This window comes from Streptomyces sp. NPDC053048, from assembly GCF_044547045.1.
Lineage (GTDB): Bacteria > Actinomycetota > Actinomycetes > Streptomycetales > Streptomycetaceae > Streptomyces.
The window spans coordinates 1-55946 of record NZ_JBITZS010000009.1; the positions used below are offsets into that span (position 1 = coordinate 1).

Annotated in this window: 53 protein-coding genes and 3 pseudogenes; 27 read left to right on the forward strand and 29 right to left on the reverse strand. The window is 71.2% G+C overall.

Annotated elements, in window-relative coordinates:
• Both ACIG36_RS23760 and ACIG36_RS23765 read left to right on the forward strand, forming a co-directional pair.
• Positions 1-1272: biotin/lipoyl-containing protein (locus ACIG36_RS23760; RefSeq protein WP_399931255.1), on the forward strand; the 1272-nt coding region annotated here is incomplete at its 5' end.
• Positions 1273-1470: 198 nt separating this feature from the next.
• Positions 1471-2022, forward strand: coding sequence for a TetR/AcrR family transcriptional regulator (locus ACIG36_RS23765; RefSeq protein WP_399932270.1), 552 nt, complete (start codon positions 1471-1473; stop codon positions 2020-2022).
• Between the two features lie 28 nt (positions 2023-2050).
• On the opposite strand, the gene ACIG36_RS23770 is transcribed toward ACIG36_RS23765, so the two are convergent.
• Positions 2051-3088, reverse strand: a complete 1038-nt coding sequence (locus tag ACIG36_RS23770; RefSeq protein ID WP_399931257.1) for a DeoR/GlpR family DNA-binding transcription regulator — start codon at positions 3086-3088, stop codon at positions 2051-2053.
• 106 nt (positions 3089-3194) lie between these two features.
• Positions 3195-4643: an NAD(P)H-quinone dehydrogenase gene (locus ACIG36_RS23775; RefSeq protein ID WP_399931260.1), complete on the reverse strand. Its 1449-nt coding sequence runs from the start codon at positions 4641-4643 to the stop codon at positions 3195-3197.
• A gap of 164 nt (positions 4644-4807) precedes the next feature.
• On the opposite strand from ACIG36_RS23775, the gene ACIG36_RS23780 reads away from it, so the two are divergent.
• The 3 genes from ACIG36_RS23780 (at position 4808) to ACIG36_RS23790 (ending at position 8215) form a co-directional block, all read left to right on the forward strand.
• Entirely contained in the window at positions 4808-5245 is a 438-nt protein-coding gene (locus ACIG36_RS23780; RefSeq protein ID WP_071965776.1) for a gamma-glutamylcyclotransferase, read from the forward strand.
• Between the two features lie 101 nt (positions 5246-5346).
• Positions 5347-6168: a purine-nucleoside phosphorylase gene (locus ACIG36_RS23785; protein WP_399931262.1), complete on the forward strand. Its 822-nt coding sequence runs from the start codon at positions 5347-5349 to the stop codon at positions 6166-6168.
• Between the two features lie 367 nt (positions 6169-6535).
• Positions 6536-8215 carry a phospho-sugar mutase gene (locus ACIG36_RS23790; protein WP_399931265.1) on the forward strand — a complete coding sequence of 560 codons (1680 nt, stop codon included), beginning with the start codon at positions 6536-6538 and terminating at the stop codon, positions 8213-8215.
• Between the two features lie 749 nt (positions 8216-8964).
• Here ACIG36_RS23790 and ACIG36_RS23795 read toward each other — a convergent pair.
• Positions 8965-9591 carry a PH domain-containing protein gene (locus ACIG36_RS23795; RefSeq protein WP_399931268.1) on the reverse strand — a complete coding sequence of 209 codons (627 nt, stop codon included), beginning with the start codon at positions 9589-9591 and terminating at the stop codon, positions 8965-8967.
• Between the two features lie 124 nt (positions 9592-9715).
• Between ACIG36_RS23795 and deoC the strand changes: the two genes are divergently transcribed.
• From deoC to ACIG36_RS23810, 3 genes are read left to right on the forward strand one after another with little or no spacing between them, the layout of a single operon-like run.
• Entirely contained in the window at positions 9716-10717 is a 1002-nt protein-coding gene (deoC, locus tag ACIG36_RS23800) for a deoxyribose-phosphate aldolase (RefSeq protein ID WP_399932273.1), read from the forward strand.
• Entirely contained in the window at positions 10714-12150 is a 1437-nt protein-coding gene (locus ACIG36_RS23805) for an aldehyde dehydrogenase family protein (protein WP_399932275.1), read from the forward strand. The genes deoC and ACIG36_RS23805 overlap by 4 nt, the downstream gene beginning before the upstream one ends.
• Entirely contained in the window at positions 12143-13027 is an 885-nt protein-coding gene (locus ACIG36_RS23810; protein WP_399931270.1) for an aldehyde dehydrogenase family protein, read from the forward strand. The genes ACIG36_RS23805 and ACIG36_RS23810 overlap by 8 nt, the downstream gene beginning before the upstream one ends.
• Before the next feature lie 75 nt (positions 13028-13102).
• On the opposite strand, the gene ACIG36_RS23815 is transcribed toward ACIG36_RS23810, so the two are convergent.
• Positions 13103-13525, reverse strand: coding sequence for a hypothetical protein (locus ACIG36_RS23815; RefSeq protein WP_399931273.1), 423 nt, complete (start codon positions 13523-13525; stop codon positions 13103-13105).
• Positions 13526-13639: 114 nt separating this feature from the next.
• Between ACIG36_RS23815 and ACIG36_RS23820 the strand changes: the two genes are divergently transcribed.
• Entirely contained in the window at positions 13640-14296 is a 657-nt protein-coding gene (locus ACIG36_RS23820) for a uridine kinase (protein ID WP_399931275.1), read from the forward strand.
• A gap of 114 nt (positions 14297-14410) precedes the next feature.
• Here ACIG36_RS23820 and ACIG36_RS23825 read toward each other — a convergent pair whose 3' ends face one another.
• Positions 14411-15166, reverse strand: a complete 756-nt coding sequence (locus tag ACIG36_RS23825; protein WP_399931278.1) for a SigE family RNA polymerase sigma factor — start codon at positions 15164-15166, stop codon at positions 14411-14413.
• Positions 15167-15382: 216 nt separating this feature from the next.
• On the opposite strand from ACIG36_RS23825, the gene afsQ1 reads away from it, so the two are divergent.
• From afsQ1 to ACIG36_RS23850, 5 genes are all read left to right on the forward strand, one after another.
• A complete protein-coding gene (gene afsQ1 / locus ACIG36_RS23830) occupies positions 15383-16060 on the forward strand; it encodes a two-component system response regulator AfsQ1 (protein ID WP_177338123.1) in 678 nt (225 codons plus the stop codon).
• 75 nt (positions 16061-16135) lie between these two features.
• The gene (locus ACIG36_RS23835) at positions 16136-17644 is read left to right on the forward strand and encodes an ATP-binding protein (protein ID WP_399931280.1); all 1509 of its coding nucleotides are present in this window, start codon (positions 16136-16138) and stop codon (positions 17642-17644) included.
• Complete coding sequence (locus ACIG36_RS23840; protein ID WP_399931283.1) at positions 17641-18234, forward strand: hypothetical protein; 594 nt, start codon at positions 17641-17643, stop codon at positions 18232-18234. The genes ACIG36_RS23835 and ACIG36_RS23840 overlap by 4 nt, the downstream gene beginning before the upstream one ends.
• A 100-nt stretch (positions 18235-18334) precedes the next feature.
• Positions 18335-18889: a VanZ family protein gene (locus tag ACIG36_RS23845; RefSeq protein WP_399931286.1), complete on the forward strand. Its 555-nt coding sequence runs from the start codon at positions 18335-18337 to the stop codon at positions 18887-18889.
• Between the two features lie 159 nt (positions 18890-19048).
• The gene (locus ACIG36_RS23850) at positions 19049-19267 is read left to right on the forward strand and encodes a PspC domain-containing protein (protein WP_399931289.1); all 219 of its coding nucleotides are present in this window, start codon (positions 19049-19051) and stop codon (positions 19265-19267) included.
• A gap of 116 nt (positions 19268-19383) precedes the next feature.
• Here ACIG36_RS23850 and ACIG36_RS23855 read toward each other — a convergent pair whose 3' ends face one another.
• Positions 19384-19851: a hypothetical protein gene (locus ACIG36_RS23855; protein WP_399931292.1), complete on the reverse strand. Its 468-nt coding sequence runs from the start codon at positions 19849-19851 to the stop codon at positions 19384-19386.
• Positions 19852-20049: 198 nt separating this feature from the next.
• Entirely contained in the window at positions 20050-21210 is a 1161-nt protein-coding gene (locus tag ACIG36_RS23860) for an adenosine deaminase (protein ID WP_399931294.1), read from the reverse strand.
• 104 nt (positions 21211-21314) lie between these two features.
• On the opposite strand from ACIG36_RS23860, the gene ACIG36_RS23865 reads away from it, so the two are divergent.
• Positions 21315-22145, forward strand: a complete 831-nt coding sequence (locus ACIG36_RS23865; RefSeq protein ID WP_399931297.1) for an alpha/beta hydrolase — start codon at positions 21315-21317, stop codon at positions 22143-22145.
• A gap of 16 nt (positions 22146-22161) precedes the next feature.
• Here the strand turns inward: ACIG36_RS23865 and ACIG36_RS23870 are convergent, their stop codons facing one another.
• Complete coding sequence (locus tag ACIG36_RS23870) at positions 22162-23169, reverse strand: LysR substrate-binding domain-containing protein (protein ID WP_399931300.1); 1008 nt, start codon at positions 23167-23169, stop codon at positions 22162-22164.
• Positions 23170-23214: 45 nt separating this feature from the next.
• Between ACIG36_RS23870 and ACIG36_RS23875 the strand changes: the two genes are divergently transcribed.
• Positions 23215-24594, forward strand: coding sequence for an MFS transporter (locus ACIG36_RS23875; RefSeq protein WP_399931303.1), 1380 nt, complete (start codon positions 23215-23217; stop codon positions 24592-24594).
• 99 nt (positions 24595-24693) lie between these two features.
• Here the strand turns inward: ACIG36_RS23875 and ACIG36_RS23880 are convergent, their stop codons facing one another.
• The 5 genes from ACIG36_RS23880 to ACIG36_RS23900 all read right to left on the reverse strand — a co-directional run bounded on the left by ACIG36_RS23880 (position 24694) and on the right by ACIG36_RS23900 (position 27519).
• Complete coding sequence (locus tag ACIG36_RS23880; RefSeq protein WP_399931306.1) at positions 24694-25215, reverse strand: hypothetical protein; 522 nt, start codon at positions 25213-25215, stop codon at positions 24694-24696.
• Positions 25216-25217: 2 nt separating this feature from the next.
• Positions 25218-25484: a hypothetical protein gene (locus ACIG36_RS23885; RefSeq protein WP_399931307.1), complete on the reverse strand. Its 267-nt coding sequence runs from the start codon at positions 25482-25484 to the stop codon at positions 25218-25220.
• 221 nt (positions 25485-25705) lie between these two features.
• Positions 25706-26305, reverse strand: a complete 600-nt coding sequence (locus tag ACIG36_RS23890) for a Uma2 family endonuclease (RefSeq protein ID WP_399932279.1) — start codon at positions 26303-26305, stop codon at positions 25706-25708.
• Between the two features lie 126 nt (positions 26306-26431).
• Positions 26432-26632, reverse strand: coding sequence for a DUF397 domain-containing protein (locus ACIG36_RS23895; RefSeq protein WP_399931310.1), 201 nt, complete (start codon positions 26630-26632; stop codon positions 26432-26434).
• Between the two features lie 8 nt (positions 26633-26640).
• Positions 26641-27519 (reverse strand): helix-turn-helix domain-containing protein, encoded by an 879-nt coding sequence (locus ACIG36_RS23900; protein WP_399931313.1) that lies wholly within the window; start codon positions 27517-27519, stop codon positions 26641-26643.
• 253 nt (positions 27520-27772) lie between these two features.
• On the opposite strand from ACIG36_RS23900, the gene ACIG36_RS23905 reads away from it, so the two are divergent.
• Both ACIG36_RS23905 and ACIG36_RS23910 read left to right on the forward strand, forming a co-directional pair.
• Positions 27773-28342, forward strand: coding sequence for an ATP-binding protein (locus ACIG36_RS23905; protein WP_399931316.1), 570 nt, complete (start codon positions 27773-27775; stop codon positions 28340-28342).
• Positions 28339-28500: pseudogene (locus tag ACIG36_RS23910) on the forward strand (DUF6255 family natural product biosynthesis protein); the annotation flags it as partial. The gene ACIG36_RS23905 and the pseudogene ACIG36_RS23910, both read left to right, overlap by 4 nt.
• Before the next feature lie 39 nt (positions 28501-28539).
• Here ACIG36_RS23910 and ACIG36_RS23915 read toward each other — a convergent pair.
• Positions 28540-29292, reverse strand: a complete 753-nt coding sequence (locus ACIG36_RS23915; RefSeq protein WP_399931319.1) for a TetR/AcrR family transcriptional regulator — start codon at positions 29290-29292, stop codon at positions 28540-28542.
• A gap of 129 nt (positions 29293-29421) precedes the next feature.
• Here ACIG36_RS23915 and ACIG36_RS23920 point away from each other — a divergent pair, with 129 nt between their 5' ends.
• A complete protein-coding gene (locus ACIG36_RS23920) occupies positions 29422-31698 on the forward strand; it encodes a DPP IV N-terminal domain-containing protein (protein WP_399931321.1) in 2277 nt (758 codons plus the stop codon).
• Between the two features lie 101 nt (positions 31699-31799).
• Here the strand turns inward: ACIG36_RS23920 and ACIG36_RS23925 are convergent, their stop codons facing one another.
• From ACIG36_RS23925 to ACIG36_RS23975, 11 genes and pseudogenes are all read right to left on the reverse strand, one after another.
• Positions 31800-33083 carry a thymidine phosphorylase gene (locus ACIG36_RS23925; RefSeq protein WP_399931324.1) on the reverse strand — a complete coding sequence of 428 codons (1284 nt, stop codon included), beginning with the start codon at positions 33081-33083 and terminating at the stop codon, positions 31800-31802.
• Positions 33084-33179: 96 nt separating this feature from the next.
• Positions 33180-33575, reverse strand: coding sequence for a cytidine deaminase (locus ACIG36_RS23930; RefSeq protein WP_399931325.1), 396 nt, complete (start codon positions 33573-33575; stop codon positions 33180-33182).
• Entirely contained in the window at positions 33575-34867 is a 1293-nt protein-coding gene (locus tag ACIG36_RS23935; RefSeq protein WP_399931328.1) for an ABC transporter permease, read from the reverse strand. The genes ACIG36_RS23930 and ACIG36_RS23935 overlap by 1 nt, the downstream gene beginning before the upstream one ends.
• Positions 34864-35970 carry an ABC transporter permease gene (locus ACIG36_RS23940; protein ID WP_399931331.1) on the reverse strand — a complete coding sequence of 369 codons (1107 nt, stop codon included), beginning with the start codon at positions 35968-35970 and terminating at the stop codon, positions 34864-34866. The genes ACIG36_RS23935 and ACIG36_RS23940 overlap by 4 nt, the downstream gene beginning before the upstream one ends.
• A gap of 227 nt (positions 35971-36197) precedes the next feature.
• A pseudogene (locus ACIG36_RS23945) lies at positions 36198-37736 on the reverse strand (ABC transporter ATP-binding protein); the annotation flags it as partial.
• 281 nt (positions 37737-38017) lie between these two features.
• Complete coding sequence (locus ACIG36_RS23950; RefSeq protein ID WP_399931334.1) at positions 38018-39049, reverse strand: BMP family protein; 1032 nt, start codon at positions 39047-39049, stop codon at positions 38018-38020.
• Positions 39050-39179: 130 nt separating this feature from the next.
• Complete coding sequence (locus ACIG36_RS23955; protein WP_399932282.1) at positions 39180-40412, reverse strand: amidohydrolase; 1233 nt, start codon at positions 40410-40412, stop codon at positions 39180-39182.
• 113 nt (positions 40413-40525) lie between these two features.
• Positions 40526-41761: a hypothetical protein gene (locus ACIG36_RS23960; protein WP_399931337.1), complete on the reverse strand. Its 1236-nt coding sequence runs from the start codon at positions 41759-41761 to the stop codon at positions 40526-40528.
• Positions 41762-41772: 11 nt separating this feature from the next.
• On the reverse strand, positions 41773-42696 hold the full coding sequence (locus ACIG36_RS23965) for an N-acetylneuraminate synthase family protein (protein WP_399931339.1): 924 nt from the start codon (positions 42694-42696) through the stop codon (positions 41773-41775).
• Between the two features lie 38 nt (positions 42697-42734).
• The gene (locus ACIG36_RS23970) at positions 42735-44015 is read right to left on the reverse strand and encodes a cytidylyltransferase domain-containing protein (protein ID WP_399931341.1); all 1281 of its coding nucleotides are present in this window, start codon (positions 44013-44015) and stop codon (positions 42735-42737) included.
• 38 nt (positions 44016-44053) lie between these two features.
• On the reverse strand, positions 44054-45343 hold the full coding sequence (locus tag ACIG36_RS23975) for a DUF6716 putative glycosyltransferase (RefSeq protein ID WP_399932285.1): 1290 nt from the start codon (positions 45341-45343) through the stop codon (positions 44054-44056).
• Between the two features lie 223 nt (positions 45344-45566).
• Between ACIG36_RS23975 and ACIG36_RS23980 the strand changes: the two genes are divergently transcribed.
• From ACIG36_RS23980 to ACIG36_RS23990, 3 genes are read left to right on the forward strand one after another with little or no spacing between them, the layout of a single operon-like run.
• On the forward strand, positions 45567-46556 hold the full coding sequence (locus ACIG36_RS23980) for a glycosyltransferase family 2 protein (protein WP_399931344.1): 990 nt from the start codon (positions 45567-45569) through the stop codon (positions 46554-46556).
• Positions 46556-47920, forward strand: coding sequence for a polysialyltransferase family glycosyltransferase (locus ACIG36_RS23985; protein ID WP_399931347.1), 1365 nt, complete (start codon positions 46556-46558; stop codon positions 47918-47920). Before ACIG36_RS23980 ends, ACIG36_RS23985 begins: the two co-directional genes overlap by 1 nt.
• Positions 47917-49086 carry an acyltransferase family protein gene (locus tag ACIG36_RS23990; RefSeq protein WP_399931350.1) on the forward strand — a complete coding sequence of 390 codons (1170 nt, stop codon included), beginning with the start codon at positions 47917-47919 and terminating at the stop codon, positions 49084-49086. Before ACIG36_RS23985 ends, ACIG36_RS23990 begins: the two co-directional genes overlap by 4 nt.
• An 8-nt stretch (positions 49087-49094) precedes the next feature.
• Here the strand turns inward: ACIG36_RS23990 and ACIG36_RS23995 are convergent, their stop codons facing one another.
• The gene (locus ACIG36_RS23995; RefSeq protein ID WP_399931352.1) at positions 49095-49757 is read right to left on the reverse strand and encodes a TetR/AcrR family transcriptional regulator C-terminal domain-containing protein; all 663 of its coding nucleotides are present in this window, start codon (positions 49755-49757) and stop codon (positions 49095-49097) included.
• A gap of 76 nt (positions 49758-49833) precedes the next feature.
• Here ACIG36_RS23995 and ACIG36_RS24000 point away from each other — a divergent pair, with 76 nt between their 5' ends.
• Positions 49834-51336 carry an FAD-dependent monooxygenase gene (locus ACIG36_RS24000; protein WP_399931354.1) on the forward strand — a complete coding sequence of 501 codons (1503 nt, stop codon included), beginning with the start codon at positions 49834-49836 and terminating at the stop codon, positions 51334-51336.
• A 112-nt stretch (positions 51337-51448) separates the two neighbouring features.
• On the opposite strand, the gene ACIG36_RS24005 is transcribed toward ACIG36_RS24000, so the two are convergent.
• Together ACIG36_RS24005 and ACIG36_RS24010 are read right to left on the reverse strand one after the other, a co-directional pair.
• A complete protein-coding gene (locus ACIG36_RS24005; RefSeq protein WP_399931357.1) occupies positions 51449-52849 on the reverse strand; it encodes a gluconate:H+ symporter in 1401 nt (466 codons plus the stop codon).
• Between the two features lie 39 nt (positions 52850-52888).
• Positions 52889-53395 carry a gluconokinase gene (locus ACIG36_RS24010; protein WP_399931360.1) on the reverse strand — a complete coding sequence of 169 codons (507 nt, stop codon included), beginning with the start codon at positions 53393-53395 and terminating at the stop codon, positions 52889-52891.
• 128 nt (positions 53396-53523) lie between these two features.
• On the opposite strand from ACIG36_RS24010, the gene ACIG36_RS24015 reads away from it, so the two are divergent.
• The 4 genes and pseudogenes from ACIG36_RS24015 to ACIG36_RS24030 all read left to right on the forward strand — a co-directional run bounded on the left by ACIG36_RS24015 (position 53524) and on the right by ACIG36_RS24030 (position 55415).
• Positions 53524-54225 carry a FadR/GntR family transcriptional regulator gene (locus ACIG36_RS24015; RefSeq protein ID WP_399931362.1) on the forward strand — a complete coding sequence of 234 codons (702 nt, stop codon included), beginning with the start codon at positions 53524-53526 and terminating at the stop codon, positions 54223-54225.
• Positions 54226-54524: 299 nt separating this feature from the next.
• Positions 54525-54803 (forward strand): HU family DNA-binding protein, encoded by a 279-nt coding sequence (locus ACIG36_RS24020; RefSeq protein ID WP_399931365.1) that lies wholly within the window; start codon positions 54525-54527, stop codon positions 54801-54803.
• Between the two features lie 142 nt (positions 54804-54945).
• A pseudogene (locus ACIG36_RS24025) lies at positions 54946-55125 on the forward strand (IS5/IS1182 family transposase); the annotation flags it as partial.
• Positions 55126-55184: 59 nt separating this feature from the next.
• Entirely contained in the window at positions 55185-55415 is a 231-nt protein-coding gene (locus tag ACIG36_RS24030) for a hypothetical protein (protein ID WP_399932342.1), read from the forward strand.
• A 36-nt stretch (positions 55416-55451) separates the two neighbouring features.
• Here ACIG36_RS24030 and ACIG36_RS24035 read toward each other — a convergent pair whose 3' ends face one another.
• Positions 55452-55886, reverse strand: coding sequence for a phage tail protein (locus tag ACIG36_RS24035; RefSeq protein WP_399931368.1), 435 nt, complete (start codon positions 55884-55886; stop codon positions 55452-55454).
• Between the last annotated feature and the right edge of the window lie 60 nt (positions 55887-55946).

The following is a 55946-nucleotide window of genomic DNA, read 5'->3' on the forward strand; positions in this document are numbered from 1 at the left end:
GGCGGCGGCCGCGGCCTGAAGGTCGCCCGCACCCTGGAAGAGGTCCCCGAGCTCTACGACTCCGCCGTCCGCGAAGCCGTGGCCGCCTTCGGCCGGGGTGAGTGCTTCGTCGAGCGCTACCTCGACAAGCCCCGCCACGTCGAGACCCAGTGCCTGGCCGACACCCACGGCAACGTCGTGGTCGTCTCCACCCGGGACTGCTCTCTGCAGCGCCGGCACCAGAAGCTGGTGGAGGAGGCCCCGGCGCCGTTCCTGTCGGATGAGCAGAACGCGCAGCTGTATGCGGCGTCGAAGGCCATCCTGAAGGAGGCCGGCTACGTCGGCGCCGGAACGGTCGAGTTCCTGGTGGGTGCGGACGGCACGATCTCCTTCCTCGAGGTCAACACCCGCCTGCAGGTCGAGCACCCGGTCACCGAGGAAGTCACCGGCATCGACCTGGTCCGGGAGATGTTCCGCATCGCCGACGGCGAGGAACTCGGCTACGACGATCCGGCGGTGCGGGGGCACTCGTTCGAGTTCCGGATCAATGGTGAGGACCCGGGCCGGGGCTTCCTGCCCGCCCCCGGCACCGTCACCCGCTTCACACCCCCCACCGGCCCCGGCGTCCGCCTCGACGCCGGCGTGGAGTCCGGCAGCGTCATCGGCCCCGCCTGGGACTCGCTGCTGGCGAAGCTGATCGTCACGGGTGCCACCCGCGAGCAGGCACTGCAGCGCGCGGCCCGTGCGCTGGCGGAGTTCCAGATCGAGGGCATGGCCACCGCCATTCCCTTCCACCAGGCGGTCGTCACCGACCCGGCCTTCACCGCCGACCCCTTCACCGTCCACACCCGCTGGATCGAAACCGAGTTCAACAACACCATCACGCCCTTCGCGGGCGCGACGGCGGACGAGGACGAGGAGACCCCGGGCCGCGAGACGGTCGTCGTCGAGGTCGGCGGCAAGCGCCTCGAGGTGTCCCTGCCGTCCTCGCTCGGCATGACCATCGCCCGCACGGCCGCGGCCGGCGGCGCCAAGCCCAAGCGCCGTGCCGCCAAGAAGTCCGGCTCCGCGGCCTCCGGCGACGCGCTCGCCTCGCCCATGCAGGGCACGATCGTCAAGGTCGCGGTCGAGGAGGGACAGCAGGTCAACGAGGGCGACCTGATCGTCGTCCTCGAGGCCATGAAGATGGAACAGCCGCTCAACGCCCACCGCACGGGCACCGTCAAGGGCATCACCGCCGAGGTCGGCGCGTCGATCTCCTCGGGCGCCGTCATCTGCGAGATCAAGGACTGAGCCGAGGCCGTCCGACGAGCACGTCCGCCCCATGGGCCCCTGCCGCACCGGCAGGGGCCCATGGGCGTTCGTAACCCGGCGGCTCCGGCAGCCTGGCATCCTTGACTGGCGGGGACTGTGGCCCCAGAGCCACCGAAGCCACCGATCGGGAGGACGGACGCAATGGCGACCGACACGGCGCAGACGTCACCACGCCCCATGCGCGCGGACGCGCGGCGCAACTACGAGCGCCTGCTCGTGGAGGCCCGTACGGCGTTCACCGAGCACGGCACGGACGCCTCGCTGGAGGACATCGCCAAGCGGGCGGGGGTGGGCATCGGAACGCTCTACCGGCACTTCCCCAACCGCACCGCGCTGATGAGCGCGGTCTTCCAGGGCGAGGTCGACGGGCTGCTCGCCCGCTCGCGCGAGCTGCTGGCCTCCCCCGAGCCCTGCCACGCCCTGGTGGCATGGCTGCGCGCCATCGTGACCCACGCCAGCACCTATCGCGGCCTGTCGCGGGCCCTGATGGCGGCACAGAGCGACGAGGCCTCGGCGATGTCCCGGTGCAGCCTGCCGATGCGCGAGGCGGGCGACACCCTGCTCGCGCGTGCCAAGGCGGCCGGCGTCATCCGTGAGGACGTGGAGATCGCCGACCTGATGCAGCTGACCAACGCCATTTCGCTGGCGGTCGAACAGTCCCCGGACGACCCGGAGTTGGCCGACCGCCTGCTCACCCTCACCCTGACGGGCCTGAAGACGGCGCGGTAGGCGGCGCGTGGACGGTGCGTGAGCCCGCTCAGCGCCGCCGCGGGGCCAGGTCCGCCACCCGGGCCGTGGGCTGGTCCCCCAGGGACACGGCGCTGCGCAGCTGCGCCCCCGGCGGGCCGCCCTGCACCGGGCCGGGCGGCTGCCCATGCCCCAGGGGGAGATTTCTGCGCTGACCGGGCAGCGGCGGCACGTCCCGGCGGCGGGCCGGCGCGGCCGCGTCGCCGTGCACCCCTCCGGGCCCCGAGCCCGCCCCCGCGCCGTGCCCGGCGACGGAGATGTGCACGCCCTGGTCGGCCAGCGCCTGGAGCTCGGTGGCCGCCCGTTCGTCATGGGCGGGCGGCTCGTCGGTCACCAGTCTGGTGATGACGTCCGTGGGCACCGTCTGGAACATCGTGTCGGTGCCCAGCTTGGTGTGGTCGGCCAGGACCACGACCTCCGCCGCCGCCTGCACCAGCGCCCGGTCCACGCTCGCGGAGAGCATGTTGGACGTGGACAGCCCGCGCTCGGCGGTCAGCCCGCTCCCGGACAGGAACGCCCGGGAGACGCGCAACCCCTGCAGGGACTGCTCGGCACCGCTGCCGACCAGGGCGTAGTTGGAGCCTCTCAGGGTGCCCCCGGTCATGACGACCTCGACCCGGTTGGCATGGGCCAGCGCCTGGGCGACGAGCAGGGAGTTGGTGACCACCGTCAGCCCCGGCACGCGCGCGAGCCGGCGGGCCAGCTCCTGCGTGGTGGTACCGGCGCCGACGACGACGGCCTCGCCCTCTTCGACGAAGCTCGCCGCGAGATCGGCGATGGCCGTCTTCTCGGCGGTCGCTAGATGGGATTTCTGCGGGAAGCCGGACTCCCTGGTGAAACCACCCGGCAGCACCGCACCGCCGTGCCGGCGGTCGAGCAGTCCTTCGGCCTCCAGTGCCCGCACGTCACGCCGTACGGTCACTTCTGAGGTCTGGACGACGCGGGCGAGCTCGCGGAGCGAAACCGCTCCGTTGGCCCGCACCATTTCGAGGATCAATTGACGACGTTCTGCAGCGAACACGAAACCGACAGTAACGCCAACGACCATCTCTTTTCAGCAGGTTGCAGCAATTAACGTAAGTTGTCCGCTGCGCCCCTCAAGAAGTGGTATAGGGGACCCGGAACCAGGTCCCCCACATCCGCCGGGCCTCGCGCTACGCCTCGCGCTGCGTCTTCCGCGTATGCAACTGCCGCGCCACCTCGGCGATCGAGCCGGACAGCGAAGGGTAGACGGTGAACGCGTTCGCGATCTGTTCGACAGTCAGATTGTTGTCGACGGCGATCGAGATCGGATGAATGAGCTCACTGGCGCGCGGCGAGACCACCACACCACCGACCACGATGCCCGTACCCGGACGGCAGAACATCTTCACGAAACCGTCCCGGATGCCTTGCATCTTCGCCCGCGGATTCCGCAGCAGGGGAAGCTTGACGACCCGGGCGTCAATCAGACCGTTGTCGACATCGGCCTGGGTATACCCGACCGTCGCAATCTCCGGATCCGTAAAGACGTTCGCGGATACAGCCTTGAGATTGAGCGGCGCGACCGCGTCGCCCAGGAAGTGGTACATGGCGATGCGGCCCTGCATCGCGGCGACCGACGCCAGCGCGAAGACACCGGTGCAGTCGCCGGCCGCGTAGACGCCGGGAGCGCTCGTGCGCGAGACCTTGTCCGTCCAGATGTGCCCGGACTCCTTGAGCCGGACCCCGGCCTCCTCCAGCCCGATCCCCGCCGTGTTGGGGATGGAGCCCACGGCCATCAGGCAGTGCGTACCGGTGATCACCCGGCCGTCGGCCAGCGTCACCTCCACCCGGTCCCCCACCCGCTTGGCGGACTGGGCGCGCGAGCGCGCCATCACATTCATGCCGCGGCGCCGGAAGACGTCCTCGAGCACGGCGGCGGCGTCGGGGTCCTCGCCGGGCAGCACCCGGTCCCGCGAGGAGACCAGCGTCACCTTCGAGCCCAGCGCCTGGTAGGCGCCCGCGAACTCGGCACCGGTGACACCGGAGCCGACCACGATGAGCTCCTCGGGCAGCTCGTCCAGGTCGTAGACCTGCGTCCAGTTCAGGATCCGCTCGCCGTCCGGCAGCGCGTCCGGGATCTCGCGCGGGTGCGCGCCGGTGGCCACCAGGACCGCGTCGGCGACCAGGGTCTCCTCCGACCCGTCGGCCGCCCGCACCACGACCCGGCGCGAGCCGTCCGGCGCCTGCTGCGGCTCCAGCCGCCCGCAGCCCCGCATGACCCGGCCGCCCGCGCGCGTCACCGACGCGGTGATGTCGTGCGACTGCGCCAGCGCGAGCCGCTTCACACGGCGGTTGACCTTGCCCAGGTCCACGCCGACCACGCCGGCCGCCTGCTCGAGGGGCGGCGTGTCGTCGGCGACCATGATCCCCAGCTCCTCGTAGGAGGAGTCGAAGTTCGTCATCACCTCAGCCGTCGCAATGAGCGTCTTCGAGGGAACGCAGTCGGTCAGCACCGACGCCCCACCCAGACCGTCGCAGTCGACGACGGTCACCTCCGCGCCGAGCTGGGCAGCGACCAGCGCTGCCTCGTAGCCGCCGGGTCCGCCACCGATGATCACGATCCGAGTCACGTATTCCATTGTCCCGCACCCATCAAAGCGGCTCCTTCCGGGGCCTCCCTACGCGATCCTTACGCTGATCTGTACGGCCTCTGAGCGAAATCCGCCGGAAAGTTCCGAACGAACCTCCCTTCGAGATTGCCACCCCAAATGCCGTCCCGCCTCACTCCCGTACCCTCGGAACCATGTCGCTCTACGCCGCGTACGCCGGCAACCTCGACGCGCGGCTGATGACCCGCCGCGCACCGCACTCACCGCTGCGCGGCACCGGCTGGCTCAACGGCTGGCGGCTGACCTTCGGCGGGGAACAGATGGGCTGGGAGGGCGCGCTCGCCACCATCGTCGAGGCACCCCGCTCCCAGGTCTTCGTCGCCCTCTACGACATCGCTCCGATGGACGAGGACTCGATGGACCGTTGGGAGGGTGTCGGCCTCGACATCTACCGGCGCATGCGTGTCCGGGTCCACACCCTCGACGGTGAGGAGCCAGCCTGGGTCTATGTCCTCAACGGCTACGAGGGCGGACTGCCCTCCGCCCGCTACCTCGGCGAGATCGCGGACGCCGCGGAATCGGCCGGCGCGCCCCACGACTACGTCATGGAGCTGCGCAAGCGCCCGTGCTGAAAGTGACGATTCCATCTCGTCGCAAAGCACAAAGCAACAATCGGAACACCGTAACCAGCGACATCTACGCGCGTAGGCCATTAGCGGTTACCCTCGTCCGCGTGAACGCATCTGTTACCCCCGACATCCAGGCCGACCCGTACGCCGCGGCCGACGCCGCCGCCGCCCGCCTGCGCGAGCTCACGGGCGCCGAGACCCACGACGTCGCCCTGGTCATGGGCTCCGGCTGGGTTCCCGCCACCGACGCCCTCGGCACCCCCGAGGCCGAGTTCCCGGTCACCGAGCTCCCGGGCTTCTCCGCCGCCGCCGTCGCGGGCCACGCGGGCACGGTTCGCTCGTACAAGATCAACGACAAGCGCGCGCTCGTCTTCCTCGGCCGCACGCACTACTACGAGGGCCGCGGCGTCGCCGCCGTCGTCCACGGCGTGCGCACCTCCGTCGCCGCCGGCTGCAAGACGATCGTCCTCACCAACGGCTGCGGTGGCCTCCGCGACGGCATGCGCCCCGGCCAGCCGGTGCTCATCAGCGACCACATCAACATGACGGCCACCTCGCCGATCGTGGGCGCGAACTTCGTCGACCTCACCGACCTGTACTCCCCCCGCCTGCGCGCCCTGTGCAAGGAGGTGGACGCCACCCTCGAGGAGGGCGTCTACGTCCAGCTGCCCGGCCCGCACTACGAGACCCCGGCCGAGATCAAGATGGTCCGCACCCTCGGCGGCGACCTCGTCGGCATGTCCACCACCCTCGAGGCCATCGCGGCCCGCGAGGCCGGTGCCGAGGTCCTCGGCATCTCCCTGGTGACCAACCTCGCCGCCGGCATGACGGGCGAGCCCCTGAACCACGAGGAGGTCCTCGAGGCCGGCCGCGATGCCGCTTCGCGGATGGGCTCGCTCCTGGCTCAGGTTCTGCCGAAGCTCTGACCTTCCCGGTCACCCTTTCCCGTGCCGGGGGCCTTGTGCCTCCGGCACGGGTCTTTTCGACTGCGACGCCGGGTGCGCCTTCGGCGCATCGTGGGTGCGGCCCGGTGGGCCGGTTGTGCCCACCCGTTCCGCCCTGCGGAACGATTGCCCACAACCGGCGGTCGTCGTCCGGCCGAAGGGGGCGGGGCGGGACGACGGGCCCTGGCAGGGGGCGTAAGGGTTATTTGCGGCGGCGTTCCGGGCACCCTCAACGACTGGCCGTTGCCGTAAATAATCCAGCCCCCGGAAGGGCCCGTCGTCCCGCCCCGGCCCCGACCCACCCCGCACCGCACCGCACGCGCACCCCAAAGACCTCCGGAGGAAACCCGTGGAGCGAGACCTCATCGCACAGGCCCGGACCTGGCTCGCCGAGGACCCCGACCCCGACACCCGCGAAGAGCTCTCCCGGCTCATCGACGCCGGTGACGTCACCGAGCTCGGCGCCCGCTTCGCCGGCACCCTGCAGTTCGGCACCGCCGGCCTCCGCGGCGAGCTCGGCGCCGGACCCATGCGCATGAACCGCGCCGTCGTCATCCGCGCCGCCGCCGGTCTCGCCGCGTACCTCAAGAAGCAGGGCCACACCGGGGGCACCGTCGTCATCGGCTACGACGCCCGCTACAAGTCCGCCGACTTCGCCCTCGACACCGCCGCGGTCATGGTCGGCGCCGGCCTCAAGGCAGCCCTTCTGCCCAAGCCGCTGCCCACCCCGGTCCTCGCCTTCGCCATCCGCCACCTGGGCGCGGTCGCCGGCATCGAGGTCACCGCCAGCCACAACCCGCCGCGCGACAACGGCTACAAGGTCTACCTCGGCGACGGCTCCCAGATCGTGCCGCCCGCCGACGCGGAGATCGCCGCCGAGATCGCCGCGATCACGAGCCTGAACGACGTGCCGCGCCCGACCGCCGGCTGGGAGACCCTCCGCGAGGACGCCGTCGTCGGCGCCTACCTCGAGCGCACCGACGCCGTCCTGACCGCCGGCTCCGCCCGCGACGTCCGCGTCGTCTACACGCCCATGCACGGCGTCGGCCGCGACGTCCTGACCGCCGCCTTCGCCCGCGCCGGCTTCCCCGCCCCGACCGTCGTCGCCGAGCAGGCCGAGCCGGACCCGGACTTCCCCACGGTCGCGTTCCCCAACCCCGAGGAGCCGGGCGCGATGGACCTGGCCTTCGCGACGGCCCGCGCGGCCGGCGAGAACGCCCCGGACATCATCATCGCCAACGACCCCGACGCGGACCGCTGCGCCGTGGCCGTCCCGGCCCCCGACACCATCGAGGGCTGGCGCATGCTGCGCGGCGACGAGGTGGGCGCCCTGCTGGCGACCCACCTGGTGCACAAGAGCGCCCGCGGCACGTTCGCGACGACGATCGTCTCCTCCTCCCTGCTGTCCCGCATCGCGGCGGCCGCGCCCGACGCGTCGTACGAGGAGACGCTGACCGGCTTCAAGTGGCTCGCCCGCGTCGACGGCCTGCGCTACGCCTACGAGGAGGCGCTGGGCTACTGCGTCGACCCGGAGGGCGTACGCGACAAGGACGGCATCACCGCCGCGCTGCTCGTGGCCGAGCTGACGGCCGAGCTCAAGGAGAAGGGCCGCACGCTCAGCGACCTGCTGGACGACCTGGCGGTCGAGCACGGGCTGCACGCGACGGACCAGCTGTCGGTGCGCGTGGAGGACCTCTCCCTCATCGCCGCGGCGATGCGCCGCCTGCGCGAGCAGCCGCCGACGGCTCTGGCGGGCCTGCACGTGGTGTCGGCCGAGGACCTGACGAAGGGAACGGAGTCGCTGCCGCCGACCGACGGCCTGCGGTACGCCCTGGCGGGCGATGAGGCGGGCGAGGTGTCGGGGGCACGGGTCATCGTGCGGCCGAGCGGCACGGAGCCGAAGCTGAAGTGCTACCTGGAGGTCGTGGTGCCGGTGCCTGCGGCGGCGGCGCTGGGTGATGCGCGACGGCGCGCGGATGCGGTGCTGGCGGGCATCAAGGCGGACGTGGCACGGGCTGCGGGCATCTGACGCCGCCGCTGCGCTGAGCGGGTGCGGGCCCGTGTGCTGGGTGCGGGTGCGCGGGGTGCGGGGTGCGGGCTTGTGCGGGTGCGGGTGCGGGTGCGTTGTGGGGCGGGGCCGGGTCGGTCTGGGACGGGCCCTTCTGGGGCTGGATTATTTACGGCCTCGGGTGACTGTCAGGGTCACCCGGCAGGTCGCCGCAAATAACCCTTACGCCCCTGCCAGGGCCCGTCCCAGCCCGCCCCGGCCCCTCCCGTCGCCTACTACCTGCCGGCCGGTGGGTGGGGGCCGGCCGGGGCTGGGCTCCCCTCCCGCCGGTTCGCCGACTGCGGGCAGCCGGTTTGTGGGCAGTCGTTCCGCAGGGCTGGGGGCACCTCCCAGCGGTAGCTGGGGGAGGGTGGGCACAAACCCACCCACCGGGCCGCACCCGGAACTGGGCCGCTACCCCGGGGGGCCGGGGCGCAGCCCCGGGAAACGGTGAAAGGGCGGGACCGGGGCAACTCCCCCCCACCCCGCGCACCACACCCACCCACCCACCCACCACGCGCGGGCTGGGGGCCGACGACGGGAGGGGGCCGGGGGCGGAGGAGGGTGTTCCGGAATGCTGCCGGATATTTGTGGGCCCAAGTTCCGGGCACTCAACACGCGAGACGGCAACGGGCCCGTAAATATCCGATTCCGGAATACCCTCCGGAGCCCCCGGCCCCCGGCACCCACCACAACCGGCCCCCAAAGAACCGGCACCCAAAGAACCGGCCTCAGCCAACAGCCGCCAGGCACACGAACAGCACCAACCCCACCAACGCCGGCACGATCAGCTCATACGCCCACCGAACCACCGGCACCCCCTGCGCCCCCTCCCGCGAAGCGCCCCGCTCCGCCAGCTCCCGCAGATCCTCGATCACCTGATCCGACGGCGCCCGCACAGGGCCCTCGTGCGCAACCGCACGCACGTCCTGCGCAGCATCCCGCGCCGCCCGCCGCGCCGCCGTCTTGCGCTGGCGCAGGGACACCGGAATGGCCCAGAGCTGGTACTTGGATCCCCCGGCGAGCACCTCGCTGGAGTACCCGGCACGAACGGCCTCGACAGAGGCCCACGGCAGGGTGATCGTCCGGAAGGGGTTGCGTACCAGGAGCCGGTCCTCGCCCGCCCACACCGCGGGGCGTACCGTGAAGGCGATGGTCAGCGGTACCGCGAAGAGCAGCCCCGCCAGCGCGAGCCACGGGGCGTCCCCCTCGCCCCGCACGATCGCGTCGCCGCCCAGCCAGCCGATCAGGGCCAGCAGCAGAACGCCGCTGCCGATGCCGGCGGCGGAGCGGTAGCACCGATCGGCGTATTCCGGGCCCGGTTCAGAAGCCGGTTCCTGCGGGGATCTGCTCGTCATGCCGCCGATTGTGCCCCACGGCGGCGGCCGCCCCGGGCACGGAAGCGGCACGGCAGCCGCAGGTAACGCTTCGACCAGAGGGGGTGACACACGCTACGCGCGTAGATATGCTCACGTGGTGACCATGCATCCCCCTTCGAGGTTCCCCTCACCCGGCAACGAGGCCGCGGAGCGACTGGCGTCGATGGCGGACGTGACCGCCTCCGACGGCGCGCTGCGCCGCTTCCTGCACGGCCTCCCGGGCGTCGACCCGGTCGGGCTGGAAGCCCGCGCCGCGGCGCTCGGCACCCGCTCGATCAAGACGACGGCGAAGGCGTACGCCATCGACCTGGCGATCTCGATGATCGACCTCACGACCCTGGAGGGCGCGGACACCCCGGGCAAGGTCCGGGCGCTGTGCGCCAAGGCCGTCAACCCGGACCCGACGGACCGCGACACCCCCCGCACCGCCGCGATCTGCGTCTACCCCGACATGGTGGCGACCGCCGCCGCGTCCCTGGCCGGCTCCGGCGTGAAGGTGGCGTCCGTCGCCACCGCGTTCCCGGCCGGCCGCGCCGCGCTGCCGGTGAAGCTGGCGGACACGGCGGACGCCGTCGCCGCGGGCGCGGACGAGATCGACATGGTGATCGACCGCGGGGCGTTCCTCGCCGGCCGCTACCTCTCCGTGTTCGAGGAGATCAAGGCCGTCAAGGAAGCGTGCCGCAGGCAGGACGGCTCCGCCGCCCGGCTGAAGGTCATCTTCGAGACCGGCGAGCTGTCGACGTACGACAACATCCGCCGCGCCTCCTGGCTCGGCATGCTGGCGGGCGCCGACTTCATCAAGACCTCGACCGGCAAGGTGGCGGTGAACGCCACCCCGGCGAACACCCTGCTGATGCTGGAGGCCGTTCGCGACTTCCGGGCCACCACCGGGGTACAGGTCGGGGTGAAGCCCGCGGGCGGCATCCGTACGACCAAGGACGCGCTGAAGTTCCTGGTGCTGGTCAACGAGACCGTGGGCGAGGAGTGGCTGACCAACGAGTGGTTCCGCTTCGGTGCCTCGAGCCTCCTCAACGACCTGCTGATGCAGCGGCAGAAGCTGAGCACCGGGCGCTACTCCGGTCCCGACTACGTGACGGTGGACTGATCATGGCTTTTGAATACGCACCGGCGCCGGAGTCGCGCGCGGTCGTCGACATCGCCCCGTCCTACGGGCTGTTCATCGACGGCGAGTTCCGCGAGGCGTCCGACGGCAAGGTCTTCAAGACCCTCTCGCCGTCGAGCGAGGAGGTCCTGTCCGAGGTCGCGCAGGCCTCGGCGGAGGACGTGGACGCGGCCGTGAAGGCCGCCCGCAAGGCGTTCGAGAAGTGGTCGGCGCTGCCGGGCGCCGAGCGCGCCAAGTACCTGTTCCGCATCGCCCGGATCATCCAGGAGCGCTCGCGCGAGCTGGCCGTCCTCGAGACGCTGGACAACGGCAAGCCGATCAAGGAGACGCGCGACGCCGACCTCCCGCTGGTCGCCGCGCACTTCTTCTACTACGCCGGGTGGGCCGACAAGCTCGACCACGCCGGTTTCGGCCCGAACCCGCGTCCGCTGGGCGTCGCCGGCCAGGTCATCCCGTGGAACTTCCCGCTGCTGATGCTGGCCTGGAAGATCGCCCCGGCGCTGGCCGCCGGCAACACGGTGGTGCTCAAGCCGGCCGAGACCACGCCGCTGTCGGCGCTGTTCTTCGCCGACATCTGCCGTCAGGCGGGCCTGCCGAAGGGTGTCGTGAACATCCTGACCGGTGACGGTTCCACCGGTGCCGCGCTCGTCGCGCACGACGGCATCGACAAGGTCGCGTTCACCGGCTCGACGGGTGTCGGCAAGCAGATCGCCCGGACGGTCGCCGGTACGGACAAGAAGCTCACCCTCGAGCTGGGCGGCAAGGGCGCCAACATCGTCTTCGACGACGCGCCGATCGACCAGGCCGTCGAGGGCATCGTCAACGGCATCTTCTTCAACCAGGGGCAGGTCTGCTGCGCCGGTTCGCGCCTGCTGGTGCAGGAGTCGATCCAGGACGAGCTGCTGGACGCCCTGAAGCGCCGGATGTCGACGCTGCGCGTCGGCGACCCGCTGGACAAGAACACCGACGTCGGTGCCATCAACTCGGCCGAGCAGCTGGCCCGCATCACCGCGCTGGCCGACAGCGGCGAGGCCGAGGGCGCCGAGCGCTGGGCCCCGGCCTGCGAGCTGCCGACCTCCGGTTACTGGTTCGCCCCGACGCTGTTCACGAACGTCACCCAGGCCCACCGGATCGCCCGCGAGGAGATCTTCGGCCCGGTGCTGTCCGTGCTGACGTTCCGCACGCCGGGCGAGGCCGTCGCCAAGGCCAACAACTCGCAGTACGGCCTGTCGGCCGGCATCTGGACCGAGAAGGGTTCGCGGATGCTCGCCGTGGCGGACAAGCTGCGCGCGGGTGTGGTGTGGGGCAACACGTTCAACAAGTTCGATCCGACTTCCCCGTTCGGCGGGTACAAGGAGTCGGGCTTCGGTCGCGAGGGTGGCCGTCACGGTCTGGAGGCCTACCTCGATGTCTGAGCGGTTGAACGTCTTCAAGACCTACAAGCTGTTCGTCGGGGGCAAGTTCCCCCGGTCCGAGAGCGGGCGGGTGTACGAGGTGACCGACTCCAAGGGCAACTGGCTCGCCAACGCCCCCCTGTCCTCCCGCAAGGACGCCCGTGACGCCGTCGTGGCGGCGCGCAAGGCGTTCGGCGGCTGGTCGGGTGCCACGGCCTACAACCGCGGCCAGGTGCTCTACCGCGTCGCCGAGATGCTCGAGGGCCGCCGCGACCAGTTCGTCGCCGAGGTGGCGGACGCGGAGGGGCTGTCGAAGTCCAAGGCCGCCGCCCAGGTGGACGCCGCCATCGACCGCTGGGTCTGGTACGCGGGCTGGACGGACAAGATCGCCCAGGTCGTCGGGGGCGCCAACCCCGTCGCGGGGCCGTTCTTCAACGTCTCCTCCCCCGAGCCGACCGGTGTGGTGGCCGTGGTGGCCCCGCAGGAGTCCTCGCTCCTGGGCCTGGTCTCCGTGATCGCCCCGGTGATCGCCGCCGGCAACACGGTGATCGTCATCGCGTCCGGGAAGGCCCCGCTGCCCGCCCTGTCGCTGGGCGAGGTGCTCGCCACCTCCGACGTGCCCGGTGGTGTGGTCAACATCCTGTCCGGCAAGGCCGCGGAGATCGCTCCGTCGCTCGCCGCGCACCAGGACGTCAACGCGATCGACCTGGCGGGTGCCGACGCCGAGCTGGCAAAGGCCCTGGAGATCGCCGCGGCCGACAACCTCAAGCGCGTCGTCCGTCCACAGGCTGTGGACTGGGCCGCCGACCCGGGCACGGGCCGGCTGACCGCCTTCCTGGAGACCAAGACCGTCTGGCACCCCACGGGGTCGCTGGGCGCGGGCGGCTCGTCCTACTAGTCCTCTCCGTAACGTGTGACGGCGGGCTCCCCGGAGGGAGCCCGCCGTCGGCGTTCGGTGCGGTGCCGACGCCGTTCAGCCCGGCAGCAGGCCGCCCAGGACCTGGCCGGCCACCGGCAGGTCGCCCACCTTGCCGGTGGTGGTGACCGCGGCCGGCTTGGTGGTGACCGGCTTGAAGTCCGAGACCTGGGTGCTGGCGCCGTTGTTCAGCGGGTCCACGACGGTGCCCGCGAGCGGGTGGTACTTGAAGGTCTTCACCACCGGCGACAGGCCCGCGACCGACTTCTGCACGGCGATCGCGGTGCCCTGGAAGGCCGCCCCGATGTCCTGCCGGCCGATCTGGGCGCGCGGTGCCTGCGGATCGGCCTGGGCCTCCGCCGCCCCGGCCGCGAAGAGCGCCGCGCCGGCGGACACGGTCACCCCCACGCGCGTCAGCCCGCGCCGGCGGCGCGGGGGAGGTACGGGCGCGGAGCGTGCGTGCCGTGCGTGGGAAGCCATGACCACCTGCCGTGAGAGCCGTGTGAGGGTGAAGCTGAATCGCGTACTGGATCGACAACGCAACGTAGTGGACGAACCACTCTCCGCGCACGGCGCGACCCAGGGGGATCCCCCATGCGGCGCAATGCCTCACACTGGTGTCCCGTGACCTCCCTCCTGCCCTCCGCGCGCGTCATCCTGCTCACCGGCCCGTCCGGTTCCGGAAAGTCGTCCCTGGCCTCCCGTACGGGACTGCCCGTGCTGAACCTCGACGACTTCTACAAGGAGGGTCACGACCCGACGCTGCCACGGCTCGCGGACGGGTCCGGCACCGACTGGGACTCCCCGCTGTCGTGGGACGCGGAGGCGGCTGTCGCCGCGATCGACGAGCTGTGCCGCACGGCCCGCACCGAGGTGCCGGTGTACGACATCTCCACCAGCTCGCGCACCGGCCACACCACGCTGGACATCGGGCGCACCCCCCTGTTCATCGCGGAGGGCATCTTCGCGGCGGACGTCATCGACCGCTGCCGTGATCTGGGTCATCTGGCGGACGCGCTGTGCCTGCGCGGCCGGCCGTCGACGACGTTCCGCCGGCGGCTGCTGCGCGATCTGCGCGAGGCCCGCAAGCCGGTGCCGACGCTGGTGCGGCGCGGGCTGCGGCTGATGCGGTCGGAGCGGGCCATCGTGGCCCGCCAGACGGCTCTGGGCGCGTTCGCCTGCGGCCGGGACGCGGCCATGGGCCGGATCGCGGCCGCGGCGGCGGGGCGCCGGGAGAGCGTCCACAGCTGACGTTCCCAGGACACCAGGACATGCGAGAGCGGGCGAGGCAGTCCCCCCGGCTGCCCGCCCGCTCTCTTTCCCCCGTGTCCCCCCCGTCGGTCCCCCGTGTTTCCCCCGTTCCTTCTAGGCCACCAGCTCGCCGAAGGACTCCCGTACGCCCCGGCCGGAGCCGATGACCTCGTCGTCGCGCAGGCGGCGCAGCGAGCGCCAGATGCTGCTCTTGACGGTGCCGACGCTGATGTCGAGGATCTCGGCGATCTCAGGGTCGGTGCGGCCCTCGTAGTAGCGCAGGACGAGCATCGTGCGCTGCAGTTCGGGCAGCCGGGCGAGCGCCTGCCAGAGCACGGCGCGCAGTTCGGTGCCGCGCATCGCGTCGGTCTCGCCGGGCGTCTCGGGGAGTTCCTCGGTGGGGTACTCGTTGAGCTTGCGGCGGCGCCAGGCGCTGATGTGCAGGTTGGTCATGGTGCGGCGGAGGTAGCCGCCGACCGCGGCCTTGTCGCTGATCCGGTCCCAGGCGCGGTAGGTGGAGAACAGTGCGCTCTGCAGCAGGTCCTCGGCCTCGTGCCGGTCGCCGGTGAGGTGGTACGCGGTCGCGTACAGGGAGGCCCGGCGCTCCTGGACGTAGGCGGTGAACTCCGCCTCCGTCCGCGACACGCCCTCGGCCTTCGCCCCCGTGCCCCCCGAGGCGCCCCCCGCGCCTGTGGTGGGCTCCCCGTACGCGATCGCGTCGATGGCCACCATGTACGGCGGCCGTGCCGTACGTCCGGTACCGCGAGCGCACCCCCGCCCGCCCACGGCACCGGACTTCCCTTCGCTCCGACCGGCGTCGTGCAGGCGCGTGCGAACTGCGCTGTTCGTGGTGCTGTGCAGTGTGTTCATCTCGCGCCCCCCGTCGGTGGAGCCAGCTCGGTCCGTCAGTGATCCGGACCTGGAACCGCCCGGTGAACAGAACTCTGCCGGGCCAGTTTCATGGCGCTGTCCGCCGACTGTCACAGCACTGCAACAGGCCGCGCCGTCGCTGTTGCGGGGGCGTGCGGAGTCGCTGCGGCGTCCTTCTGTCGAACTACCGGCCACTCTTAGGCCAGAATGACCACCGTGCCTTTCCTGTTGCTGATCGAGGACGACGACGCCATTCGCACGGCTCTGGAGTTCTCCCTGTCCCGCCAGGGTCACCGTGTGGTGACCGCGGCGACGGGTGAGGACGGCCTGAAGATGCTGCGGGAGCAGCGGCCGGACCTGATCGTGCTGGACGTGATGCTGCCGGGCATCGACGGCTTCGAGGTCTGCCGGCGGATCCGGCGTACGGACCAGCTGCCGATCATTCTGCTGACGGCGCGCAACGACGACATCGACGTGGTGGTCGGGCTGGAGTCCGGGGCCGACGACTATGTGGTCAAGCCGGTGCAGGGGCGGGTGCTGGACGCCCGGATCCGGGCGGTGCTGCGTCGCGGGGAGCGGGAGTCGAGCGATTCGGCGTCCTTCGGTTCGCTGGTCATCGACCGGTCGGCGATGACGGTCACCAAGAACGGCCAGGACCTTCAGCTGACGCCGACGGAGCTGCGGCTGCTGCTGGAGCTGAGCCGTCGGCCGGGGCAGGCGCTGTCGCGGCAGCAGTTGCTGCGGCTGGTGTGGGAGCACGACTATCTCGGCGATTCCCGGCTGGTGGACGCCTGTGTGCAGCGGTTGCGGGCGAAGGTGGAGGACGTGCCGTCCTCGCCGACGCTGATCCGTACTGTCCGGGGTGTCGGGTACCGGCTGGACGCCCCGCAGTAACGATCCGAGGACAGAGAGCCCATAGTGACTGAAGAGCCCGGTCGGGTGCGGGGCTGGGCGGCGGCCAGGAACGGCATGAAGCTGAGCATGCGGCGGATCAGCCTGCGGCTGCGGCTGATGCTGGTGTTCGCGCTGGTGGCGCTGGCGGCCGCGGTGTCGGCGTCGGCCATCGCGTACTGGCTCAACCGCGACGCGGTCCTCACCCGGACCCAGAACGCCGCCCTGGACGACTTCCGCAAGACGCTGCAGGACAGTACGGGTTCGCTGCCGCTGACGCCGACGTGTCCTGAGCTGCAGGAGGCCGCGGACCGGATGGCGGCGACCTCGCAGAAGTACGAGGTGCTGCTGATCGGCAAGGTCAAGGGCGGCGGCGACTGCGCGGCGCTGTCGGACCGGGATCTGTTCACGCTGTCGGTGGTGCCCCGGACGCTGGTGACGGCCGTCAACCGGGAGCGCAAGGTCGACGAGTCGAACCCTTACCCGTATCACCTGTACTGGCAGCGGATCACCCTGGAGGGCAAGCCGTATCTGGTGGCCGGGGCGAAGGTGATCGGCGGTGGGCCGACGGGCTACCTGCTGAAGTCGCTGGAGAACGAGCGGGCGGACCTGAACTCGCTGGGCTGGTCGCTGGGCATCGCCACGGGCCTGGCGCTGATCGGCTCGGCGCTGCTGGCCCAGGCGGCCGCCTCCACGGTGCTGCGGCCCGTGCAGCGGCTCGGTGACGCGGCGCGCCGGCTCGGCGAGGGGAAGCTGGACACCCGGCTGCAGGTGTCGGGCACCGACGAGCTGGCGGATCTGTCGCGGACGTTCAACAGGACGGCGGAGTCGCTGCAGAAGCGGGTGGAGGACCTGAGCGCGCGGGAGGCGGCGAGCCGGCGCTTCGTGGCCGACATGTCGCACGAGCTGCGGACCCCGCTCACGGCGATCACCGCCGTGACGGAGGTGCTGGAGGACGAGGCGGATTCCCTCGATCCGATGATCGCGCCCGCGGTGCAGCTCGTGGTGAGCGAGACCCGCCGGCTGAACGACCTGGTGGAGAACCTGATGGAGGTCACCCGCTTCGACGCGGGCACGGCCCGGCTGGTGCTGGACGATGTGGACATCGCCGACCAGATCACGGCGTGCATCGACGCCCGCGCCTGGCTGGACGCCGTCGAACTGGACGCCGAGCGGGGCATCATGGCCCGGCTCGACCCGCGCCGCCTGGACGTCATACTGGCCAACCTCATCGGCAACGCCCTCAAGCACGGCGGTTCGCCGGTGCGGGTCTCGGTGCGGGAGACCGAGGACCGGTTGGTGATCGCGGTGCGCGACCACGGGCCGGGCATTCCGGAGGACGTGCTGCCGCACGTCTTCGACCGCTTCTACAAGGCGAGCGCCTCGCGGCCGCGTTCGGAGGGCAGCGGTCTGGGCCTGTCGATCGCGCTGGAGAACGCCCACATCCACCGGGGCGAGATCACCGCCGCGAACTCGCCGGAGGGCGGCGCCGTGTTCACGCTGACCCTGCCGCGCGACGCGTCGGCGCTGGAGGAGGGCGGCCCCGGGGCGTCCTCCGGCCAGGACGCGGAAGGCGGTGCGTCATGAGGTTCGCCGCCGTCACCCGGGCCGTCGCCGTGGCGGCCGGGCTGAGCGTGCTCACCGCGTGCGGCATCCGGGGCACGGCGGTGCCCGTGGACGCCGGCAGCGCTCCCTCGCGGGCGACGTGCGTGGTACGCCCCGGCGCGCAGAGCGCGCAGCCCGAGAGCCGTGCGCGGATGTCCGTACAGCTGCTGTGCACCTCGCAGCTACTCCCCGTGACCCGGCTGGTCGAGCACGCCTCTCCGGAGGACCCGGTGGCGCTGGCCCGGCTCCTGCTGGACGAGTTGAAGCGGCAGCCGGCGCCCGTCGAGGACGAGGCCGGGTTCTCCACCGAGGTGCCGCAGCGGCTGACCGTCAGCGGGCCGCGGCAGGGCGATCCGGCGGGCACGCTGCGGCTGAACTCCGCGCCGGACGATCTGCCTCCGCCCGCGCTCGCGCAGGTCGTGTGCACGTTCGCCGGTACGGCGGCGGCCGACGGCCGGAGTGCGGTGGTGCTGGGCGGTCCGGGCGAGGAGAAGCCGAAGAGCTATCCGTGCACCGATGCGACGCGTACACATCCGGAGTCGGTGCACGGCGGGGCCGCGTCCGTCTCCTGACGTGCGGGGCCCGGCCGGCCCGGCGCTGCCCGGAAAGCGGCGCTGACTCTCTGTACCCGGCGGCGGAACCGCGCGCCCCGCGCGCGGCGTCCTGGGGGGCGTGCAGCGTCATGGCTACGGCGGTACGCCCGCCCTCCGATACCGCTACCGCGTGGCGGGCTGTGTCCTCCTGGCAGTGCATCTCCTGGTGCTCGGCTGGCTCGCCCTGCGGCCGCTGACCGCGCCGTGGGTGACGCCCGCCCGGCTGGAGCCGCTGGCCACGATCCGGGCCGATCTGGCGCTGAGCCCCTGGGACGCGGCGCGCTCGATAGGCGCGGGGGTTCTGCCGTTCGCCCCGCTGGGGGTGCTGCTGCCGTGGGCGGGGGGCCGGATCGCGGCGTCGACGCCGGTGTCGCTGGCGCGGACGGTCTTCACCAGCGCGATGATCTCGCTGGCGCTGCAGGTGGTGCAGAGCGGTGTGGTGGGGCAGGTCCTGGACGTGGACGCGCTGCTGATGAACGTCACGGGGGTGACGGTGGCCCATCTCGCGGTGGTACCGGCGGTGCGGGCCCGGCTACGCCGCAGGGGTGAGGCGGGCCCTACCTTGCCCCTCCGGCGGGAGGAGGCGGACCGGGGTCTGACCCCGACGATCCCAAGGGTCGGGATCGCACCGTAGAGTGACGCTTTGCCCGGTCGGCGGCCGTAGCGTTGAGGGCATGAGGAATCGGGAAAACGTTCCCGCACTGTTCCCGCACTCCTGTGCAGCTATCGCTGGACAACGCTGGATATCACTGATGACGCCGCACCGGTGTCCGACGAACGAGGAGTCGCCGCCATGTCCGCTCCGCTGGTCCGCCCCCGCAACCACAGGATGATCGCCGGCGTCTGCGCGGGCCTGGCCGAGCGCTTCGGGATGTCCCGCACGACGATGCGCCTGATCTTCCTGGCCTCGTGCCTGCTGCCCGGCCCGCAGTTCGTGCTCTACATCGTGCTGTGGATCCTGATGCCGTCCGAGGGCAGCGCCCGCGCCGCCGCGAAGACCTCCACCTGGTAGGCCGCCCGGCGCTCTTCGGGCGGCGGTACGCGCGACGGGCCGCGCACCCTCCGTTCGAGGGTGCGCGGCCCGTCGCGCTCTTCGTCCCGTACTCCGTGCGTGGGTGCGCCGCCGCGTCAGCGGATGTTGGGGGTGCCCAGGCCCGGCATGGACAGCCCGTTGGGCGCGATGACATTGGTGGGCAGCGCGCCGAGCAGGCCCGCGTTGCCCTTGTTGTCGGCGGGGTGGCCCGCCTGCTTCCCGGCGGGGTGCCCGGCCTGCTTCCCGGCGGGTTGGCCCGCCTGCTTGCCGGTGAGGGGGCCGGTCAGCTTGTCGGTCGGGAGGTGGGGTGCGAGCGCGATGTCGCCCGCCTTGGCCGTCTGCTCCAGGACGCCGGAGCGGACGAGGTGGTCGGTGGCGAGGAGCGCCGGCCCGCCCGTGGGCACCGCCGGGGCCAGCTGGGCCACCGGAACCCCCTTGGCGGCGCCGGTGGCGGTGGTGGTGACGGACTCGAGCGTGCCGGCGGAGGCGGTGCCCGCCGCGGCGACGGCGAAGGCGGCACCGAGAACGGCGGCGCCGAGAGCCTTGAGAGATGCCTGCTTCATCAGAGACCTGTCCTCATGACGGGAATGACGATGACGGGAATGACGCGGAAATGCCGAGCGGCACTGCAACGTAGCGACGACCGCGGTGAGCCCGCAATGAAGGACACGGCAGCAAAACGGCCGGGGCTTGAAGCCCCGGCCGAATTCACTGTATTCATGCGCGCCGGCCCGCGCGCCGGGCCGGACGGGAATTGCTGGTCAGACGGATTCCGTCGCCGGGCGGCGGAACAGCCACTCGGACTTCAGCTCGGCGTAGCCCGGCTTGATCACGTCGTTGATCATGGCGAGACGTTCGTCGAATGGGATGAAGGCCGACTTCATGGCGTTGACCGTGAACCACTGCATGTCGTCCAGCGAGTAGCCGAAGGCCTTGACCAGGTGCTCGAATTCCAGGCTCATGCTGGTGCCGCTCATCAGACGATTATCGGTGTTCACCGTCAGCCGGAAATGCAGATTACGGAGAAGTCCGATGGGGTGCTCTTCGTACGAAGCGGCCGCCGCGGTCTGGAGGTTCGAGGTCGGGCACATTTCCAGCGGAATGCGCTTGTCCCGCACGTAGGAGGCCAGCCGGCCGAGCTTCACCGAGCCGTCCTCGGCGATCTCGATGTCGTCGATGATGCGCACGCCGTGGCCCAGCCGGTCGGCGCCGCACCACTGCAGGGCCTGCCAGATGGACGGCAGGCCGAAGGCCTCGCCCGCGTGGATGGTGAAGTGGTTGTTCTCGCGCTTGAGGTACTCGAACGCGTCCAGGTGACGGGTGGGAGGGAAGCCCGCCTCGGCACCCGCGATGTCGAAGCCGACGACGCCGGAGTCGCGGTAGCGGTTGGCCAGTTCGGCGATCTCCAGCGCGCGGGCCGCGTGCCGCATGGCGGTCAGCAGCGCGCCGACGCGGATGCGGTGGCCGTTGGCGCGCGCCCGCGCCTCGCCCTGACGGAAGCCCTCGTTCACGGCCTCGACGACCTGCTCGAGGGTGAGACCGGCCTCCAGGTGCTGCTCGGGGGCGTAGCGCACCTCGGCGTAGACGACGCCGTCCTCGGCCAGGTCCTCGGCGCACTCGGCGGCCACGCGGATCAGCGCCTCGCGGGTCTGCATCACGGCGCAGGTGTGCGCGAAGGTCTCCAGGTAGCGCTCCAGCGAGCCGGAGTCGGCCGCCTCGCGGAACCAGACGCCCAGCTTGTCGGGGTCGGTCTCGGGGAGCTTGTCGTAGCCGATCGCGTCCGCGAGGTCGACGACCGTGCCGGGGCGCAGACCGCCGTCGAGGTGGTCGTGGAGCAGCACCTTGGGCGCACGGCGGATCTGCTCGGGGTTCGGGCGGGGGCCCGTCGGAGAAGTCACTTGGGAGGTGGTCTCGCTCGTCATTTCGGCACTCTAGCCCCTACGCGCGTAGATGTCGGCGAACGATACGGAACGGTGACCCATCGGCGGGGTGGACACCGCCCGTCCTTCTGCCATCGTTGTCTGCCATGGTGCAACAAGCGTTGCCGCAGCGAGAACCGGAAGGACCGACGGGCCGCGAGGGGCAGGCGGGACGGACGGGACCGGAAGGCCTGCCGGACACGGCCCGCCTCGGCAGGCCGCTCGGTGCGGTGGCCGCCGGGAACGCCGTGCACGGCGTGGCCCTGCTGCTCCCCGGCGGCGCCCCGGCCGGGCTGCGCCGCCCCTCGTTCCTGGCCGCGGCCGCCCAGCGACAGCTGGCACGCCGACTGGCCCGAGCGGGTGAACGGGACGGGCTGGTGGTCCATGTCGTCCGCTACCGCCACCGCGGCTGGAACGGTCCCGCCGCGCACCCCGTGCGGGACGCCGAATGGGCGGCGGACGAGGTGGTGCGGCGCTACGGCGACGTACCGGTCTGCCTGATCGGTACGGGCATGGGCGCCCGCGCCGCGCTGCGGGCCGCCGGGCACCCGGCCGTCACGGCGGTGCTGGCGATCGCCCCCTGGCTGCCCGAGCCGGAGGCCGTGCTCGACCCCGACCCGGTGCGCCAGCTCACGGGCAGACGGGTGCTGCTGGTGCACGGCACCAACGACGAGCGCACCGACCCCGATCTGTCGTACCGCCTCGCCGAGCGCGCCAAGAAGGTCAACCGCGACGTGTGCCGCTTCGAGGTCCACTCCGACGGTCACACGCTGCGCCAGCACCGGCTCGAAGTGCTGGCATTGGCGGCGGACTTCGTCCGGGGCTCGCTGTTCGGCCACCACTACGCGCGTCCGGTGGCGGACGCGCTGGCGGCGCCGCCGCCGCTGGGGCTGCGGATGCCGCTGGCGTCGGGGTTCGGGGCGTCGCTGCGGTACTAGCGGGTGCTAGCGGGTGCTAGCGGTGCAGCAGGAGTTGCCCCCTGCGAGAGAGCAGGAACTTCTTGAACGCCGCCACCGGCGGGGTGTCCGGGTGCCCGTCCAGCCAGGCAACGCCGATCTCGCGGACGGCGCGCGGGGCGGTGACGGTGAGTTCGACGACGTCCGGGCGCGGGACGGCGGGCGGTGGCAGCAGGCCGACCCCGAGCCCGGCGGCCACCAGGCCGCGCAGCGTCTCCGGGTCCTCGCCCTCGAACGCGACCTTGGGCGTGAACCCCGCCTCCGCGCACAGCGCGTCGGTGATGCGCCGGAGCCCGTAGCCCGGTTCGAGGGTGACGAACAGTTCCCCGGCCGCCTCCGCGAGGCGGATGCGCTTGCGGACGGCCAGCGGGTGGTCGTCCGGCACGACGAGCCGCAGCTTCTGCTCGTCCAGCCGCCGGGCGACGAGGTCGGGCTCGTCCGGCACGGGCGAGGTCAGGCACAGGTCGAGCTCGCCGTCGCGCAGCCGCTCGATCATGGCCTCGCCGTAGCTCTGGACGAGCTGGAAGCGCACGCGCGGGTGATCGGTTCGGAAGGCGCGGATGAGCTCGGGTACGGTCTCGGAGCCCATCGTGTGCAGGAACCCGAACGCGACCTTGCCGGCCGCGGGGTCGGCGTCGGCCCGTACGGACTCGGCGGCGCGGTCCACCTCGGACAGGGCGCGGTCGACGGTGGCGAGGAAGGTGCGGCCGGCGGCGGTGAGGGACACCGTGCGGCCGTGGCGGGCGAAGAGCGCGACGCCGAGGTCGTGTTCGAGGCGGGCCATCGAACGGCTGAGCGTGGACTGCGGCATTCCGAGCTGCTGCGCGGCGCGCGTGACGTGCTCGTGGCGGGCCACGGCGACGAACTGGGCGAGGCGCGGGGTGAGCGTCACGGCCCAGGAGTCGGCTTCCACATCGGCTGTAACAGAAGTGTCTTTTTCGTTGCCGGCCGATGACAAGGGCCGCCGTGACCTGCGTTCATGCAACACAGGATCGATTATCGCCATTCTGTGCATTGGACGCATCAGATGCAGGCTGCATACGGTTTCCGCATGCCTCCTGCCGATACCGGGGCATCCGTCGTCATCATGCGTTCGGGTGCCTCCACCTCGTCGTCCCTCCGTCCCGAGTCCCGTCCGTCCGGCTCCGCTGCGTCAGGTTCGGCGTGCGACTCCGATGACACCCGGCTGATGCCCGGTGGGCCCGGCTACCGCCGGATGAGCTTCGCGCTCTTCGCCGCCGGTGTGGCCACCTTCGCCCTCCTCTACTCCACCCAGGCGCTGCTCCCCGCGATCTCCGACGACCTCGGCGTGACGCCCGGTCAGGCCAGCTGGACCGTCTCCGCCGCGACCGGAGGCCTCGCCGTCGCGGTCGTCCCGCTCAGCGCCCTGTCCGAGCGCTACGGACGGCGTACGACGATGACCGCCGCGCTGTGTGTCGCCGCGCTGCTGGCCCTGCTCGTGCCGTTCGCCCCGAGCCTGGGCTGGCTGACGGCGCTGCGCGCGGTGCAGGGCGCCGCGCTGGCGGGCGTCCCGGCGTCGGCGATGGCGTACCTGGCGGAGGAGGTGCGCCCCAAGGCACTGATCGGCGCGATCGGCCTGTTCGTGGCGGGCAACAGCATCGGCGGCATGGTCGGCCGGATCCTGGCCGGCTGGGTGGCGCAGGCCTGGGGCTGGCGCGCGGGCCTGGCGGCGGTGGGCGTCCTTGCGGTGCTGTGCGCGCTGACGTTCCGGCTGATGGTCCCGAGGGCCCGCCACTTCAGCGCTGCACCGGTGTCGGTGCGCGCGCTGGGCCGCACGGTGGGGGCCCACCTGTCGAACCCGCTGCTGCGCCGCCTCTACCTGATCGGCGGCCTGTTCATGACCGTCTTCGGCGCGGTGTACACGGTCGTCGGCTACCGGCTGGCGGAGCATCCGTTCTCGCTGCCGCCGGGTGTGGTCGGCTCGATCTTCCTGATCTACCTGGTGGGTACGGTCTCGTCGGCGGCGGCGGGCAAGCTGGTCGGCCGCATGGGCCGGCGGGGCGCCCTGTACCTGGCGGTGGGCACGACGACGATCGGCCTGCTGCTGACGCTGACGTCGTCGCTTACGGCGGTCCTGGCGGGCCTCGTCCTGATCACGGCGGGCTTCTTCGCGGGCCACGCGGTCGCCTCGTCGGCGGTGAGCCGCGCGGCGAAGACGGGCCGCGCCCAGGCCTCGGCCCTCTACCAGACCGCCTACTACCTGGGCAGCTCGATCGGCGGCACGCTGGGCGCCCTGGCCTTCCACGCCGCCGGCTGGGACGGCACGGTGCTGCTGGGCTTCCTGGCGATGGTGGGCGCGGTGTCGGTGACCCTGATGGGCACGCGCCAGGCACTGGCGGCACGACGCAGCGCGGCGGTGGCCGCGGTGGCGGCCGGGGGTCGGGGGTCGGCGATGGCGGGCCGCGTCTGACCGGCGCGGCCGTGACCGCCTTTCCCTGATCGTCGTTCCTCGGCTCGAAGGCCCTCTTCCATCACCTGTCCTGGTGGGAGGGGGCCTTCGGGTTGTCCGTCAGTAGAGGGTCCACGCCGGCGAGTAGTGGTGGTAGTAGTAGTCGTACGTGGTGTTGGCGGGGGTCGGCTCCCTGCGTTCCTCTTCCTCGGTGAGCCAATACACGCGGGCCGTTGGTGTATTGACGCCGTCCTCCCTGCCGTTCGGCCTGGTGACGGAGAAGTTCGAGAACCCACCGCGGAAGCACCAGTCGTCGTTTCCTCCCTTCCAGAGCTGGATTTTCTTCGCGTTGAAGCCTCTGGGCACGTTGATCGTGTACGTGTCGACGTCGTTCGTTTCGAAGTCGTCGTACCAGGACTTGTCGAATTTGACCCATGCGGATTCATGCCCTGAGGCGTCGATCAACTGCCCCATGACGGTGTTGTCGGTCCCGCACCCGCCGTGCGGCCCGGTCGTCAGCTTGATCCGGTACGAGACGGAGTCCGCCTGCGCGGAAGGCGCGGTCGCCGCGGCGCTGACGAGAGCCAGCGCCGCACTGACCGCGAGGCACAGCGCCCGGCGCTTGGAGATGCCGATCGCCACGATCAACCCTCTGACCCGTTGGGGCCGCTCAAGGCCGCGTTGACGTCGGCGACACGGCAGTTCACGAGATCTGCGCCGTTCCCGACGGTGGCATTGCCCTGCTGGACCGTGTCGTTGACGAGGCTCCCGTTGGTCTGCGCCGGGGCGCTGTTGCCGCAACCACCCCCGGCCGCGGCCGCAGCCGTGCCGCCTCCCAGGCCGCCGGCGAACGTGGCAGACATGACGACGGCCACGGCGAGCGGCGCTGCTTTCCTGATCCTGTGGAGCATGACGAGACCAGTCCTTCTCTCGAATCCGCTGCGTGCATACGGACTACCGCTGCCCAGCGGCTCGCCGTGCCAGCTCCCAGGGATCGAATGACCATCCCAACGAAGGATTATGTGCGTGGCGTTGACGCACGTGCGGCTCTGCCGCCACGACTCAGGCGGCAGGCGGAGCCACGGTGGCGGCCGGGCGGGCCTGATCGGCCGCCTCCCTCTTCGCGTTCATGTCAGGCGCCGGGAAAGACGCCGGTGTCGATGGCGATGTCGAACGGCGCGGGCAGATGAATCGCGTCCCCGAACTTCCCCGCCTGCAGGACGCGGTAGACGTCGTCCTTGGGCTCACCGTAGAGAGTGATCGTCGGGCCGCCTTGGGCCCATCTGTCGACGAGCAGATACAGCGGCACCCCGGCGTGTGCGAAGGCAGCGGGCTTGCTCACCCGGTCGTGCCTGAGGCTGGACTTCGACGTGATTTCCGCGATGAACGGGCAGGAACCCGCGGGGATGAAGTGCTCGGACTCGGACAGCTCGATCAGCGACGCCTCTGGCGCCACGACCAGGTCCGGGATGAAGAGTCCGCTGCGCGACGGCACGGAGACGGCAAGCGTCTGATAGATCCCCCAGTCCTCCGGAATCACCGTGTACAAGGAGCGCTGAAGCTTGCCTGCGATGACGTTGTGCTTGTTGGCGGGCGCGGGTGACAAGGTGATGAGCCCCTCAATGATCTCCGCCTTCCAGCCCTCGGGAGGATCGATGTCCTCCCAGGCACGGACGAGCTCATCCCAGCCGCAGCCGTAGTCCGGCCCGTGGTCGACAGTGAGTGCGCTCACGGCGATCCCCTCGATCGGTGTGTCACCACAGCCCAGCATGCCGAACGGCCCTTGGGGCGGTCCACCGCTCTCGTTCACCCGTACGAGGCGTGCAGGCGGTGGGGCCTATGGGCGGCCCCGTTCCCGTCACGCCGTTCCGCCGGGGAGCCTGCCGGCCTTGACGGTGTTGAGGAGGGTCGCCCAAGTGGTGGGGGAGGTGGTGATGACGGCGGTGGGGCGGTCGCTTTCACGGAGGCGTATCAGGCCGCCGGGGGCAGGAGAGATTTCGACGCAGTCGTTGTTCGCTCCTGTACTGAACGAGGACTTGCGCCATTCCAGCTGACACATGCAGTTACCTATCGCAGTTCATACAAGACATGCTGGAGCAAGCTCAGCGAGTCCTGAGGCTTCTGGTCCTCAGGAGCTGCCGCTGGGTCGATGGGGGCAAGCGCCAGAGACGCCAATCGCTCAAACATTCTGGCGTACTCGGCGATGCGGTGGCCATCCCCGGTGAACTCCGCGCTGGTCGAGTACTCCCTGTAGAGGGTGTTCAGCTCAGGTGTCGGCCCACCGAAGAGAATGAAGGACCGACTGTGCGGTGAGTACGGCCCCATCTCGAACGGGAAGATCTGCAACTTCACATGAGGCAGGCGGGCAATCTCGATCAGCTTCAAGAGCTGCTTCCTCATGACCCTCGAGTCGCCGACGCGCATGCGCAGTGCCGACTCGTGGATGACAACGTGGTACTCCTCGAAACCTGCCAGCGCACGCTGCCGCTCAAGCCTGAACCGTACCCAACGTTCCAAGTGTTGCCGATCGCACTCGATGCTCGAAATCACTGCGCGCGCATAGTCTTCCGTCTGCAACAGGCCGGGAATGATCGACGGTTCGTGAAGGTGAACGCTGATCGCCCGCGACTCGAGCTCTGCCAAATCGAGGGCCCTGCGGGCCATCACATCGCCGAACTCGTCCCACCAGCCCTTCCCCCGGTCATGGGCCATGGCCATGAGCGCCTCGAACAGTGGGCCTTCCTCGCAGCCGTAGGCTTGTAGCAACTTGTACAGGCCGTTTCGCGGCACGTCCACGCGCCCAGCCTCGATGTGACTCACTCGAGGGCGGTCGGCGTCGAGCAGTGCGGCGACTTCGTCGCCGGACATACGGGCGCGAGTACGCAGTTTCCGCAGTTCCGCGCCGAGTCGGCGCTGCCGTTCACTGGGGGCGGTTCTCGGTGGCATGCGGTCCCTCCTTGTAGCCGTGCGCAGTGTGTCGCGCAAGCCGGAGACCGGTCCACCCAATCGTTCGAACATCACCCTTGCGTGGGGAATCGCGCGGACAACCTTGGAACAGTTTCAAGTCTGCCCGTACGGTTTCACCACCGGCCCGGCATGCGGCGTTGCGGAAGTGCACCCGTTTCAACGGGAGTTGAAGCGGACAAGACACCGGATCAGCCGACCACGGGCACCAGTGCCTGCCCAAGGAGGGCTCCTCATGGAAACCCACCCAGCCCCCGACTGCTCTCTCGTCTTCCCACCCCACCCCGCATGGGTGCGCGCCGCGCGCGAGGCGGTACGAACGCTGCTGACAGCCGCACGTCGGACCGACCTCGCCGACACCGCCGTGACGCTCACCTCCGAAGCCGTCACGAACGCGGTCAACGCCTGTCGGGCAAGGGGCTGCACGACCCCCGTCACGCTCGTGGCCGAGTGGACCGGACCGGGGCGCCTGCGCGTCCTCGTGCACGACAGCGCGGCCGGCCTGCCCGTACGCGGGCGCACGGCGTCGGCCGATGACGAATCGGGCCGTGGTCTGATGCTGATCGAGCAGGGATCGGACGCGTGGGGGGTGTGCGCCCATGGCCCCGGGCCGGGGAAGGCGACCTGGTTCGTGCTCGGCGCGCCGGCCGGCCGGAGCCGCTCCTGCTGGAGCAGTGGCGAATGTGACGAGTGCGTCGAGCTGTGGGCGGCGCAGCGGGAGGCCGTGGACCGGGGCGGCATGCACCAGGCGGTCGAGGCGACGATCGCGGTGCGGCGGCATGTGCGGGAGGTGCACGCGTCATGAGCGCCGTTCTCAACTGCCCGCATCACGCGGGGTGGTCGCAGGACACGGACGGTTCATGGTGCTGCGGGCGGTGCGGGACGCGCCGGTTCGACGATTACGGGGCCCTGCGGCCCCCGGCGTTGCCGGAAACCGTCAGGCCCAGCCCTGGCGCGCTGATCGCGGCGGAGCGGTTGCGGCGCATGCCGGGCCCACTCGGCTCAGTCGGTGCGGCGTGCGCGCTCGGCGCCCAGGGCGACCGCCAGGCCGTCGAGGATGTGGTCGAGGCCGCGGGCGAAGTCCTCGTCGCGGGTCTGCTGGGGGTCCTTGTCGCCGTACTCCAAGTACAGCGCGCTGAGGCGCGGGTAGGACGCCACGGCCTGCTGGGCGGCGGGAAGCACCTGCTGGGCCCAATCGGCCTCGGTGCGGCCGTTGCGGGCGAGCATCGCCAGCATCGCGGCCTCGGCACTCGTCATGCCGATGACGTAGGAGAAGACGGTGCTCGCGGCGCTTTCGGCCTCTTTGAGACTGAAGCCCGCGGACTCCAGCAGGGCGAGCATGTTCTCCGATTGCCGCATGAGGTTCGGGCCGAGGTAGGCCGTGCCGATCTGGCCGAGCACGGAGGCGAGCCAGGGGTGACGGAGGATCATCGCGCGCACGTTGTGGGCGCCTTCGGCGACGATCTCGCGCCAGTCGGCCTCGTCGGTGGCGACAGGGGGGCGCAGTTCGCCGAAGACCTCGTCCAGGACCAGCTCCATCAGCTCGTCCTTGTTCGTCACGTGCCGGTAGAGGGAGGTGGCGCCGGCCCCCAGGCTGGTGCCGAGCTTCCGCATGCTCAGCGCTTCGACGCCCTCGGCGTCGAGCAGCCGGATGGCCTCGGCCACGATCTGCTCCCGGCTCAGCGCGGGCCGCTCGCGGCGGCCGCGCGGCGGGCGGGTCCAGGCCGAGGGAATCGGCTGGTCATCGGCCGTCATGGCGGCTCCTCTCCGTCCGGGTCAGATTAGCCCACACCGGAAGGGGGTTGCGAACACCGTTCCGCGATGCGTACAGTGTTCGCAAGTAAGCGTACAGCGTGCGCACATGCTGCTCCTTGGGGGGATCTCATGAATACCGAACACCTCGACGTCTCCGCCTACCGGACCGCCGAGAAGCTGCTGCGGCACAACCGTTCGCAGCTCGTGCACGGAGGCCAGGTCAGGCCGCGTTGGATCGGGGACGGCGGCCGTTTCTGGTACACCGTCGACACCTCGGCGGGCCGGCGGTTCGTCCTCGTCGATCCGGTGGCGGGCACGCGCGCCGCGGCGTTCGACCACGATCGGCTGGCCGCCGCCCTGGCCGCGGCCTCGGGGCAGGACGTGGACGTCGCCGCGCTGCCCTTCGCCGCCATCGAACCCTCCGACGGCGCCGTCGAGTTCGACGCCTTCGACGCCCACTGGCGCTGCACGCTCGACACCTACGTGTGCGAGAAGACCGAGCCGAAGGCGTCCGGTGGCTTCCTGGACGTGGTGTCCCCCGACGGGAAGCAGGCCGTCTTCCTGCGCGATCACGACCTGTGGGTGCGCACGGACGGGCAGGAGAAGCCCCTCACGACCGACGGCGAGGCGGACCACGCCTACGGGACGAGCCCCTTCTCCCCCACCGTCCTGCTGAACAAGATCGGGATACCGCATCTGCCGCCCGCGCTGACCTGGTCGCCCGACTCGACCCGCGTCCTCACCCACCGCACCGACCTGCGCGAGGTGCGCACCACGCACCTGGTGGAGGCCATGCCGGACGACGGCGACGCGCCGCGGCTGCTGACGCAGCGGTTCGCGTTCCCCGGCGACGAGCGGCTTCCGCTCGGCCGGTTCGTCATCCTCGACGTCGCCACGGGCGAGGCGGTGCCGGCGCGCACCGAGCCGCAGCCGATACCGCTGATGTCGCCGATCACGACCAAGTGGGCCTGGTGGGCCGAGGACGGCTCGGCGGTGTACTACCTGAGCCAGTCGCGTGACGTCCGCACCCTGAGCCTGCACCGGTTGGACGCCGTCACCGGCGAGGTGAGCACGGTACTGACGGAGACCGGCGAGACCCGGGTGGAGCCCAACCAGCTGATGGCGCAGCACCCCATGGTCAGGGTGCTGGCCGGCGGTGACGAGGTGCTCTGGTACTCGCAGCGCGACGGCTGGGGGCACCTGTACCTGTACGACGCCCGCACCGGAGAGGTGCGCGGGCAGGTGACCTCGGGTCGGTGGGCGGTGCAGGAGATCCTGCACGTCGACGAGGAGCGGCGGGTGGTGTACTTCGTCGCCTCCGGGCTGGTGGCGGCCGACCCGTACCGCCGGTCCGTGTGCCGCGTCGGGCTGGACGGCTCCGGGTTCGCGCGGATCACCGACGACGATCTGGACCACGTCGTCACCGTGCCGGGGAACGGGCGGTACTTCCTCGACTCGGCGTCCACGACGGACACACCGCCCTCGATCACCGTGCGCGGCTGGGACGGGCGGGTGCTCGTCGAGCTGGAGCGCGCCGACATCAGCCGGCTGAGCGCCACAGGCTGGACGCCCCCGGAGCGGTTCCAGGTCAAGGCGGCCGACGGCGTGACCGACATCTACGGGGTGCTCTACCGGCCGCACGGCTTCGACCCCGACAAGAGCTACCCGGTCATCGACCACCCCTACCCCGGACCGCACATGCGGCGGGTTCACCCCTCCTTCGACCCGGGGGTGTTCGGGCCCGACGCCGAGGCGGTGGCCGCGCTCGGGTTCGTGGTGGTCGCGCTCGAAGGGCGGGGCACTCCCGGGCGTGACAAGGCCTTCCACGATGCCTCGTTCGGTCATCTGAGCGACGCGGGCGGCATGGTGGACCACGTGGCGGCGCTGCGGCAGCTCGCCGCGGACCGGCCGTGGATGGACCTCGACCGGGTGGGGATCTTCGGCCACTCGGGCGGCGGCTACGCGACTGTACGGGCCATGTGCGCCTTCCCCGAGGTCTACAAGGTCGGCGTCTCCGAGGCCGGCAATCACGAGAACCGCAACTATCTCTTGGCGTGGGCCGAGAGCTACGACGGGCAGAGCGAGGAGGCCTGGGCGCGTTCGTCCAACGTGGAGATCGCCGACCGGCTCGAGGGGAAGCTGCTGCTGGTCCACGGCGGCATGGACGACAACGTCCACCCCCATCTGACGATGCGGCTGGTCGACCGCCTCATAGCCGCCGACAAGGACTTCGAGCTGCTGATCCTGCCGGGCGCGGAGCACCTCTTCATGGGCTACGAGCACTACGTGACCCGGCGCCGGTGGGACTTCCTGGTCCGCCACCTGCTGGGCGTCGAGCCGCCGGAGGGCTACCGGCTCACCCCGGTCCCGTTCGACCCGCAGCTGATAGCCGACGCCTTCAGCTGACCGGCCCGGCGAAAAGGGGAAAGCCCCCGCGCGGGGGGCGGGGGCTTTCCACACCGGCTCGGCCGATGCCGCTGACGGGCCTCGTCGGTGACGGGCTTCGCTTACGCGATGCGGTCCAGCACGATCGGGTTCGGGGTGAACGCCGTGCCGGCCGCCGAGATCTCGACGCCGCCCTCGAGGGCCTTCAGGGCGTAGTCGAACTTCTCGGGGGTGTCGGTGTGCAGGGTCATCAGCGGCTGGCCCGCGGTGACCGTGTCGCCCGGCTTGGCGTGCATCTCGATGCCCGCGCCGGCCTGCACCGGGTCCTCCTTGCGGGCGCGGCCCGCGCCCAGGCGCCAGGCGGAGACGCCGACGGCGTAGGCGTCGAGCTTGGTCAGGACGCCGGAGGAGGTGGCCGTGACCACGTGCTGCTCGCGGGCGACCGGCAGGGTCGCGTCCGGGTCACCGCCCTGGGCGATGATCATGCGGCGCCAGTGGTCCATGGCGGAGCCGTCGGCCAGGGCCTTGGCCGGGTCGGCGTCCTTGATGCCGGCCGCGTCGAGCATCTCGCGGGCCAGGGCCAGGGTGAGCTCGACGACGTCCGCCGGGCCGCCGCCGGCCAGGACCTCGACGGACTCGCGGACCTCGAGGGCGTTGCCCGCGGTGAGGCCGAGCGGGGTGGACATGTCGGTGAGCAGGGCGACGGTCCTGACGCCGTGGTCGGTGCCGAGGCCGACCATGGTGGAGGCGAGCTCGCGAGCGTCCTCGATGTTCTTCATGAACGCGCCGGAGCCGACCTTGACGTCGAGGACGAGCGAGCCCGTACCCTCGGCGATCTTCTTCGACATGATGGAGGAGGCGATCAGCGGGATGGCCTCGACGGTGCCGGTCACGTCGCGCAGCGCGTAGAGCTTCTTGTCGGCCGGGGCCAGGCCGTCGCCGGCGGCGCAGATGACGGAGCCGACGTTGCGCAGGACGTCCATCATCTCGTCGTTGGAGAGCAGCGCGCGCCAGCCGGGGATGGACTCCAGCTTGTCGAGCGTGCCGCCCGTGTGGCCCAGGCCGCGGCCCGAGAGCTGCGGGACGGCCGCGCCGCACGCGGCGACGAGCGGGGCCAGCGGCAGCGTGATCTTGTCGCCGACGCCGCCGGTGGAGTGCTTGTCCGCGGTGGGCACGGGCAGGGACGAGAAGTCCATGCGCTCACCGGACTTGATCATCGCGGCGGTCCAGCGGGCGATCTCCGCGCGGTCCATGCCGTTGAGCAGGATGGCCATGGCGAGCGAGGACATCTGCTCGTCGGCGACCTCACCGCGGGTGTACGCGTCGATCATCCAGTCGATCTGCTCGTCGCTCAGACGGCCGCGGTCGCGCTTGGTGCGGATAACGGAAATGGCGTCCATCAGCACATTTTCCTTAGGTTCGTAGTCCTCAGGTCTTCCCGGGGCCGGAAAGTGACCCGGACGGGCTGAAACCTCAGCCCGTCCGGCGCTTAGGGGACATCTTTAACGATTCAGGTCGGCGGGCCCAAACGCGTCCGGCAGCAGCTCCGCCAGCGGGCGGATGCCGGTGGTGGTGTCGACGGCCAGTTCAGGGCCGCCGTGCTCCCACAGCAGCTGCCGGCAGCGGCCGCACGGCATCAGGATGTTGCCGTGCAGGTCGCAGCAGGTGAAGGCCGTCAGGCGGCCGCCGCCGGAGGCGACGAGGCTGGAGACCAGGCCGCATTCGGCGCACAGGGCGACTCCGTAGGCGGCGTTCTCGACGTTGCAGCCGGTGACGGTGCGGCCGTCGTCGACGAGGGCCGCGGCACCGACGGGGAAGCGGGAGTAAGGGGCGTAGGCCCGGGACATGGCGTCCCGGGCCTGCGCGCGCAAGTTCTCCCAGTCGACGGAAGAGCTCACTACTTACCCTGTCCCTTCCGGTACGGCTGGCCGTCGGCCTTCGGTGGCCTCAGGCGCTGTGCGGAGAGCGAGAGGACCAGCAGCGTCGCCACGTAGGGGGTGGCGTCGACGAGCTCCAGCGGCACGGTCGTGGTGAGCGCGTACCAGACGATCAGCGCCACGGCCACGGCACCACTGATGATCGCGGGCCGCTTCTTGCCGGCCTTCAGGCGCCACAGCGCCAGGCCGACCAGCAGCACCGCGACGAGCAGCAGCAGCGCGTGGACGGTCGGGCCGCCGGCGCGCAGCTGAAGGCTGTCCATGAAGCCGAACAGGCCCGCGCCCATCGCGACGCCGCCCGGACGCCAGTTACCGAAGATCATCGTGGCGAGGCCGATGTAGCCGCGGCCACCGGTCTGGCCGTCGGAGTACATGTGCGTGCCGATGGCCAGGAACGCGCCGCCCAGGCCCGCGAGGGCGCCGGAGACGACCACGGCCGCGTACTTGTAGGTGTAGACGTTGACGCCGAGGGACTCGGCCGCCACCGGGCTCTCACCGCAGGACCGCAGGCGCAGGCCGAAGGCCGAGCGCCACAGCACGAAGAACGTGCCGACGAACAGCAGCACCGCGACGATCGTCAGCCAGGACACGTCGGTGACCAGGCCGTCGAGGATCCCGGCGACGTCGGAGACGAGGAACCAGTGGTGCTTCTCGATCGAGTTCAGCCAGTCGGACAGGCCGGGGACCGAGAAGTGGCCCATGTTCTCCATGACGGGCGACTGCTTGTCGTTGCCACCCGCCTGCTGCGCCTCGCTGCCCTCGGCGCCGAACCACATCTTGGCCAGGTACTGGGTGAAGCCCAGCGCCAGGATGTTGATGGCCACACCGGAGATGATGTGGTCCACGTTGAAGGTGACGGTGGCGACGGCGTGCACGAGACCGCCGATGGCGCCGCCGACGACGCCGGCCAGGGCTGCCGCCCACGGGCCGTGCTGCCAGCCGATCCAGCCGGCACAGAAGGTGCCGAGCATCATCATGCCCTCGAGGCCGATGTTGACGATGCCCGCGCGCTCGGCCCACAGGCCGCCGAGGCCGGCCAGACCGATCGGCACGGCGGCGCCGAGAGCGCCGCTCCACTGGCCCGAGGAGGTCAGGTCCTCGGCGCTGGTGATGATCCGCAGGGCGGACAGCAGCAGCACCGCGCCCGCGATGATCAGGAGGACGACGGGGTAGGAGAGCCGGCGGGCTCCCTTGTTGTCCTTGTTCTTGCCGCTCAGCCGGTCGGCGAGCGCAGAGGTGAAGGTCGTACTCATGCGGAGGCCTCCGCCTTGTCGCTCTTACGGGCCTGGGCGGCGAGCTCCTCGCCGACCTTGCGCTGCTGGACCTTGAGTCCGTACCGGCGCACGATCTCGTAGGCGATGACGACGCACAGGACGATGACGCCCTGGATCACGCCGACGATCTCCTGGGCGTAGCCCTCGAACTCGAGCTGGGTGCCGGTGCGCTCCAGGAAGCCCCAGAGCAGGGCCGCGAGGGCCATGCCGATGGGGTTGTTGCGGCCGAGCAGCGCGATGGCGATACCGGTGAAGCCGATGCCGACGGGGAAGTCGGTGCCGTAGTTGTAGGACACGCCGAGCAGGGTCGGCATGCCGACGAGGCCGGCCATGGCGCCGGAGAGCACCATGGCGGTGATCACCATGCGCTTGACGCTGACGCCGCTGGCCTGGGCCGCGGACTCGGAGCGGCCGACGGTGCGCAGGTCGAAGCCGAAGCGCGTGCGGTTCAGGACGAACCAGTAGGCGACGCCCGCGAGGGCCGCGATCACGACGAAGCCGTAGATGGGCTTGGGCGTGGTCGGGATCTCGAAGAAGTGGGCGGAGTCGGGCAGGTAGGGCGTGTGGATCAGGTTGCCCTCCTTCTCCGCGAGCCGCCCGTCCTGCAGGAAGTAGCCGATGAGCGAGGCGCCGATGGCGTTCAGCATGATGGTGCTGATGACCTCGTTGACGCCGCGCGTGGTCTTCAGCAGACCGGCGATGCCCGCCCAGACGGCACCGACGATCATCGCGACGAGGATGATCAGCGGGATCTGGATGATGCCGGGCAGGGTCAGCGCGCCACCGACGACGGCGGCGAAGAAGGCCGCGATGCGGTACTGGCCGTCGACGCCGATGTTGAACAGGTTCATGCGGAAGCCGATGGCCACCGCCAGCGCGGACAGGTAGTACGGCGTCGCCTTGTTGATGATCCAGACCTGGCTGTCGGCCTTGGATCCGAAGTCGACCATGACCTCGTAGGCGTGGAACGGGTCCTGGCCGGTGGAGGCGATGATGATCGAGGTGATGGCCAGCGCGGCCACGATCGCCAGAACCGGGGCGGCCAGGCCCAGGATCAGCTTGTCCTTGTCGAACTTCTTCACTTCGCGTCACCGCCTTCCTTCTTCTTGGACTTCGCGTCCTTGGACTTCGCGTCGGACTGCGTGTCCTTCTCGGACTTCGCGTCGTCGGACTTCTTCACGGACTTCTTCTCGAGCTTCGTCGCGGGCTTCTCGTCCGCCTTCTTCTCGGACTTCTCGTCCACCGACTCCACCGACTCCACCGGGTCAGCCGGGTCGGCCGGGTCGGCCGGGTCGGCCGGGTCCGCCGGCTCGCCGCCCTCCTCGCCGTCCTCGTGGTGCTCGAGGTGGCCGGAGGCGGCGCCGGTCATGGCCGAGCCCAGCTCCTCCGGGGTGATCGTGGCGGGGTCGGCGTCGGCGACCAGGCGGCCGCGGAACATCACCCGCAGGGTGTCGGAGAGCCCGATCAGCTCGTCCAGGTCGGCGGAGATCAGCAGGACCGCCAGGCCCTCGCGGCGCGCCTCGCGGATCTGGTCCCAGATCTGCGCCTGCGCGCCGACGTCCACACCGCGGGTGGGGTGCGCGGCGATGAGCAGCTTGGGCAGGTGGCTCATCTCGCGGCCGACGATCAGCTTCTGCTGGTTGCCGCCGGACAGCGAGGCCGCGGTGACGTCGATGCCGGGGGTGCGCACGTCGTACTCGCGCACGATCCGCTCGGTGTCGGCGCGGGCGGCCTTGATGTCGATGAGACCGCCCTTGCTGTTGGGCTTCTCGGTGACGTGGCCGAGGATGCGGTTCTCCCACAGCGGGGCCTCGAGCAGCAGGCCGTGGCGGTGCCGGTCCTCGGGGATGTACCCGATGCCGTCCTCGCGGCGCTTGCGCGTGGGGGCGGTGGTGATGTCGGCGCCGTCGAGGGTGACGGTGCCGCCGTCCGGCGTGCGCATGCCCATGATGGCCTCGACGAGCTCGGCCTGGCCGTTGCCCTCCACGCCCGCGAGGCCGAGGACCTCGCCCTTGTGGATGGTGAAGGCGATGCCGTCGAGCACCGCGCGGACGACGCCGTCGGAGTCGGTGGCCGACAGGTGCAGGCCGTCGACGGTGAGCATCGGGACGTCGGTGACCGTGGACTCGCGGGTCTCCGGCGAGGGCAGCTCCTCGCCGACCATCAGCTCGGCGAGCTGCTTGGGCGTGGTCTCGCTGGGCACCGCGGTGCCGACGGTGGTGCCGCGGCGGATGACGGTGATGTCGTCGGCGACGGAGAGCACCTCGCCGAGCTTGTGCGAGATGAAGATGACCGTCAGGCCCTCGGCCTTGAGCTCGCGCAGGTTGTCGAAGAGCGCGTCGACCTCCTGCGGGACCAGGACAGCCGTCGGCTCGTCGAGGATCAGCGTGCGGGCGCCGCGGTAGAGGACCTTGAGGATCTCCACGCGCTGGCGGTCGGCGACGCCGAGGTCCTCGACGAGGACGTCGGGGCGCACGCCCAGGCCGTACGCGTCGGAGATCTCCTTGATCTTCGCGCGGGCCTTGTTGCCGATGCCGTGGAGCTTCTCGGCGCCGAGGACGACGTTCTCGAGCACGGTGAGGTTGTCGGCGAGCATGAAGTGCTGGTGCACCATGCCGATGCCGCGCGCGATGGCGTCGGCGGGGGTGTGCAGGGTGACCTGCTCGCCGTCGAGGGTGATGGTGCCCTCGTCCGGCTTCTGCATGCCGTAGAGGATCTTCATCAGGGTCGACTTGCCGGCGCCGTTCTCGCCGCACAGGGCGTGGACGGAACCGCGGCGGACCGTCAGGTGGATGTCGTGGTTGGCCACGACGCCGGGGAATCGCTTGGTGATTCCCGCGAGTTCCACCGCGGGGGCGGTACTGCTGGGCTCTTTGGTGGACGCTTTGATGGCGCACTCTCCTCGGAGAAGAAGGGAGCGGGAGCCGGACTGGGCCGTGCGGGGTAACGGGGGATCCGGCTGGGCAGGAGGCGACGCTACACGCGTCAATGTGGTGCTACGCGCGTAGCGTTCTTGGCGGGGGACGCCCCCGGCGGTGGCCGGGGGCGTATGTGCGGGCCCGGCGGTGAGGAGTGATCCTCAACCGCCGGGCCGGCAGTCCCTACGGGCCGGTCGGTACCGGCCTGCGATCACGGGGAGGTGCGGACCTTGACCTGGCCGTCCACGATCTTCTTCTTCGCGGCCTCGAGCTTGTCCTTGATGTCGTCGATCTTGCCGCCGGAGGTGGCCAGCGACACGCCGCCGTCCTTCAGCAGGTAGGCGTGCGGACCGGACAGCGGCTTGCCGTCCTGGACGCTCTTGATGAGGTCGAAGACCGCCACGTCCACGTTCTTCACCACGGAGGTGAGGATCGACTCCTTGTACTTGGCCAGACCCGGCTGCTGGTACGCGTCGGAGTCGACGCCGATCGCCCAGGCGCCCTTCTGGCCCGAGATGGCCTCGATCGAGCCGTTGCCCGAGAGACCGGCCGCGGTGTAGACCACGTCGGCGCCGCGGTCGAGCATGCCCTTGGCCTTCTCCTTGGCGGCCGCCGGGTCGTTGAAGCCCTTGTCGTTGTTGGCGTACAGGTACTCCGAGAACACCTCGATCTTGGAGTCGGTGTCCTTCGCGCCCTGCTCGAAGCCGGCCTGGAACTTCTGGATCAGGGCGTTGTTCACGCCACCGATGAAGCCGACCTTGTGGCTCTTGGACTTCAGCGCGGCGGCGACACCGGCGAGGTAGGAGCCCTCGTGCTCACCGAAGGTGATGCTGTCGATGTTCTTGCCCGGGGCAACCGAGTCGACCACGGCGAAGCTGGTCTTGGGGAACTCCTTGGCGACCTTCTCGATCGACTTGGAGTAGTTGAAGCCGACGCCGATGACGGGGTTGTAACCGGCCTCGGCGAGGGAGGTGAGCCGCTGCTCGCGGTCCGCCTCGGTCTCGTTGTTCTTGGCCGTCATCATCTTGGACTTGACGCCCAGCTCCTTCTCCGCCTTGTCCACGCCGCGGGCGGCGGACTCGTTGAAGGAGTGGTCGTCACGGCCGCCGACGTCGAAGGCAAGGCCGACGCCCTTGCCCTTGGCGTCACCGGACTCGGTGGAGGACTCACCACAGGCGGTGAGAGTGAATGCGAGAGCCGCGGTGCTGATGCCCGCGACAGCGATGGTGGATACCCGGCGCACGAGGGGCCCCTTCACTCGAAGCGCCTCCATTGGCGCTGGTTCGCGGGAATCGTAACGCGCGTAGATGCAGATAAAAGGGGTGCCCGCAAGCCGTTATCGATTCGTCGTTAACCGGACTTGACCATATTGCCTACATTCGGTTGCCATCCAGCAGCGCGGCTGCGGTAAAGAGCTCCACGCCGACCTCGATCGCGTCCTCATCCACGTCGAAATCACCGCAATGCAGGTCACGCGGGGTCGTATCCCCCACGGGCCGCACGCCGAGCCGGGCCATCGCGCCGGGGACGTGCTCCAGGTACCAGGAAAAGTCCTCGCCACCCAGGCTCTGCTCGGTGTCCTCGACGGCGTAGCGGCCCCGGCGGGTGGTCATGGCGCGCCGCAGCAGGGCGGTGACCTCGGCGTCGTTGACCACGGGCGGCACGCCGCGGACGTAGCTGATCTCGGACTTGGCGCGGTGCAGGGCGGCGATCTCGTCGACGGCGGCGTGCACCAGGTCGGGTGCCTCCCGCCAGGTGTGCACGTCCAGGCAGCGGACGGTGCCGGAGAGCTCGGCGTGCTGCGGGATGACGTTGGCGGCGTGCCCGGTCTCGAGCCGGCCCCAGGTGACGGACAGTCCCGAACGGGCGTCGGCCCGGCGGGCGAGTACGGCGGGCACGTCGATGGCGATCCGGGCGGCGGCGGTCACCAGGTCGGTGGTCAGGTGCGGGCGGGCGGTGTGGCCGCCGGGGCCCGCCAGGGCGACCTCCAGGCGGTCGCAGGCGGAGGTGATGGCGCCGGTCCGCAGCCCGATGCGGCCCACCTCGACCTTGGGGTCGCAGTGCACGGCCAGGATGCGGCCCACGCCGTCCAGCGCCCCGCACTCGATGGCGTCGAGCGCGCCGCCGGGCAGCACCTCCTCGGCGGGCTGGAAGATCAGCCGGACCGGGTTGGGCAGCAGCCCCTTCTTCGCCAGGTCCGCGAGGACCAGGCCGGCGCCCAGTACGACGGTGGTGTGCACGTCGTGGCCGCAGGCGTGGGCCATCCTGGGGACCGTGGAGCGGTAGGGGACGGTCTTGGTGTCCGGGATGGGCAGCGCGTCGAGATCCGCGCGCAGGGCGAGCACGGGGCGGCCGGCGGCGGCGTACGAGGCGCCGTCCCGTCCGATGTCGCAGATGAGGCCCGTGCCGCCGGTGAGCGTACGCGGTCTGAGTCCTGCCTTCTCGAGCCGGGCCCGGACCGCCGCGGTGGTGCGGAACTCGCGGTTTCCGAGCTCGGGGTGCATGTGCAAGTCCCGGCGGAACGCGATGAGTTCTGCGCGCAGCCCGGAGGGGAGCACGCCGGGCAGTTCGCCGCTGACGGTTTCGGGATCGGCTTCGCAGGGCATCAGATGATTCACCCTGCGAAGAGTAGAGCCCCGAATGGGGCAACTGTCCCTCGATCAAGAAAAGTTCAGCCGCATGGATGGGTCCGTCGAGGGGTATGACCCGTAATTACGGCCTACGTCGTAGAGGCGGATGCGTACGGCAGACGACGCACATCGCGCGCCGTACCGGTCACTCCGGAGAGAAAGTCCCCAGCGCGGGGCGAGGCGTGCTCGGTGAGCCAGGCGGGGTCGATGTCGCAGACGGCGACGCTCACGCCCGTGCCCGCCAGCGCCCGCGGCAGGGTGTGCACCACGGTGGAGGGGAAGCTCACGACGGTGCGCCCGATGGGGCCGCGGCGGGCGATCAGCTCCAGCGGCAGTTCGGGGCGGACGATCTCCAGTCCGATGCCGGTGGCTATGCGGCGGAGCTTGTCGGGGTGCTCGCGGCGGTGGGCGAAGTAGCGGGTGGCGCCGTGGGCGCGGGCCAGGGCGGCGACGGCGTCCAGGTAGCGCCCGGGGTCCACGACGCCGGTCTCCACGAGCGAGGTGCCCACCAGGTCGGTACCGCCGGTGAGCCGGGGCGGGCCGTGGGTGGCCCGGGTCCAGGCGAAGTCGTTGGCCGTGACGGTCGCTCCGGGTGGCGGCTCGACCGGCATGGCGGTGAAGATCTCCACCGTACGGCGGGCGTTCGGAGTGAGCTTCCGGCGCGCTGATGCGGTGACCGGCGCGAGGATCAGCTCACGCGCCCCCAGTCCGCCGGCGCCGCGGGCCCGGTGCCAGCGTACGAGGCGTTCGCCCCGGGCGAGTTGGGAGACGAACTCCATGGTCGCCGTGCCGTCGTCCACCACGATCAGCTCGCGGGCCCGGGTGATGGTCAGCAGCAGCTGCACATAGCGCGAGAACGGGTCGCCGATGACGACCCGGCGCGCCGCGCGCAGCGGCCCGGCCAGCGCGCGGACGGTGCTCAGCGGCGCCGTCGGGCCGCCGCGGGCCTCCTCCCAGCGGACCCGGTGGCCCTGGTCGCGGGCCAGTTCGGTCATCCGCCGCAGCTGGCCGCGGGTCATGGGGTCGTGCGGGGCCAGGACCACGACGAGGAGGTCGCCGGCGAGGGGGGTGATGTCCCGCCGCTCGGGCTGGCGGGGCACCCCGTCGCGCAGCGGGCGCGCGGCGTCGCCGGGTGGGGCGGGGGCCGGCCGGCGAGCGGCGCGGTACGCCCATTCGAGGACGTTCAGCAGCTGCACCGGGCTCTCGACGAAGGCCAGCGTGGGGGCGGCCGGGAGCCCGGCGCGCCGGGGCCCCCGGAGGCGGCGGCCGGGAGTCGCCGCCGCCTCCGGGGGCGGGCCGGTCTCCGGCCCCTCGGGCGTGGTCACCGCGGTGCCCGTCAGACCGCTACGGGTTCGCGGTCGCCCGCCTCGGCGACCACGCCCGCCACGCGGCGCAGCTTGCGCATGGGGCCCAGCTCGCTGTCGTAGACGCGCTTGACGCCGTCGCCCAGCGACTCCTCGACCACGCGGATGTCGCGCACGAGGCGCTGCAGTCCGCCGGGTTCGACGGAGGCGGCCTGGTCGGAGCCCCACATGGCGCGGTCGAGGGTGATGTGCCGCTCGACGAACGCGGCGCCGAGGGCGACGGCGGCGAGGGTGGTCTGCAGGCCGGTCTCGTGGCCGGAGTAGCCGATGGGGACGTTGGGGTACTCGGCCTGCAGGGTGTTGATCACCCGGAGGTTGAGCTCGGCGGCCTTGGCGGGGTAGGTGGAGGTGGCGTGGCAGAGGACGATGTTCTCGCTGCCGAGCACCTCGACGGCGTGCCGGATCTGCTTCGGGGTGGACATGCCGGTGGAGAGGATCACCGTGCGGCCGGTGGCGCGCAGGGCGCGCAGCAGGTCGTCGTCGGTGAGGGAGGCGGAGGCGACCTTGTGGGCGGGGACGTCGAACTTCTCGAGGAAGGCGACGGACTCGGTGTCCCAGGGCGAGGCGAACCAGGCGATGCCGCGGGCGCGGCAGTGCTCGTCGATGCGGCGGTAGTCGTCCTCGCCGAATTCCACCCGGTGGCGGTAGTCGATGTAGGTCATCCGGCCCCACGGCGTGTCGCGCTCGAGGTCCCACTGGTCGCGCGGGGTGCAGATCTCGGGGGTGCGCTTCTGGAACTTCACGGCGTCGCAGCCGGCGTCGGCGGCGGCGTCGATGAGGGCGAAGGCGTTGGTGAGGTCGCCGTTGTGGTTGATGCCGATCTCGCCGGTGATGTAGACGGGGTGGCCAGGGCCTACGGGGCGGTTGCCGAGGATGCGCGTGCGGAGGGGGCTCATGTGAGGCGGGTTCCTTCGGTGGTGGGGATCGGCGAGGGTCAGAGGGAGGGGCCGAGCAGCCAGGAGGCGATCTCGCGGACGGCTCCGGCGCCGCCGGGGGCGGCGGTCACGGCGCGGGCGGCGGCGCGTACGGGGCCGTGGGCGTCGGCGACGGCCACGGGCCAGCCGACGAGGCCGAAGCAGGGCAGGTCGTTGACGTCGTTGCCGGCGTAGAGCACCCGCTGGGGGTCGATGCCGCGCTCCTCGCACCACTGCTTGAGCGCGACGTCCTTGCGCTGGCTGCCGTGGATCACGGGCACGCCGAGCTTGCGGCCGCGGGCGGCGACGACGGGGTTGGTCTCGGTGGACAGGATCAGCAGTTCCAGCCCGGCCCGGCGCAGCGCGGCGGCGCCCAGCCCGTCGCCGCGGTGGACGGCGACCAGTTCGCGTCCGTCGGCGTCGATGAGGACGCGGTCGTCGGTCTGGGTGCCGTCGAAGTCGAGGACGACGGCGTCGACGTCGTCACGGGTGGGCAGGGGCGCGGGCCCGTCGGCGTCGAGGAGGGGGGCGAGCGCGCGGGCACGGGCGAGGTCGTGCGGGTCGTCGATCTCCAGGACGCGGGCGGCGTCGGTGCGCACGAGCTCGGTCCGCCCGAAGAACCGGTGCCCGGCGGCCCGGAACCCGTCGGCCCGCATGGCGTAGGCGGCACCGGTCTCGAGCAGGTCCTGGGGCCGGTCCTGACGACGGGGCCGGTGGGCTTTGTCGTGATTGACGCCGACGGCTCCAGCAGGTTGTGGGCAATCGTTCCGCAGGGCTGGGGGCACCCCCAGCGGTAGCTGGGGGAGGGTGGGCACAACCGACCCACCGGCAGCACCCGCCCCACCGTCACCACCGTCCCGCCAAACGAACCCATGAAACGGCGCCACGGTCAACGCACTGTCCGCACCGCCTTCAACAACGGCAGCAGCCACCCCATCAACGTCCCCCGGAGTCAGGAACGGACTCGTGCACTGCACCAGCAACACGGTGCCGACAGCCCGCTCCTGCAACGCCTCGTACGCGTCCATCGCATGCAGCACGGCGGCCTCACTGCTCGCGGTGTCCCCGGCAATGGCCGGCGGCCGGTGGACGACCACCGCCCCCGCCTGGCGCGCGGCGTCCGCGATGGCGGAGTCGTCCGTCGACACGACGACGTCGGTGACCAGCCGCGAGGCCCGGCACTGGCGCACCGCGCGGGCGACGAGCGGCACTCCGCCGACGGCGGCGAGGTTCTTGGAGGGCACGCCCTTGGATCCGCCGCGTGCGGGGATGACGGCAAGGACGGCCGGTGGGGCGGACATCGTCTGCTCCTTGGGGTCTCGGGTGGCCGGTGGCGTCGTCACAGCTCGCCCATCCGGCGGATGGCGGGGGCCACGCGCTGCACGCCGTGCCGGTAGGCGCCGCGCGCGGCGTTCCGCAGGGCTTCGCGCGTGGCGCGGCGCAGCGCGCTCTCGGTGCGCTCGGGGGCGGCCCGGCCCGGCAGGGGGCGGCCCCGGGGGTCGAAGCCGTAGCGGGCGAGGACGGCGGGGAGGTAGCCGGGTGCGGTCCGCGCGGTGTAGTAGGGCGCGAGGGGCGGCAGCGCGGGGCGGGCGGCGAGGTCGGCGACGCGCTCGCGGGCGGCGTCGAAGGCGCTGTCGTACGTACCGTCCGCGGCGACGCCCTGCCGGTCCGTCCAGTGGGGGTCGGGCTCGGGCAGGTGGCCGGCGTCCAGTTCGTCCCAGGAGGCGAGGCAGCCGGAGCCGAGGAAGTGGTGGTTGCCCAGCGGTTCGCGGATGCCGAGGTCGGTGAGGACGGCGGTGGGCACGCCCCGGTGGAGGGCTTCCAGGGCTGCCGTGGAGCTGACGGTCACCAGGAGGTCGGTGCGGTCGAGGACGTCGCCCATGTGGCCGTAGGCCAGGCGGCAGTTGGCGGGCAGGCCGCCGGGGACGCGGGCGGCGAGCTTTTGGTAGGGGTGTTCCTCGAGGTGGGTGGTGTGTTCGCCGGGCTTGCTGCGGAGCTTGATCAGTACCTCTCGCCCCGGGTGCAGGCGGGCGTGGCGGGCGGCGCGTTCGAGCAGGTAGGCGCGGTCGGCGCGGCCTTCGGGTACGGAGGGCTGGGCGGCGAACACGACGGTGTACGGGCGGCCTTGGCGTGCGCCGGGGTAGGGTGCGCCGCCCAGGAACGGCAGCGCGCACGGGGTGACGCTGTGCGCCGGGGCGCCCGCTCCCGCGTACACGGCGCGGAAACGCTCCGCGTCGTGGCGGGAGTTGGCGAGGACGACGTCCGCGCCGTGGCGCAGCAGCAGTCCGTCGGCGAGTTTTTCGTAGACGACGCCGACGTAGCCGGTGACGACGACGGGCCGGGCGGGGGCCGCGCCCCAGGCGTGGGCCAGGCCGTGCAGCATGGCCTGGACGGCGCCGCCGACGCAGGCGAGGACGATCACGTCGTGGCGGGCCCGGTCGGTGGCGGCGGTGAACTCCGCCGGGGTGACCTCGCGCAGCGCGTCCGCGCGGACGCCGACCTCGGCGAGCTGGCGGACGGTGGGGGTCGCGCGGCCTCTCAGCAGGAAGCCGTCGAGGTGGCCGCCGGGCGCGAGCCGGTGCGCGGTGAGCGCCCCCCATTTCCACCGGGTGTCGGAGTCGGCGAGCACCGCGACGCGCGATGGGGATTCGTTGCGTGATGGCACGTCGCCGACGATAGAAATCCATTCCGTTTCGCTGCCCAACGGGGCTTCAACAACTGGTAAACAGCACGTCGACGGACGGCGAATCGGTTGACGGGCAAGGGTGGTTCATCGATCCGCCGCACTTCGTTCACCTTCGCTTACGCCGTGCGTCGGATTGAGTGCCGGGGCGCCACATAGCGTCATGCGAGTGGTCAAGCTCTCGGTCATCGTGCCGTTCTTCAACGTGCAGACATATGCCCCCGACACACTGCGAAGCCTGAATGCGAACACGCGTGAGGACTTCGAATTCATTCTCGTCGACGATTGTTCGACGGACGGCACGCCGGGGGTGCTGGAGCGCGCCGGGCGGGAGCTGCCGGGGGCGGTGCTGATGCGCCACGAGCGCAACGGGGGCCTGGCCACCGCCCGCAACACCGGGCTGGACGCGGCGCGCGGGCGCTACATCACCTTCCTCGACGGCGACGACTGGCTGGCGCCGGGCCACTACGAGCGGCTGGTGGGGGTCATCGAGGACCTGGACGTCGACTTCGTGCGCACCGACCACGTGCAGTGCACGGGCCGGAACCGGACCGTGCACCGAGTGCCCGTCGGCCGGCGCGGGGTGCCGCTGCGGCCACGTGACGCGATACTGCCGGCCGGCCGCTCCACGTCCGTCGACTACCCCTACGCCTGGGCGGGCATCTACCACCGGCGGCTGCTGGACGCGGGTCTGCTGCACTTCGTGCACGGGCTGCGCACCGCGGAGGACCGGCCGTGGATCTGGCGGCTGCACCGCGAGGCGGAATCCTTCGCGGTCGCCGGGCTGCTCGGCGTGTTCTACCGGCGCGGGGTCGCCACGTCGCTCACGCAGATCGGCGATGTGCGGCAGCTGGATTTCATTCGCGCGTTCGACGCGGTATTGGCGGAAACGGCCCGCGACGCGGAAGCGGAGAAACTCCTCCCGAAGGCCGTGCGCACGTACTGCGCGATCATTTCCCACCATCTGGGATCGATCGAGCGATTCGAGCCGGCGGTCGCCAGGAAACTCCGTTCGATGAGCGCGGCCGCGATGAAACGCATGCCGCGGGAACTCCTCGAGGACGCCCTGAATTCCATGGACGCCGACCGCGCCGCCCGCCTGCGCAGGCTGCGCCGCCGGGCCGCCGCGAACCCCGTGCGGACGGAGGTGGCCGCCTGATGCCGGCGCCCGCCACCACCCGCGTCTTCATGGCCTCCACCCTCTACGGGGCCGCCACGCTCGCCGCCGCCCTGGACGCCGGGCTGTACCCCGCCTCCGGCCGCCGGCTGCTGCTCGTCGCCAACACCGCCGCCGTCCCCGAGACCACGCCCGCGTTCGACGAGGCGCCCGGGTTCGAGCGACTGCGTGCCCGCTTCGACGGGGTGCTGTCCTGGAACGGGACGATCAGCCCCTTCCACCCCTCCGGCTGGTCCCCCCGCCCCGACGACGCGCCCCTGTGGGAGCGCCACCTGCGGCTGCTGTGGGGGCTGGGCACCGACGACGTGGAACTCGTCCTCGAATCCCTCCAGGTCAACCCCGCCCACGCCGTCGCCCAGCTGTTCGCGGACGCGCCCATCGACGTCTACGCGGACGGGCTGATGAGCTACGGGCCCACCCGCAGCAAGCTCGACCCGCTGATCGGCACCCGGGTGCGCCGCCTGCTCCACCTGGACCTGGTGCCGGGCCTGGTGCCGCTGCTGCTGACGGAGTTCGGGGTCGAGCCGGAGGTCGTGCCGGGCGAGGTCTTCACCAAGGTGCTGGCCGAGCTCTCCGACGCCGCCGCCCCCGGCCTGCCCCGGGCGCCCGAGGACGCCGCCCTGCTGCTCGGCCAGTACCTGTCGGCGCTGGACATCCTCACCCCCGAGGAGGAGGAGCGGCTGCACGTGACGATGCTGCGCGGCGCGGTGGCGCGCGGACACCGGGCCGTGGTGTTCAAGCCGCACCCCTCCGCCCCGGCCCGCTGGTCGCGGCTGCTGGAGGAGGAGGCGGGCCGGCTCGGCGCGGAGCTGACCGTCCTGGACGCGCCCGTCCTGGCCGAGGCGGTCTACCAGCGGCTGCGTCCCGCGCTGGTCGTCGCCTGCTTCTCCACCGCGCTGCTGACCGCGCGCACCTTCTACGGCCTGCCCGTCGCCCGCGCGGGCACCGACCTGCTGCTGGAACGGCTGACGCCGTACCAGAACAGCAATCGCGTGCCGGTGACGATCGTCGACGCGCTGCTGCCCGCCCTCGAGGACCCCGACGGCCGGGAGACGGACCCCCCGGAGCGGATCGGCGCCCTGCTGGCCGCCGTCGGCTACGCCATGCAGCCGCAGATCCTGCCCGGCCTGCGCCCCGCGGCCGAGCGCTATCTGTCCGCGCACCTGGACGCCCGTACCTGGCGCTACTTCAAGCGCCGCCGCCTGACCGCGCTGGCACTGCCCGGCGCCGTCCCCGCCCAACTCGCCTTCCTGTCCCGCAATCCGGCCGTACGCAAGGCTGTGCGCCGGGCGCGGGCGGTACGCAGGCGGCTGCTGAAGGGGAAGAAAACGGTGAGCTCCGCATGACGACGGTCCGGGCCCCGGAGTCCGTACGGCCCGCCGAGCGTGCTGGGACGAGCGCGGCACCGCCGGCGCGCGAGCGCTCCGGCGGCCGGCTGTACGCCCTGGACGGGCTGCGGCTGCTGGCCGCGCTGATGGTGGCGCTCTACCACTACGGCGGCCGGGACGGCGACGTCAGCCGGGCGTGGGGGGCCTCGCCGCGCCATGAGTTCCCGCACCTGTCGGCGGCCTTCGCCTACGGCTGCCTGGGCGTGCAGATCTTCTTCGTCATCAGCGGCTTCGTGATCTGCATGAGCGGCTGGGGCCGTCCACTGCGCTCGTTCGTCGCCTCCCGGGCCGCCCGCCTCTACCCCGCGTACTGGGCGGCGATCGCGCTCGTCATGCTGGTCTTCGCGCTGCCCTGGGTGCCGTACCGGCCCGTGTCGTTCAGCGACGCGCTGGTGAACCTGACGATGCTGCAGCAGCCCGCGGGGGCCGAGCGGGTGCTGGGGGTGTGCTGGACGCTGTGGGCGGAGGTGCGCTTCTACGCGCTGTTCGCGCTGTTCGTGGTGGTGCCGGGGGCGACGCGGCGGCGGGTGGTGCTGTTCTGCGCGGTGTGGACGCTGATGTCGGTCGTGACGACGGCGTCCCATGTGGAGTTCCTGCGCGTGGTGTTCATGCCGGAGTACTCCGCGTTCTTCATCGGCGGCATCGGCCTGTACCTGGTCCACCGCTTCGGCCACGACGCGCTGTCCTGGGGCATCGTGGCGGTCAGCTTCCTGCTGGGCCAGCACTACGCGGTCGCGGGCCTGTGGCACCCGCCGAACCCGCACTACTTCTCCTACCGCTCCCCCTACGTCATCGTCGCCGTCCTCGCCCTGGGCTACGCGGCCGTGGCGGCGGTGGCGGTGGGCCGGCTGCGCTGGGCGCGGTGGCGGTGGCTGCCGTTCGCCGGGGCGCTGACGTACCCGTTCTACCTGGTGCACGAGCACCTGGGGTGGGCGGTGATCGGCGGGCTGCACCGGGGGCTGGGGGTGCCGTCGTGGGCGACGTTCGCCCTCACGCTCACGGCCATGCTGGTTCTGGCGTGGGTGCTGCACCGCTGCGTGGAGCGGCGGCTGACGCCCGTACTGCGCCGGTGGCTGGAGGCGGTGCGGCTACCTGCCGTCGCCGACGGTGGCGGTGGGCGGTAGCAGCGTTGCTACCGGCCGTCGCCGCCGTCGGTGGGCGGTAGCAGCGTCGCCCCGATGCCGGTGATGACGGCGCGCAGGCCGTCCTCGAAGCCCGCGTCGAGGTCTCCGAAGAACCCCCGTCCCGCCTCGACGGCCAGTGGGTATCCCGTCAGCCGGAGTTCGCGTTCGGCCAGGTCGTAGGCGGGGTCGCGCTCGCCGCCGGGAATGGGGTGGATGGACTGCTCCTCCATCACGTACCCCATCGTGTAGGCGTTGACAGTGAACCAGGCGCGGGCCGCGGCGCCCGGGGTGAAGCCCGCGTCGACCAGCACGCGCATCATGCTCTCCAGCGGGGCCGCGTAGTCGAGGCCGGTGAAGCGCGTGCCGCCGAAGACCTTGGCGCCGTCGCGGTAGCCGAGCAGGAAGCCGCGCAGCACGCGGGCCGCACCGGTCAGGAACTCCTGCCAGGTGGCGGTGTCGACGGCGGTCAGCGATCCGGTCATGCGCCGGAACATCTCCGTGGCCACTTCGTCGAGCAGTTCCTGCTTGTTCTTGAAGTGCCAGTACAGCGCCGGGGCCTGGACATCGAGCTCCTTGGCGATCCTGCGCAGGGTCAGGCCTTCGAGGCCCACCTCGTTGAGCAGGCGGAGCGCGGTGCCGGCCACTTGGGCGCGATCGATGCGAGGTGCCACCTTGACAGCTTAACAACGTTCAGTTCAGTCTGGGAGGGCGATGAACTTAACGGCGTTAAGCAAGGGGGAATCCACCATGTCCGACGTGGACGTACTGATCACCGGCGCCGGCCCCACCGGCCTCGTCCTCGCCATCGACCTCGCCCGGCGCGGCATATCCCACCGCATCGTCGAGCGCTCCGACCGCGGCTTCCCCGGCTCGCGCGGCACCGGCATCCAGCCGCGCACCCTGGAGGTCCTCGACGACCTGGGCGTCGTCGACGCCCTGCTGGCCGGCAGCGGCCCGGTGCCGCCCATTCAGTCCTGGCAGGGCACCGAGCGCGGCGAAGAGTATGACCTGACCGAATCGGCCGGGGACTCCCCCGCCATCCCCTACCCCGAGCCCCGGATGCTCCCCCAGTGGCGCACCGTGGAGATCCTCGTCGCCCGTCTCGAGGAACTGGGCGGCCACGTCGGCTTCCGCACCGAGCTGACCGGCTTCGACCAGGACCCCGACGGCGTCACCGCCACCCTCCGGCACGCCGACGGCAGCGCGGAGACCGTACGGGCGAAGTGGCTCGTCGCGGCCGACGGCGGCCGCAGCACGGTCCGCAAGGCACTGGGCGTGCCCTTCACCGGCGAACAGCTCGACCCGTACCCGGTGCTGATCGCCGACGTGCTGATGGACGGCCCCGACCGGCCCGAGATCGACCCCGGCCACTGGCACATGTGGCAGCAGGCGGAGGGCGGGCTGGTGGCCCTGCGCCCCCTGGAGCAGGTGGAGACCGTCCAGCTCATCGCCGGCTTCGCGGCCGACCGCGAGCTCGACGTCGCCCGCGACGCCACCCCGGAGGCGCTGACCGCCCTGCTCGCCGAACGCACGGGCCTGCGCCTGACGGTGGACGAGGTGAGCTGGGCGTCGGCGTACCGGCCCCGGATGGCGATGGCCGAACGTTTCCGCTCGGGCCGGGTGCTGCTGGCCGGCGACGCCGCGCACGTCCACTCCCCCGCCGGCGGCCAGGGCCTGAACACCAGCCTCCAGGACGCGTACAACCTGGGCTGGAAGCTGGGCGCCGTACTGCGACTGGGCGCGCCCGAGGCGCTGCTGGACTCCTACGACGCCGAGCGCTCCCGCGTCGCGGCCGACGTGCTGGGCCTGAGCAGCCGCGTCCACCGGGCCGACCGCTACGGCACCGACACCCGCTGGCGGCGCGGCCGGGAGACCCACCAGCTGACCCTCGGCTACCGCGAGAGCACCCTCAGCCGTGAACTGCGCCGCGACGTGCCGGACGACGCGCTGCGCGCCGGCGACCGCGCGCCGGACGCGCCCTGCCTGGACGAGGCGGGGCTGCCGGTGCGGCTCTTCGACGTGTTCCGGGGGCCGCACTTCACGCTGCTGGCGGTGACGGACGGGGAGGCGGAAGGGTTCGTGGCGCCGGGGGCGGAGTGGGTGCGCACGTTCCGTCCGGTCGATGCCGAGGGGCATGTGAAGCGGGCGTACGGGGCGGGGCTGTTCCTGATCCGGCCGGACGGGTACGTGGGGCTGGCGACGGACGACCCGGCGGATGTGGAGCGGTACTTGGCGGAGGTGTCGGGGTAGTCGGGGGCGGTGATCGGGGGATGGATGGAGGGTGGGGCGGAGGAAATCCTCCGCCCCACCCTCCAATTCGCACGCACCGCTTGTTCCGCTACAACACCACTGAGTGTTCCGGCTACAACACCACCGACAACAGCAGCACGAACACGATCCCGGCGACCGAGATCACCGTCTCCATCAGCGACCACGTCTTGATCGTCTGCCCGACGCTCATCCCGAAGTACTCCTTCACCATCCAGAACCCGGCGTCGTTGACGTGCGAGAAGAACAGCGAACCGGCGCCGACCGCCAGCACCAGCAGCGCCGCGTGCGTCGAGCTCATGTCGGCGGCGAGCGGGGCGACCAGACCGGCGGCCGAGATCGTCGCGACCGTCGCCGACCCGGTGGCCAGCCGGATGCCGACGGCGATCAGCCAGGCCAGCAGCAGGGCGGAGACGGACCAGTCCTTGGAGATGTCCAGGATCATGCGCCCGACGCCGACGTCGATCAGCGTCTGCTTGAAGCCGCCGCCGGCGCCCACGATCAGCAGGATGCCGGCGATCGGGACGAGCGACTTCTCCACCGTCCCGGCCAGCCGGTCCCGTCCGAAGCCGGCGGCGCGTCCGAGCGTGAACAGCCCGACGAGGACGGCCGCGAGCAGCGCGACGAGCGGGGAGCCGACGACGTCCGTCACCCGCTGGACGTGGTTCCGCGGGTCGTCCACGACGATGTCGACGAGGGCCTTGGCCAGCATCAGCACCACGGGCAGCATGACGGTCGCCACGGTGATGCCGAATCCCGGACGGCGCTCGAGCTCCTCCGAGGGGCGCTGCGGGATCAGCTTCTCGGGCGGCGCGACGTCCACCCAGCGGGACGCGACGCGCGAGAAGACGGGTCCGGCGATGACGGCCGTGGGCACCGCGACGAGCACGCCCAGCGCCAGCGTCACACCGAGGTTGGCGCCGATGGCGTCGATCGCGGCCAGCGGGCCGGGGTGCGGCGGCACCAGGCCGTGCATGACGGACAGTCCGGCCAGCGCGGGTATGCCGATGCGCATCAGCGAGTGGCCGCCCCGCTTGGCGACCAGCAGCACCACCGGGATCAGCAGCACGATGCCGACCTCGAAGAACAGCGGCAGGCCGATGACGCTCGCGATCAGCACGACCGCCCAGGGCATCGAGCGCTCGCCCGCCCTGGCCAGGATCGTGTCGACGATCTGGTCGGCGCCGCCGGAGTCGGCCAGCAGCTTGCCGAGGATGGAACCGAGGGCGATCAGCACGCCGACGCCCGCGACGGTCGAGCCGAGGCCCGCGGTGAAGCTCGCGATGACCTTGTCGATGGGGGCGCCGGCCACGGCGCCCAGGACGAGGGAGCCGATGGTCAGGGAGAGGAACGCGTGCAGCTTGAGGCGGGTGATGAGGAGGACGATGACGGCGATGCCGACGAGGACGGCGATGCCCAGCTGTGCGTGACCCGCCGAAGTGATCGGTGCGGTGGGTGCTGCCGCGGCCAGCATCTCGACGCTGAGAGTGCTCACGGGCTTCCTTGGAGGGGGGAGGGGCTTCGGGGTGGGGAATTAAAGCTGCCGGAGGGCGGCGACGGCCCGTTCGGCGATGACGGCGGCGTCGGGAGTGACGTCGACGGTGACGCCCGCCTCGTCGGCCTCGAGCGGTTCGAGGGTGGCGAACTGGGAGTCCAGCAGCCGGGCGGTCATGAAGTGGCCCTTGCGGCCGGCCATGCGGGCGGCGATCAGCTCGCGGTCGCCGGTGAGGTGGAGGAAGACCAGCCCGGGTACGGCCTCGCGCAGCCGGTCGCGGTAGGCGCGCTTGAGCGCGGAGCAGCTGACGACGCCGCCGAGCCCGGCGGATTCCTGTCCCCGTGCCCAGTCGCCGATGGCGTCGAGCCAGGGGGCGCGGTCGGCGTCGTCCAGCGGGATGCCGGCGGACATCTTGGCGATGTTGGCGGCCGGGTGGAAGTCGTCGCCCTCGGCGTAGGGGACGCCGAGGGCGTCCGCGACCAGCGGGCCGACGGTGGTCTTGCCCGTTCCGGCCACGCCCATGACCACGACGATGTGGTTGTTCATGGCGGTAACTGAAACGGATGGGTACGACGTATTCAAGCCCCGTGACTAAAACGTCATACTTAATGGGCGGGCGTCGCCCATGATCCGCCCGTCGGACAGCTGCCGGGACGCCCCTTAGGCTGATGCGCATGGACAACCAGGGGCAGGGACTGCACGCGCGCGTGCTGGATTCCCTCGGGCCCGCGATCACGGCGGGCGACTACCCGCCGGGCAGCGTGCTGCGCACGGACGAGCTGGAGGAGCGCTTCGCCGTCTCCCGGACGGTCATCCGCGAGGCGATCCGCGTCCTGGAGTCCATGCACCTGGTCGCGTCGCGGCGCCGGGTGGGCGTGACCGTTCTTCCGACCGAGGAGTGGAACGTCTACGACCCGCGCGTCATCCGCTGGCGTCTGGCCGGTCCCGACCGCCCGCGCCAGCTGCGGTCGCTGACGGTGCTGCGCTCGGCGGTCGAACCGGTTGCCGCGGGTCTCGCGGCCCGGCTGGCCACTCCCGAGCAGTGCGCCGAGCTGACCGAGCACGCCCTGGGCATGGTCGCCACCTCGCGCGGGCAGCAGCTGGACCGCTATCTGGTGCACGACATCGCGTTCCACCGCGCGATACTGCGCGCCTCGGGCAATGAGATGTTCGCGCGCCTGGGCGACGTCGTGGCCGAGGTCCTGACCGGCCGCACGCAGCACCAGGTGATGTTCACGGACCCGGATCCGGCCGCGGTGACGCTGCACGTCCGGGTGGCCGAGGCGGTCCGCGAACGGGACGCGGAGCGGGCGGAGGCGCTGACGCGGGAGATCGCGACGGGCGCGATGGCGGAACTGGACATCCTGGCGCCGTGAGGGGGGGATACCTGCGCGTGGGGGCTCAGAAGCTGTGTCGGGACCTGGGATTCGCAGGTGCGCCGTCGTCTGTGGTCGATTCCGTAGTTGGAAGCCGTGCCGGAGTGTCCTGTGACAGCGAACCCTGAGTGTGTGCCACCGAGTCTTGATCGGCATTACTGTGTCCGCCCGCGAAGGCGCTGACGCACTCAGCACCTGTTTCCGACCGTCGTGATCTTTCCTTGCGCAGCTCGTTGAGTCCGGTGACCGTCGATACATCAACAGGTCCGCATATCCTCCCTCGCGCAAAGGAGCCAGCCGTGAACAAGCAGGAACTCATCGACCACGTTGCAGAGACCACCGACGCTTCCAAGGCTGACGTGACCAGGATCCTCGACACGGCGCTCCATGGCATCAAGGACGCCGTCGCAAAAGGCGACATTGTGCAGCTGATCGGCTTCGGCTCATTTGCCGCAGGCGAGCGCGCCGCGCGCGAGGGGCGCAACCCGAAGACCGGGGAAAAGATTCAGCTCGCTGCGGCCAGGACGGTCAAGTTCAGCGCCGGCAAAGCGTTCAAGGACGCGATCAACCGACACTAGGGGCGCACTCCGCGGCCCGGTTTCGGAATCGAGCGGGGGGATTCCGGGCCGCCGAGGTCGCCGTGCCGAACGAGCGGAGCGTGTTCGCCGCTGGTGATCGTAGGGGTGAACCGGCGGCCAGCGCGGCATGCCCCTCGCCGTCATGGTCACCCCCGCGTTCCCGCACGACAGCGTCCCCGCCCGCGACCAGCTGTTCCGCCTGCGCCTGACCCATCCCGAGCTCACCGTCGCCTGGGCCGACTCCGCCTACGGCGGAACCCTCGTCGACTGGTCTCGCTCCTTCCTCGGCATCACCCTCAAGACGGTGCCCCGCCGCAAGGGCCAGGACGGATTCGCCGTCCTGGCCAAGCGGTGGCGAGTCGAGCGGGCAATCTCGTGGACATGCGAGCCAGGAGAAACGTGCGCGACTACGAGCGGCTCATCTCCCACAGCGAGGCCCACACCACCTGGACCTTCATCACCCTCATGGTCCGCCGCCTCACCCGCCCTCCCAGGCCACCTCGCACCACGCCACACCCCGTCGAACCGGTGAAAGCTGCCGGCAAGCCCAAGCCCATCCGCATCCGGACGCAGCCACCGACGATCCGCCTGGCCCCCACCGCCTTGCGCTGACCGGCGAGTGAGCGGGTCACACGTCCGGCATCGGGCTCAGAGGAACGTGGTGTCGGAGTCCAGGTAGCGCAGTTCGAGCGTCTCTTCCCCCACACCGGACTCACCAGCCGTGACGCCCGGACCGCTCCAGCTCACGGGGTGCACCCGGGCAAAGGAGATCTTCTTGACGGGCTCGTTCTTCGCGTTGACGAACGCCAGGATCAGGTCCCGCTCCACGCCGGTCGCGGCCGGATCCCTGGCCTCCTGGATCCATTTGGTGAACTCCTCGCTCTTGTCCCCAGAGCGCGTCAGCGTCACGGTCTTCCACTCCGGAAGCCCGTGCACGTAGTCCCGCTCGATCTTTCCGGACGGGGTCATCGACACCACGTCGATGTACTCCTGGTCCACGGTGATGGCGGAGACGCTCTTGAGCGTCTCCACTCGGAGTCCGCCGAGTTCGATCTGGCACTGATATACCTGGTCATCTGGCATATGGCCACCCTCAGGTCTGGCGTCGCAGGACGATCCGCCCGGCCCGCGATCATGGACATC

Coding starts and splice junctions, on each gene's coding strand:
- ACIG36_RS23780 (WP_071965776.1), top strand. CDS start 4,808: ATGTCGCTCTACGCCGCGTACGCCGGCAACCTCGACGCGCGGCTGATG.
- ACIG36_RS24030 (WP_399932342.1), top strand. CDS start 55,185: ATGCGAGCCAGGAGAAACGTGCGCGACTACGAGCGGCTCATCTCCCAC.
- ACIG36_RS23850 (WP_399931289.1), top strand. CDS start 19,049: ATGTCCGCTCCGCTGGTCCGCCCCCGCAACCACAGGATGATCGCCGGC.
- ACIG36_RS23905 (WP_399931316.1), top strand. CDS start 27,773: ATGGAAACCCACCCAGCCCCCGACTGCTCTCTCGTCTTCCCACCCCAC.
- ACIG36_RS23920 (WP_399931321.1), top strand. CDS start 29,422: ATGAATACCGAACACCTCGACGTCTCCGCCTACCGGACCGCCGAGAAG.
- ACIG36_RS24010 (WP_399931360.1), bottom strand. CDS start 53,395: ATGAACAACCACATCGTCGTGGTCATGGGCGTGGCCGGAACGGGCAAG.
- ACIG36_RS23865 (WP_399931297.1), top strand. CDS start 21,315: ATGGTGCAACAAGCGTTGCCGCAGCGAGAACCGGAAGGACCGACGGGC.
- ACIG36_RS23965 (WP_399931339.1), bottom strand. CDS start 42,696: ATGAGCCCCCTCCGCACGCGCATCCTCGGCAACCGCCCCGTAGGCCCT.
- ACIG36_RS23860 (WP_399931294.1), bottom strand. CDS start 21,210: ATGACGAGCGAGACCACCTCCCAAGTGACTTCTCCGACGGGCCCCCGC.
- ACIG36_RS23835 (WP_399931280.1), top strand. CDS start 16,136: ATGAAGCTGAGCATGCGGCGGATCAGCCTGCGGCTGCGGCTGATGCTG.
- deoC (WP_399932273.1), top strand. CDS start 9,716: ATGCATCCCCCTTCGAGGTTCCCCTCACCCGGCAACGAGGCCGCGGAG.
- ACIG36_RS23990 (WP_399931350.1), top strand. CDS start 47,917: ATGACGACGGTCCGGGCCCCGGAGTCCGTACGGCCCGCCGAGCGTGCT.
- ACIG36_RS24000 (WP_399931354.1), top strand. CDS start 49,834: ATGTCCGACGTGGACGTACTGATCACCGGCGCCGGCCCCACCGGCCTC.
- ACIG36_RS23900 (WP_399931313.1), bottom strand. CDS start 27,519: ATGCCACCGAGAACCGCCCCCAGTGAACGGCAGCGCCGACTCGGCGCG.
- ACIG36_RS23820 (WP_399931275.1), top strand. CDS start 13,640: ATGCGGCGCAATGCCTCACACTGGTGTCCCGTGACCTCCCTCCTGCCC.
- ACIG36_RS23765 (WP_399932270.1), top strand. CDS start 1,471: ATGCGCGCGGACGCGCGGCGCAACTACGAGCGCCTGCTCGTGGAGGCC.
- ACIG36_RS23870 (WP_399931300.1), bottom strand. CDS start 23,169: ATGGCGATAATCGATCCTGTGTTGCATGAACGCAGGTCACGGCGGCCC.
- ACIG36_RS23985 (WP_399931347.1), top strand. CDS start 46,556: ATGCCGGCGCCCGCCACCACCCGCGTCTTCATGGCCTCCACCCTCTAC.
- ACIG36_RS23770 (WP_399931257.1), bottom strand. CDS start 3,088: ATGGTCGTTGGCGTTACTGTCGGTTTCGTGTTCGCTGCAGAACGTCGT.
- ACIG36_RS24015 (WP_399931362.1), top strand. CDS start 53,524: ATGGACAACCAGGGGCAGGGACTGCACGCGCGCGTGCTGGATTCCCTC.
- ACIG36_RS23895 (WP_399931310.1), bottom strand. CDS start 26,632: ATGTGTCAGCTGGAATGGCGCAAGTCCTCGTTCAGTACAGGAGCGAAC.
- ACIG36_RS23840 (WP_399931283.1), top strand. CDS start 17,641: ATGAGGTTCGCCGCCGTCACCCGGGCCGTCGCCGTGGCGGCCGGGCTG.
- ACIG36_RS23815 (WP_399931273.1), bottom strand. CDS start 13,525: ATGGCTTCCCACGCACGGCACGCACGCTCCGCGCCCGTACCTCCCCCG.
- ACIG36_RS23935 (WP_399931328.1), bottom strand. CDS start 34,867: ATGAGTACGACCTTCACCTCTGCGCTCGCCGACCGGCTGAGCGGCAAG.
- ACIG36_RS23875 (WP_399931303.1), top strand. CDS start 23,215: ATGCCTCCTGCCGATACCGGGGCATCCGTCGTCATCATGCGTTCGGGT.
- ACIG36_RS23970 (WP_399931341.1), bottom strand. CDS start 44,015: ATGTCCGCCCCACCGGCCGTCCTTGCCGTCATCCCCGCACGCGGCGGA.
- ACIG36_RS23825 (WP_399931278.1), bottom strand. CDS start 15,166: ATGAACACACTGCACAGCACCACGAACAGCGCAGTTCGCACGCGCCTG.
- ACIG36_RS24035 (WP_399931368.1), bottom strand. CDS start 55,886: ATGCCAGATGACCAGGTATATCAGTGCCAGATCGAACTCGGCGGACTC.
- ACIG36_RS23955 (WP_399932282.1), bottom strand. CDS start 40,412: ATGCCCTGCGAAGCCGATCCCGAAACCGTCAGCGGCGAACTGCCCGGC.
- ACIG36_RS23885 (WP_399931307.1), bottom strand. CDS start 25,484: ATGCTCCACAGGATCAGGAAAGCAGCGCCGCTCGCCGTGGCCGTCGTC.
- ACIG36_RS23915 (WP_399931319.1), bottom strand. CDS start 29,292: ATGACGGCCGATGACCAGCCGATTCCCTCGGCCTGGACCCGCCCGCCG.
- ACIG36_RS23775 (WP_399931260.1), bottom strand. CDS start 4,643: ATGGAATACGTGACTCGGATCGTGATCATCGGTGGCGGACCCGGCGGC.
- ACIG36_RS23810 (WP_399931270.1), top strand. CDS start 12,143: ATGTCTGAGCGGTTGAACGTCTTCAAGACCTACAAGCTGTTCGTCGGG.
- ACIG36_RS23855 (WP_399931292.1), bottom strand. CDS start 19,851: ATGAAGCAGGCATCTCTCAAGGCTCTCGGCGCCGCCGTTCTCGGTGCC.
- ACIG36_RS23795 (WP_399931268.1), bottom strand. CDS start 9,591: ATGACGAGCAGATCCCCGCAGGAACCGGCTTCTGAACCGGGCCCGGAA.